Genomic DNA, 57,671 nt, shown 5'->3' on the forward strand with positions numbered 1-57,671 from the left:
GTTGCAGCATCGGCGGCAGGTTATCCATCGCAAAGCCGAGACTCAGTTGGGCAGCCGAGGTGATAATAACGCTACATAATCCCCAAAAAATGCCCATTACACCGCGCTCCCAAGAATGAATATGCCGGCGATTATCAGCCCCACACCCAGCCAGTGGCGCGTTGCGACCGGTTCGCGCCAGATTTTCCAGGCGGCCAGCGTCACCCAGACAAAATTCAGGCTCAGCATGGGATAGGCGATGCCAACAGGGATATTCTGCAACACCACCAGCCAGAGCAGCATAGCCAGGCCGAGGCTTGCCAGGGCCAGCCCAATCCATTGCGTAATATGGCGTTTTCGCCTGCCTGAAGGTACCGGACGCGTTGCTTGCTTCTGGCATAACTGTCCGCATACGCTGAGCAGGCTGGCGAAAATTAATACTATCCAGATCATTTCGGCCGATACTGAATCAGGACCAGACGCCCCTGATTATCGATATAATCAGCGGGAGGAATGGCTAGTTGATTAATATCTTCATTCTTATCAATCGAGAGCACGAGGGTAATATTTCCTTGCTGACGGTGTTGGGCTAACCAGTCGACAAAGTCCGTCCGACTGACAAAGCGCCCTTGGGCATCCGGATAGCTGAGGCCGTATTTCAACTCGCCTGTTTGTCCGTATAGCATGATGTCGTCACGCTTCAGGCTCCAGGCCAGCCCCGCAGCGACGCCAACGCTGTCGGTGAGAATATAGCGGCTGGATTCCAGCGACTCTTTGGTCATCTCGACAAAAAACTGCGGTTGTTTAGATTCCATGACCCGATCGGGAATGGAGAAGCCAAACAACAGCGCCAGTCCTAATGGGCAAAACGCGGCAAATTGCCAGTTCTTCTCGCGGTTATTTAACGTATACCAGCCAAAGAGCGTCCAGATGAGAAAAATACCCCATGCACAAAAAACCTTATAGGTTTCGATATGCGACCAGATAGGCATTTTCAACGGTCCCAGCGTGGAAACAATAAACGTGGCGATAATGCCTACCACACCAAACAGAACGTTGATCCAGCCATTCACACGCAGCGCGGCTGAACCTTTTTGCGCAGCCTGCAGGCCAAAACGCGCCGTTAATATCGCCAGCGGCGCGAAGCAGGAAAGAATATAGGTCGGCAGTTTTCCTTTTGCGATGCTGAAAAACAGGATCGGCATGATAATCCAGCTTAGCAGGTATAGTGTGCTGCGCGGAACATCTCGTTCCCGCCAGCCCGTACGCAGTGCGCCGGGAAGCAGCCCGAGCCACGGTAACGCGCCAGCCAAAAGCACGGGAATGTAGTACCAGACAGGGGCCTTATGTTGGGCATCATCCTGGGCGAAGCGTTGAATGTGTTCGACCCAGAAAAAGTAATGCCAGAAGTCCGGCTCACGCTGAGCAATCGCTACTCCCCAAGGCAGCACAATCACGACGCAGCCGACGACTGCCAGCAGGCCGTAGACGATCAGGTCTTTCCAGCGTTTTTGCACGAAAACCCACGGCAGTACGCTGAGCACAGGAACAGCAAGCGCCAGGAAACCCTTGGTCATTACGCCCATGCCGCAGGTTAGCCCTAACAGCAGAAAGGCAACGATTTTGCGTGTACTGGTAGTGGCCAGCATCCCCTCCCAAAAGCAGCACATGCCCGCCATCAGCCAGAGTGCGATCATAGGATCGAGTACCGCGTAGGTACCGATGCTATAGACCGAAAAAAAGGTTAAAAAGATAACTGAAGAGAGTACGGCGGTACGCTTATCCTGCCACATCCGCATGGCAAGCCAGGCTACCAGTAGCGCAGTCAGCAAGGTGGCAAAAATCGCCCCCGCTCTGACGCCAAAATTATTGGCGCCAAACAGCCATTGCCCGATGCTGTTCAACCAGTATCCGGCAATCGGTTTTTCAAAATAACGCAGCCCTAAAAAGTGCGGAACGATCCAGTCGCCAGAGGTCAGCATCTCCCGACTGATTTCGGCATAGCGCGTTTCATCAGGCTGCCACAGCAGACGACTATTAATAGGTAAAATAAAATACAGCGCGATAAAAGCGATAAATGCCAGGGCGTTACGTACCGATTTCATTGTGTCATATCCACGGGTTGCTGACAGCCGAGCCATCCCTCTCTGCCGGGAATTTTCCCACGCACGATCCGCCCGGTTGGCAGCGTACTGATATCGTCCGGTAGCAGATCCCCGAGCGGGCAAAACGTAATCCCCATGTCGGCAGCACGAGTGAGCAGTTCGTCAAAATTCTGCTGAAAGGCAATACCTTCCACTTCTGCATGAATGGTGTACACCGGTGTCTCTCTGCTCATCTGGATGTGGGAGAGAATATAAGCGTTAAAGTCCACCGCCTGAACCTCCTGACCCACCACTTCATCCCATGTGGGTAATGTGACAGGAATTTGCGGCGTACCTGTTTTCCCGGATGCCAGCACAGGACGGAATAACGACGTTCCCCGACAGTCGCTGTTATAGCGCAGATGGAACGTTTCTTTGGCATGGACGACGCGGTCGTCGGCACGCCATCCGGCAACGGCGGAGCAGGTAACGGGCTGATTGATGATAGCTTCAAGGGCGGTAATGCCACGTGAAATATCATCAATTAGCTCTTTGTCATTCCAGTTTCCGCTTCGCGCCTGCCAGGCATGGTGATCCCAGGCATGCAAACCGGTTTCATGAAGCAGGGCGGTTTGCGCAATAATTGCCGCATTGGCCTGGCCGATCTCTTTTCCCGGCCATGCTGTACCCGCCAGCAAAATATCCCACCCGTAGAGCGATGCTGCGTTTGAGCGCAGCATCTTCCACAGAAATTGTGGCTTCACCAGACGCCAGAGATGGCGTCCCATGTTGTCAGGTCCCACGCTAAAGAAAAAACTTGCCCGAACGTTATGTCGGTTCAATGTCTCCAGCAGGCGGGGCACGCCTTCGCGTGTCCCCCTGAATGTGTCGACATCAATGCGCAAGCCAACTTTGGTCATGATGTGTGTTCCGTGATATCCACACTGCGTAAGAAGAAGTCCAGCGTCTCTTCTACCGTTTCCTGCATCTCAATGGTGGGTTCCCAGTTCAGGCAACGTTTTGCGTTGCGAATATTGGGCTTACGGTGCTCAACGTCCTGATAACCTTTACCATAGTAGGTGCTGCTTTCGACGTCGCGGAAACCGGCAAACGGCGGAAAATGCTGACGTAATGGATGTTTTTCAAAGCAGGTTAGCAGCATTTCTGCCAGTTCCTGAATACTCGCTTCGTTTTCCGGGTTACCGATGTTGATAATCTCGCCGTCACAGCGTCCGCCTTCATTTTCAATAATGCGGTACAGGGCTTCGATACCATCGCGAATATCGGTAAAACAGCGCTTTTGCTTGCCGCCTTCAATCAGCTTAATCGGTGAGCCTTCCACCAGATTGAGAATCAATTGGGTGATGGCGCGTGAGCTGCCGATACGCGCGGCGTTAAGACTGTCCAGACGCGGTCCCATCCAGTTAAACGGACGGAACAGGGTGAAGCGCAACCCCTCTTTTTCGCCGTATGCCCAGATTACGCGGTCCAGCAACTGCTTGGAAACGGAGTAGATCCAACGTGGTTTATTCACCGGGCCGACGATCAGATTCGAGCTGTCCTCATCGAAGACTTTATCGGTACACATGCCGTAGACTTCGGAGGTTGACGGGAAAATGATGCGCTTACGGTACTTCACGCAGTAGCGAATGATTTTCAGGTTCTCTTCAAAATCGAGTTCAAACACGCGCAGTGGGTTGCGGGTATATTCGATTGGCGTTGCGATCGCCACCAGCGGCAATACGACGTCGCATTTTTTCACATGATATTCAATCCATTCGGAGTGAATGCTAATGTCGCCTTCGACGAAATGGAAACGCGGATGTTGCAGGAAACGCCCAATTGCGTCGCTGCCAATATCGAGTCCATATACTTCGTAATTGTCTTCTTGCAGCAGGCGCTCGGTCAGGTGGTTACCAATGAAGCCGTTAACGCCAAGGATCAGCACGCGAGTACGACGTTTGCTGGTGGTAACTGACTGGCTGTTCAGACGAGAACCGGGTACCAGGCCCAGAACCTGCGCCAGCTGTGAGCCTTGCATCGCAATACCATCGCCAGCTTGTCCGGTAATAATCTCCAGTGCGCCATCGGCACAGGCGATCAGCAAAGGCGACACGGAGATGACGGTGCCCGGTTGGGCTGCAAGGTCATTTGTGCAAACACGCGACGACCAGACGGTGAACTTTTGCGTGCCAACATAGCTAAATGCACCCGGCCACGGATCGCTGACGGCGCGGACCTGGTTATGCAGCTCCGCGGTGGGTTTGTTCCAGTCCAGGAAGCTATCTTCCGGCGTGCGGCGGCCAAAACAGGTAGCCTCTGCTTCCTGTTGCGGGCGTTCTGCATAATCGCCCGTTTTAATCGCGGGCAGCGCTTGTTCCAGCAGCTGACGCGCAGCCTGGCACAATTTATGGTGCAGCGTTAACGCCACATCATCCGAAGAGATAGCGACAGACTGCTGGGCGATAATAGCGCCAGCGTCTGCACGTTTGACCATGCGATGAAGCGTGACGCCGGTTTCGGTTTCGCCATTGACCAATACCCAGTTCAGCGGCGCGCGGCCGCGGTATTTTGGCAGCAGCGAGCCGTGCAGATTAAATGCCCCCTTAGGCGCAAGACTGAGGATCTCCTCACTCAGTAAATGGCGATAGTAGAACGAGAAGATAACATCGGGTGCCAGTTGGCTAATGCGCTCGATCCACAAAGGATGATTAACCTCGTCCGGGGCGTAAACCGGAATACCGGCGCTGGCGGCGAGGCGGGAAACAGAGCCAAAAAACGCTTTTTCACCCGGGTTGTCGGTGTGCGTAAAAATTGCGGCGATTTCATAACCTGCATCCAACAAGGCCTGGACACCCTGACATCCCATATCGTGATAGGCAAATACGACGGCTTTCATGCGCGGTTTTCCTCGGTTGACTGCGTGGTTTGTGGGCGGATAACGTGTTGAACAAAATAGCGGGGGCGGGCGCGGACATCGTTATAGATGCGACCGATATATTCGCCGAGTAAACCCATGCCAATGAACTGTGCGCCGATAAAGGTAAACAGGACGGCAAACAGCATGAATACCCCTTCCGCGGCCCACTGCGGGCCGAGCGTCAGGCGTAACACAACAAGCAGAACGGACAGCGTAAAGCCCGTGGCGGCAATCACGCTGCCGAGCAGGCTCAACATACGTAACGGCGTGGTGGTCAGACAGGTCACCAGGTCATACATCAGGTTGATCAGACGCATGAAGCTGTATTTAGAGTCACCAAATTCACGCTCTGCATGGTGCACCGGGATCTCCGTGGCGCGACGGGCAAAAATGTTGGCCAGAATCGGAATAAAGGTGCTGCGTTCCTGGCAATGCAGCATGGCATCGACAATATGGCGACGATAGGCGCGTAGCATGCAGCCGTAGTCGCCCATCGCTTTACCGGTAGTGCGCTGAATCAGGTGGTTGATCATACGCGAGGCGGTTTTACGAAATACGCTGTCCTGTCGGTTCTGGCGTACCGTTCCGACCACATCGAAACCTTCATCTGCGGTGGCAACCAGCCGGGGGATCTCTTCCGGCGGGTTTTGCAAATCGGCATCCAGCGTGATGATCAAGTCACCGGTGACATGGCTGAAACCGGCCATAATTGCCGAGTGCTGGCCGTAATTGCGGTTCAGCAGAATAGAAACGATATGGCTGTTCGGCGCCTGTGAAGCGTCCATCATCAGTTGCGCGGAACGGTCGCTGCTGCCGTCATCGATCAGCAAGATTTCATAATCTTTGCCCAATTTTTCGCAGGCGGCGCTGGTGCGTCTGATTAATTCTGGCAGGCTTTCCTGTTCGTTAAAAACAGGAATGACCACTGAGACTTTCTTGATCGGTGTGGCTTCAAACATAGTTATTGTCCTGCAATCTCGCGAAGCGCCGTAATGACCCGCTGGGTGTCGGTGGCGGTCATATCGGGGAACAATGGCAGCGAGCAGATGCGTGCGCTATTCCATTCTGTATTTGGCAGCGAAAGCGTGGTGAAGCGTTCGCGGTAATATTTTTGCGTATGGGCTGCACGAAAATGCAGACCGGTGCCGATATTTCTGGCCTTCAGCGCTTCCATTAAGGCATCTCTGTTCAGGCCGCAGCGCGCTTCGTCAACACGAATGATAAACAGGTGCCAGGCGTGAACGTGGGACCACTGGGGCAGGCTCAACGGTTGAAATGGCGTATCGGCCAGCGCCTGTTGATATTCCTGGGCAATTTGTGCGCGGCGCGAGTTCAGTTGTTCCAGCTTCTTCAGCTGTACCAGCGCGATGGCGGCATTGATATCTGTGAGGTTGTATTTGTATCCTGGCGCCAACACTTCGGCCTGCGGCGCACGGCCGTAGGTTTGTCGATCGAAAGCATCAACGCCCAGGCCGTGAAACTTCAGACTGCGAAGCCGCTGGGCAAGCTGGCCGTCATCGGTAACAATCAGCCCACCCTCCGCACAGGTGATATTTTTGATGGCATGAAACGAGAAAATAGCGGTGCCGCGCGCGCCAACATGACGACCCTTATATAACGTCCCTACGGCGTGCGCCGCATCTTCGATGATCGGAATGCCATAGCGTTCGCCAATGGCATAAATCGCGTCAAGGTCAGCAGGGGCGCCAGCGTAATGTACCGGAATAATCGCTTTGGTTCGTGGCGTGATGGCCGCTTCAATCTGCTCCGGTGTGACCATGAGCGTATCGCGATCAACATCGACCATGATTGGTGTGGCACCCAGCAGGACAATCATATTGAGGGTAGAAACCCACGTCATCGATGGCGTGATGACCTCATCGCCCGCACCGATGCCCAGCGCCATCAGCGTGATGTGCATTCCAGCAGTGGCGGAGCAGACGGCAACGGCATGCTTATTTCCCGTGAGCTGGCAGAAGGCTTCTTCCAACTGTTGATTTTGCGGGCCGGTGGTTATCCAGCCAGAATCCAGAACCGCCTTCACTGCGGCAAGCTCTTCAGCTCCCATAGCCGGGCGAGAGAAAGGCAAAAAGTCAGACATCATTATTCCTTCAAGCCATTTAACGCACCGACGTTTTATTTTTAGCGATAAACAGGGGCGTCGTTAATTATTTATCAGGCTTCAAAGGTTAATGACTGAAGGTTAATTTATCCTTAAGAGTTTAAGGTTCGAGATATAAAGGAAAATAACGGTGTTTTTAATTTATTGTTTTGAAATCAAATGAATTTTACAGAAATTGCGTGGCGTAAACGGCATTGCTGTTTACCGTAGACAGGTCAATGCAATGCCGCAATTCAGAGGGTTTATTTTATGCCACTATTAGAATGATAACTTAGAGTAATCCTTTCAGGGTTAACGTCTTACGCGTGGCGACATTTAAGTCGTACGTGCCAAGATCTTCCGGTTTAACCCAGGCGAACGCCTGAAACTCTTCGTTAATGTTCACTTCACGATTCTCCGCGACACAATCAAAGATAAGATAGATCATGTAAATCTCTTCCTGGCTGCCATCGGCATAGGTTTTGGTGCGAATATCATCACTGAAGGTCCATGGGGTAATTTCTGATAACACGAGCTGTTCGCCCAGTTCTTCCCTCACTTCCCGACGCAATGCTTCTTCGATGCGTTCGCCCGCTTCAACACCGCCGCCAGAAAGCGCCCACTGGCCGGGGAACACGCCACGGTCATCAGCCATTTTGCACAGTAAATAACAGCCATTATTTTGTATTAATGGACAAACAATCGTTCTTTGGCGCATAAGTCGGATCCTTGTAGGGGAATACTGAGAATTCCATCGTGTGCCCATCTTACCTTTTGCTGGCGGCAGAAAAAACGCTTCCGTGACGATTAACCCTTCTTTAACTGAGGAGAAAGGGATGTTTGTTGAAAACGAGGGGTAGCTACGTTCGATTCTGCAATTAGCCGCAGAATTTAACCTTAACTCAAACTTGCAAGTAGTATTTGGTTACAATATGCCATTGCATCGCTTTTTTAGCTCATTGATTCCTTGTCATCTGGCAGTACAATTCCTCAGTTTTGGGGCTATGTTTTGATTCTTGCTGGAAAGGATAGAAAATGAAAAAAAGTTTAATGTTGGGTTTTGCCGGAATGCTGTTTGTTTCCGCGTCGGCGAGCGCAATTAGCATTAGTGGCCAGGCGGGCGAAGATTACACCAACCTTGGGTTTGGTATGGGAACTGAGTCTACCGGACTGGCGGTCAGCGGTAACTGGATGCATAACGATGACGACGGCGATGCAGCCGGTCTGGGACTGGGTCTGAATATTCCGCTTGGTCCGTTGCTGGCAACCGTTGGAGGAAAAGGTATTTATACTAATCCTAATGATGGTGATGAAGGCTACGCGGCGGCAGTTGGTGGCGGTCTGCAGTGGCCGATTGGCGATAGCTTCCGCCTGTTTGGTGAGTACTATTACTCTCCTGATTCGCTTTCCAGCGGTATCGACAGTTATGAAGAAGCCAATGCCGGTGCGCGTCTGACAATTATGCGCCCGCTGAGCATTGAAGCCGGTTATCGCTACCTGAACCTGGCGGGTAAAGATGGCAACCGCGATAACGCGATTGCTGATGGTCCGTACGTTGGGGTTAACGCCAGCTTCTGATATTTCTGGCGCGGCGTTCAGTCGCGCCTTCCCCTCTCCATGCGCTATAGTGTTTTCATCATAAAAGCAGGAGAACACGATGTTAAACGTGGAGATGCTATCCACCGGGGATGAAGTGTTGCACGGACAAATCGTCGACACCAATGCCGCCTGGCTGGCTGATTTTTTCTTTAATCAGGGATTACCGTTAACCCGCCGCAATACGGTAGGGGACAATCTTGACGATTTGGTCGCTATTCTACGTGAACGTAGCGAACACGCCGATGTGCTGATCGTTAATGGCGGTCTGGGGCCAACCAGCGATGATTTAAGCGCGCAGGCGGCGGCAACGGCGAAAGGCGAAGGGCTGGTACTGCATGAAGCATGGCTGGCCGAGATGGAGCGTTATTTCCGCGACCGTGGCCGCGTGATGGCGCCGAGCAACCGAAAACAGGCTGAGCTTCCTGCCAGCGCCGAATTTATCAATAATCCTGTCGGCACCGCGTGCGGATTCGCAGTGAAGCTAAACCGTTGCCTGATGTTCTTTACGCCTGGCGTGCCATCGGAATTTAAAGTCATGGTTGAGCATGAGATTCTGCCGCGTTTGCGTGAGCGTTTTTCTCTGCCTCAACCACCTCTCTGCCTGCGATTAACCACCTTTGGCCGTTCTGAAAGTGACCTGGCGCAGAGTCTGGATCCGCTGCCTTTGCCGCCGGGAGTAACAATGGGCTACCGCTCGTCGATGCCGATTATTGAGCTGAAGCTAACCGGGCCGGATTCCCAACGAGACGCCATGCTGGCGCTGTGGCCTGAGGTGAAGCGGGTTGCCGGGCAGAATATGATTTTCGAAGGTACGGAAGGTTTGCCTGCGCAAATCGCCCGCACGTTGCAGGAGCGGCAATACAGTCTGACGCTGAGCGAACAGTTCACCGGTGGCTTGGTGGCGCTACAGCTTTCGCGTGCAAATGCTCCTTTGTTGGCAAGTGAAGTGGTTCCTCCCCAGGAAGAAACGCTGGCGCAAACGGCGCACTGGATTACCGAGCGACGCGGCAAACACTATGCCGGGCTGGCGCTGGCAGTATCGGCATTCGAAAGCGAACATATTAACTTTGCGCTGGCAACCCCGGATGGGACACATGCCTTACGCGTAAGGCTTAGCGCTAATCGCTACAGTTTGCCGATTCGTCAGGAAGTTTGCGCGATGATGGCGCTGAATATGCTGCGTCGTTGGCTAAACGGCCAGGATATTGCCAGCGAACACGGCTGGATTGAAGTGGTTGAATCGCTGACGATTTAAGCATTGATTGGGAAGGCTACAAACCTTCCCAACCTGACTCACTCTGTAACATCGCCAGGCAATAGCCCGGTAATTAACTGAACCAAATTATGATCAATTCCATTTTCCAGCATCATGCGAGCGATACGTAAGGCTTCTTCTTGCGTACCTTTTTGCACTCCCTGTTCTAATCCTTGCTGTATCCCTTCTTGTAGGCCATGGTGGTGGCCTTCTTGTCTTAGCCTCTCTGCGATCGTCATCAACCTCTCCTTGTGATGGGGGGAACGTTCGGCAACCTCATGGATAAATGCGCTGACATGAGAAACATTGCCGTATCGTAGCAGGTAATTAAATAGCGTTTGCAGCTGGCTGTCATTAGCAGTGCTTGTAACTAAAAGCGAGACCAGCCGGTCCACCAGCCCCATCAAATCACGCTGCATCATGCGGTGTAGAGGTGGTTGATTTATCCATGGTAGTCCGTCACCTGAAGGGGAAGTTGGCATGACGGTACCTACTTTTAACAAGGGCTGCATGGGAGGATTTGGCTATTTGCGCGGGTGAATCAGAGATAAATACGGCCGATTGCAACGTATTCAATTAAGCGGAACAGAGTACGCAAAAATGCCCGGTAACAAACGCCACCGGGCAACAGAGTTAACCCAATGCTTTGGCAAGCAGGGTGATCGGATGTTCACAGCGAAGGCTTGTAGACATCTCTATCTGCCATTTACAGGTTTCACAGTCGGTGACAACGATATCGGCACCGCTTTCTTCAATCTGGCGGAATAACGGTGCGCCAATCGATTGTGATGTCGGGTAGTTTTCCTTTTTAAAGCCGTATGTCCCGGCGATTCCGCAACACTGAGAATCTAACACCGTCAGCTCCAGTCCCGGAATTTGGCGCAGCAGCTCCAGCGTGTAGAGCGTCCAGCCCATTTTCTCCATATGGCAAGGCGTGTGATAGACCACTTTCAGCGGCAGCGTCTTCAGCGGCAACGTTTTGCCTTCATCCAGCTTGCGCCACAGCCAGCGGGTCGCCAGCTCAATATGTTCGCGCAGGCCCGTGTTGTCGACGTCCAGCACTTCCGGGTACTCATCGCGGAGTGCAAAGGTACAGGTTGATGAGGTGGCGATCACCGGAATGCCTTTCCCGTCAATCGCTTCCCTGAGCGAGGCCACGTTGCTCACCGCCTGCTTGCGGGCTTTATCGGTAAAGCCGTTGGCGATCAGCGGTACGCCGCAGCATTTTTCTTTGCTCAGCAGTTGTACGCCGGTTCCCATGGCGTTCAGGACCTTGATCAGGTCTTTGCCGAGTTGCGGATGGTTGTAATTAACAAAACAGCCGTGGAAAAAGGCGACCTGCTCCGGATACTGTGCCTGCTGGGCAGCAACGCTGCGATACCAGCGGCGGAACGTACCAAAGGAGTATTTCGGCAGCGTACGGCGATGGTCGATTTTCAGCGCGTAGTCCAGCAACTGGCGTACCGGTTTCAGCGAGGTGGCGGTATTCACTATCGGCGCGAACGGGGTGGATACACTTCCCATTAAATCCGTATGGCTTAAAACAAAATTACGCAGCGATGGACGCGTAGTGTCATATTTGGCGCGCGCACGCTGGATGATATCGCCAATTTTCACATCTGACGGACACGCCACTTCGCAGCGCTTACAGTTGATGCAGTATTTCAGTGCGTCGTCGTATAACGCACCATCTTTCAGGCGCAGACGCGCGCCGTCCGGTCCGGCCTGTTTTGGACCAGGGTAGCCCGGATTGACGCGGCTTACCGGGCAGGCGGTGGTGCACACCGTGCATTTGATACAACTTTCAAAACGTGTGTCGCTCATTGCTGTCCTCCTGCACGTTTCGCAATGTCATGTGCGGCGTGTAAGGCACTGACTGCGCATACGCCGCCTCCGCAACCCTCGGCAATAGGGTCGAAACCACCGAGAACAGAACCGATGGCATACATATTTTCTACCGTTTTACCCGCCAGTGACGGGCGCAGCGTAGCGTCGGTTGTGACGCCAAACTTTTGCCACGGTTGCGGATCGAAGACGTCGCGTTGATACCACTCGGCGCGGGTGGCTGTTTGCTGTACATCCAGCCCGAGGATCGGTTCGTGGATGGCCTCTCTCGTGGCGATCAGTCCGCTGCTGAAAAAGCTGCCGCTGGCGAGCACGGCGAAGCGTGGACGCAACGGGATATCGGCATGGTTACGGGTCCAGATTTCACTGACTACGCCGTCCTGACAGGTGATTTTCTTCACTTCATCACCCGGCATCCAGACGCCGCCCTGGCGCACAAACTGGCGTTGTAATTTGTTGTGCAGACGCATACCCAGTACTGAAGGCGGTAGAGTTGGTAGCAACGTTAACGAGCAGGGAAGGCGCTCGTTAAGCCAGTGCCAGAGGCGCTCATCCACCAGGCCGAAACAGGCTGGCATAATGATCATGTCGCAGGTTTTTGCCTGTGGCAGTAAAGCATCATAGAGCAGCGACCATTTATCTTCGTTGTCCAGCAGGCGCGCAATATTGACGGCGCGAAACTCGGTCGGGTTGTCACGCAGGACATCCAGCTCGGGCAGATCGATTTCGGCTGTCTCGACGCTGAGATTACGCTGGCGCAGTGAGGCCGCGGCGAGATGCGCCTGAAAATCCAGTAAACCGCTGATACCGACAACGCAGATACGCTGTGCGGACAGTGGCCACACCGGAACTTCTGGGGAACTTAACCAGGTTGAGCGCAGAGTTCCCAACGGGGTTACGCGTTGATGTGACTGGCGTACCTTGCCCTGCAAATGCGTTCCGCATTCATCCAGTAGATCCTGCGCCTGCTGGGCCAGCTCCAGGACGTTCTGTGTTCCGATGGTGCTATACGGATGCGTGGGCGCCTGAGTACGCAGCGCATTCAGACCTGCTTCTATCTCTACCACCGGTTGACCATCGGGTAAGTTGCTGAGCAAATCCAGTGAGCCGGAGGAAAAATGCAAGGCGCTTTGGCCGCGCGTGACAATCGTACAGCGCAACCCGCTTTTTTGCAGCTGCAGGCCGCACAGCAGTCCGGCCAGGCCGCCGCCGATAATGACGGTATCAAATTTCATCCTGGTGCTCCTTTTCCAGACCGCACAATCCCTGATAGACCCAGCGCGTGAATTCGCTTTCGCGCAGCGCATCTCCCCAGGCGATAGGCTGCACGCCTTTCCAGCGCTCATTGAGGAAATCGGAAAGCTGGGTGATAGATTGCGCAGCAGTGGTGACATTAAAACGTTGCAGTAAACCTGCGGCGCGGCAGGCGCACAATTCGCCCTGGCAGGTCCCCATACCAACGCGGGTACGGCGACGTAAATCGAGCAGGCTGTTGACGGTTAAATTCTCGACGGCGTATTGCACTTCGCCCGCGGTGACCGCTTCACATTCACAGACCAGGCTACGGTGCTGACGACCTTCGCTAAGCCACGCCGGGGTGCGATCGCCGTGACGGTAGACCGCCGAACCGCGCAACGGCGCAGGCAATGAAATTACGCGTTTCAGCGTGTGCTCGGTGGATTCCTGCGAGCCTGGCAGCGCGGTGTCTGCCGTGGTGCAAGGTTGAGAATTGCCCAGCTTGCGGCAAACGGCATCGGTGGCCCATTCCGCCATCAGACGGTAGGTCATCAGCTTACCGCCGGTAATGGTGATAAACCCATCCAGTCCGTCACGTTCAGCGTGATCGAACAGCACAATACCGCGGCTGACGTTACGACCGCTTGGATCGTCGTCGCTGGCGACCAGCGGTCGCACACCTGAGTAGGCACGTAAAATGCGTGTTTTCGCCATAATCGGCGCCAGTTTCTCGCCTTCGCGCAGCAGAATATCGACCTCTTCTGCGGTGACGCGGTTGCTGTCAATATCGTCGTAATCAATGTGCTGCGAGGTGGTACCAATGAGCGAAATGGTATCACCAGGCACCAGAATATCGGCGTCAGAAGGTTTACGGCAGCGATTAATGACATGCTGGTTTATACGATGATCCATAATCAGCAGCGAACCTTTGGCCGGGAACATCCGGATACTCAGATCGGCATATTCTGCAATGCGCTGGCCCCAGATCCCGGCGGCATTCACCACCACCGGCGCATGCAGGGACTGCATCTCACCCGTCAGATGATTGCGCACGTTAACGCCGCAAACCGTTGCCCCTTCGCGAATCAGCCCCGTCACTTCATGGGCCGTTAAGATAACCGCGCCATGCTCACGCGCATCCAGCATGTTGGCGGCGGTTAAGCGGAAGGGATCGACCGTACCGTCCGGCACTTTAACTGCGCCAATCAACTGTGGGTTGACGGAAGGTTCGATAATGCGCGCCTGCTTAGGGTCAATCGCTTCTGCGCGAATACCGGCCTCTTCACAGGCGCGAATAAAGGTAGCCTGGAAGGAGAGCTCATCCTCCGGCAGGGTAATAAACAGACCGTCCGTCGGCTCAACGCAATGACGGGCGATACGTTTCAGAATTTGGTTTTCGCTGATGCACTCACGGGCAGATTCAGCGTCGGTGACGGCGTAGCGCGCACCGCTATGCAGCAGGCCGTGGTTACGTCCGGTCGCGCCCGTGGCGATATCGTGGCGTTCCACTAAGATGACGCGCAACCCGCGCAGCGCACAGTCGCGTGCGATCCCTGCACCTGTTGCTCCTCCACCAATGATAATCACGTCACTTGTTTGCGAGTCGCGAGTTTTCATTGTTTTTCCTCACAGTTCGTTTTTTATCATTTAGCCACATAAAAAACATGGATTGTTTGATTTCGCGCATAATCGCTCATTATTCGAAAATGAAACGTGATTCCGTGCGCCTTTATGAACATTTGTCATAAATCTGTAACAATATGTGCTGCGTTTCACATTTTTGTTAGGTATCTTTCCTTAACATCGCGGCCACACTGGAAGCGGTAGGGTAGTAATGACGAACTGCAGTGTTTACTTCGAATGAAAGACGGCCACGGAGGCTACACTATGTTGAGTATTTTTAAACCAGCGCCACATAAGGCGCGTTTGCCTGCTACGGAGATCGATCCGACATATCGTCGATTGCGTTGGCAGATTTTCCTGGGGATTTTCTTTGGTTATGCCGCGTACTATCTGGTACGTAAGAACTTCGCCCTGGCGATGCCATATCTGGTTGAGCAGGGTTTCTCTCGCGGCGATCTGGGTTTTGCCTTATCTGGTATCTCCATCGCTTACGGATTTTCGAAATTCATCATGGGGTCCGTTTCGGATCGCTCGAATCCGCGCGTTTTCCTGCCAGCAGGTTTGATTCTGGCTGCCGCAGTGATGTTGTTTATGGGCTTTGTGCCGTGGGCGACATCGAGCATTGCGATTATGTTTGTGCTGCTGTTCCTCTGCGGATGGTTCCAGGGGATGGGGTGGCCGCCGTGTGGCCGTACCATGGTGCACTGGTGGTCGCAGAAAGAACGTGGCGGTATTGTTTCCGTCTGGAACTGTGCGCACAACGTGGGCGGCGGTCTGCCTCCTCTGCTGTTCCTGCTCGGTATGGCCTGGTTCAATGACTGGAAAGCGGCGCTGTATATGCCTGCTTTCGGTGCGATTGTGGTTGCGCTGTTCGCCTTTGCGATGATGCGTGATACGCCGCAGTCCTGCGGCCTGCCGCCTATCGAAGAGTATAAGAACGACTATCCGGACGATTACAACGAGAAAGCGGAAGAAGAGCTGACTGCGAAGCAGATCTTCATGCAGTATGTACTGCCAAACAAACTGTTGTGGTACATCGCTATCGCTAACGTGTTTGTTTATCTGCTGCGCTACGGCATCCTGGACTGGTCACCGACCTACCTGAAAGAAGTGAAGCATTTCGCACTCGATAAATCATCCTGGGCTTACTTCCTGTATGAATACGCGGGTATTCCGGGCACGCTGCTGTGTGGTTGGATGTCGGATAAAGTCTTCCGCGGCAACCGTGGCGCGACCGGCGTGTTCTTTATGACACTGGTGACTATCGCGACCATCGTTTACTGGATGAACCCGGCAGGGAACCCGAACGTTGATATGGCTTGTATGATTATCATCGGCTTCCTGATCTACGGCCCGGTCATGTTGATTGGTCTGCACGCGCTGGAACTGGCGCCGAAAAAAGCGGCGGGCACGGCGGCAGGCTTCACCGGACTGTTCGGTTATCTCGGCGGTTCTGTGGCGGCGAGCGCCATTGTCGGCTACACCGTTGACTTCTTCGGCTGGGACGGCGGCTTTATGGTGATGATTGGCGGTAGCGTGCTGGCGGTGATTCTGCTGGTGGTCGTCATGATTGGCGAAAAACGTCATCACGAAGAAATGCTGCAGAAACGTAACGGGGGCTAATTTATGAAAACCACATTGAAAAGTCTCAGCGTGGCGCTGATGCTGGCTGGTATGGTTGTTAGCAGCGCGGCGGTCGCCGCCGATAAAATCGTGATTGCGCACCGTGGGGCAAGCGGTTATTTACCTGAGCATACGCTGCCCGCGAAAGCGATGGCCTATGCTCAGGGCGCGGATTATCTGGAGCAGGATTTGGTGATGACCAAGGATGACCATCTGGTCGTCCTGCATGACCACTATCTGGACCGCGTCACCGATGTCGCTGAGCGTTTTCCGGATCGTGCGCGTAAAGATGGACGTTATTACGCTATCGACTTTACGCTGGATGAGATCAAATCGCTGAAATTTACCGAAGGCTTTGATATCGAAAATGGCAAAAAGGTACAGACCTACCCTGGGCGCTTCCCAATGGGTAAATCTGATTTCCGCGTGCACACCTTCGAAGAAGAGATTGAGTTCGTTCAGGGACTGAATCACTCAACCGGTAAAAACATCGGTATTTATCCGGAAATGAAAGCGCCGTGGTTCCATCACCAGGAAGGGAAGGACATCGCAGCGAAAACGCTGGAAGTGCTGAAAAAGTACGGGTATACCAGCAAAAACGACAAGGTTTATCTGCAGTGTTTTGATGTTGCGGAGTTAAAGCGCATTAAAAATGAACTGGAACCAAAGATGGGGATGGATCTCAATCTGGTGCAGTTAATTGCGTACACTGACTGGAATGAAACCCAGGAGAAAAAGCCGGACGGTAGTTGGGTTAATTACAACTACGATTGGATGTTCAAACCGGGTGCCATGAAACAGGTGGCGCAGTATGCGGACGGCATTGGGCCGGACTACCACATGCTGGTTGATGAGAAGTCGAAAAAAGGCAATATCTCGTTAACTGGCATGGTTCAGGACGCGCATCAGAACAAGATGGTGGTGCATCCTTATACTGTTCGTGCCGATCAGCTACCGGATTACACCACTGACGTAAACCAGCTGTATGACATTCTGTATAACAAGGCGGGCGTTGACGGGTTGTTCACCGACTTCCCCGACAAAGCAGTGAAATTCCTGAATAAAGAGTAATGGCACAAGGCCTGTGATGCACCTCCGGTCACAGGCCTTATTGGATAACGTTAGTAACTGTTAGATAAGGCCGTCTGCTGTCAACGTTTCCATACAAGCCTGCAGGAGAAATAAAGGGCTGCCGTCCACCGGCGGCTCTTTTGCCAGTAACGATATCTGTCGATAGAACGTCGGCTCCAGCGCCACCGAGCGAATCTCCCCGCCAGCGGCCTTCAGCGTCAATTCCGGTAATAATGCAATACCCAGCCCCTGCCGAATAAAGCTCATCGCGGTATCCGGATGGTTAAATTCGTATTTAATAACCGGCTCGATACCTTTCTCTTTAAATAGCGTCATGATGCTTAATTCATAGCGCCCTTTACTGATAATCAGCGGTTCTCCCACCAACTGTTCAACCGTAACCGCGGTATTGGCTGCCAGAGGATGGTTTTCGGGAACCACGACGGTAAATTTGTCGCGATAGATCGGTACGCAGTACATGCCAGTCACCGGAAAATGCACAAATCCAGCATCAATATCCCCGCTGCGCAGGGAATCCACGATCGCCGTGCTGTTCTCTTCGAAGGGAATGATTTTGATGTGCGGATGGTGCTGTTCGAAGTGGTGGATAATGCCCGGTAAAATGCAGGCGCAGGCGCTGGGAAAGCAGCCGATGCGCAGGGTTCGGGCTGGGTTTTTTCGCTCCTGCTCGGCAATCTCTTTCACCGCGTTGGTTTCTGAAACGATCATGCGCAGGTGCGGTACGATCCGTCTTCCAACGGGGGTGAGCTGAATGTCTTTGCGGCGCTCGCGGATAAGACATTCGACTCCCAGCTCTTCTTCAAGCGCCGAAATTGCCTGGCTTACAGCGGATTGGGTCATATACAGCCGCTTACTGGCTTCGGTAAAACCGCCGCATTCAAGCACCGCAAGCAGGGCGTGGATTTGGGTTAATGTCATTAGTTCCCTCTAATTAACAATATTAAAACGATTAATTTCTCTAATATGATGAACCTGTTTACACTTGCGGTCTACCGTATAAATCACATTTTGACGCACCTCTCCGTTGCTCAGTTGAGCTGAGCGTTGCCTGCGTGCGCCGTCTGGACAGGTTGTCGAATATGAAAGAAAAACTGTGGACGAAGGATTTTTGGGCAATCACGATAATTAGCTTCATTATATTCTTTGTGTTTTATGTCCTGCTTACGTTATTACCGATCTATATTTCGGATCGCCTGCACGCCACGCCGGATAAAGCCGGCTTATTGGTCACCTTCTTTTTAGGTGCCGCAATTGTTGTGCGTCCGTTCGCCGGGCAATGGGTGGGAAAATATTCGAATAAAACGATTCTGGTGCTCTCTTCTCTGGCCTTTTTGGTTGTCACTGCGCTGTATCCTGTTTGCCACTCAATTGAATCGCTGCTGTTTATTCGGGTGCTTCATGGGGTGACGTTTGGCGTCATTACCACGGTAAAAGGAACGATTTCCGCGCGGCTGATACCGGCCTCCCGACGTGGGGAGGGCATCAGTTTTTTCTCGTTGGCCATGGGACTGGCAATGGTTGTGGGGCCCTGGGTGGGGCTGAATATGGCACGCTGGGGCGCTTTTACCACCGCTTTCTGGCTGTGTAGCGCGGTTGCCGCGCTGGGTATTATCCTGTCATTGATCGTCGCCGTACCGCCGGTCATCCGTCATGCCGACGGCTCAAAACCGAAGCTGGGATTTGCGGCAATGTTTGACCGTGCCGCGCTGCCTTTCGCGATGGTGACGTTTTTCATGACCTTCTCCTATGCGGGCGTTTCTGCTTTTCTCGCGCTGTATGCGCGCGAGTTGGATCTGATGGCCGCCGCCAGTAATTTCCTGTTGTGCTACGCTATTTGCCTGATGATCTGTCGAACCTTTACCGGCAACATTTGTGATAAAAAAGGGCCGAAATACGTGGTATATCCGTGTTTGCTGGCCTTTACAGTGGGACTGGTGGCGCTTGGCTACACCAACGGCAGCATCATGATGATTATTGCCGGGGGATTAATCGGCATTGGTTACGGTTCGGTCACGCCGGTATTCCAGACACAAATTATTAGCTCGGTGGAACCGCATAAAATTGGCATCGCCAATTCGCTATTCTTTAATGCGATGGATGCGGGAATGGCGATTGGCGCGTTCATTATGGGGATGATGGTCGAGGGCGTGGGCTATCGGGCGATTTATCTGGTAGGGGCGCTGCTGGTGGTTTTAGCCGGGGCGCTGTATATCGCGCAGATGAAACGCCGCGGGGCGATGCCGCTGGTTAGCGCACATGAAGTGCACTAACTGTTACAGCTCAAGTTCAATATCGCCTTTTGCCCGGCAACAGCAGGGCAATATTTCTCCCGGCTGAATAAAGGCCAGAGGTTCTGCAATCCAGTCCACCTGTCCCGCTACCAGGCGGGTACGGCAGGAACCGCAGTAACCCTCACGACACTGGTATTCGACTTCAACATTGTGCGATTCGAGTGCGACCAGCAGGGAAGGGTGTTCATCCTGGCACAGCAGCTGTGTGCCAGAGATGCGCAGAGTAACGCGGCTCATCAGAGTTGGAAGTTACTCAGATCGTCGGTATCAACTTCGGAATCGATCTGGCCGACCAGATAGGAGCTGACTTCCACTTCCTGCGGCGCAACCTGTACGTTATCGGATACCAGCCAGGTGTTGATCCACGGGATCGGGTTAGAGCGCGTCTGGAACGGCAGATCCAGCCCAACAGCCTGCATACGAATGTTGGTGATGTACTCAACGTACTGGCACAGAATATCTTTGTTCAGGCCGATCATCGAACCGTCACGGAACAGATAGTCCGCCCACTCTTTCTCTTGCAACGCGGCCTGCACGAACAGGTCGTAGCACTCTTGCTTACACTCTTCTGCGATTTCCGCCATCTCTGGGTCGTCTACACCGCTGCGCAGCAGGTTCAGCATGTGCTGCGTACCGGTCAGGTGCAGGGCTTCGTCGCGGGCGATCAGACGAATAATTTTCGCATTGCCTTCCATCAGTTCACGTTCGGCGAATGCGAAGGAGCAGGCGAAGCTCACGTAGAAGCGAATGGCTTCCAGCGCGTTCACGCTCATCAGACACAGGTACAGCTTTTTCTTCAGCTCACGCAGGTTCACGACAACCGTTTTGCCATTAACGGTATGGGTGCCTTCCCCTAGCAGATGCCAATAGCTGGTCATCTCGATCAATTCGTCATAGTAGCTGGAAATGCCTTCCGCGCGCTTCTGGATCTGCTCGTTGGTAACGATATCATCAAACACCACCGCCGGATCGTTCACGATGTTACGGATAATATGGGTGTAAGAGCGCGAGTGGATAGTTTCAGAAAACGCCCACGTTTCGACCCAGGTTTCCAGTTCAGGAATCGAGATTAACGGCAGCAGCGCGACGTTCGGGCTACGACCCTGAATGGAGTCCAGTAACGTCTGATACTTCAGGTTGCTGATGAAGATATGCTTTTCATGCTCCGGCAGCGCCTGGAAGTCGATGCGATCGCGGGAAACATCGACCTCTTCCGGACGCCAGAAGAAAGAGAGCTGCTTTTCGATCAGTTTTTCGAAGATGTCATATTTTTGCTGATCGTAGCGGGCGACGTTCACCGGCTGGCCGAAGAACATCGGTTCCAGAAGCTGATCATTTTTCGTCTGTGAAAAAGTGGTGTATGCCATTGATGTGAATCCTTTGTGGGATGAGCGCCGGATGCGGTATAAACACCTTATCCGGCCTACAAACCGTGCAATCGTAGGCCGGGTAAGCGTAGCGCTACCCGGCAACATTCATCAGATCTTACATGCGCCGCTTTCGCAGCCATCGTCCTGAATGGACGGTACCAGATCGTCCTGAGTATCTTCCGCACCATCGCGGGTGTTCTGATAATACAGCGTTTTGACGCCAAATTTGTAGGCGGTGAGCAGGTCTTTCAGCAACTGCTGCATCGGCACTTTTCCTGATGGGAAACGCGTCGGATCATAGTTGGTGTTGGCAGAAATCGACTGATCGATAAACTTCTGCATGATACCTACCAGTTGCAGATAGCCGTCGTTGTTCGGCATTTCCCACAGCAGTTCGTAGGCGTCGTGCAGGTGTTCGTAGTCCGGCACGACCTGACGCAGAATCCCATCTTTAGACGCTTTGATGCTCACGTACCCGCGCGGTGGTTCAATACCGTTAGTCGCGTTAGAGATCTGCGAAGAGGTTTCCGACGGCATCAGCGCAGACAGCGTGGAGTTACGCAGGCCGTGAGTTTTGATGGACTCGCGCAACGCTTCCCAGTCCAGGTGCAGTGGCTCGTCAGAGATAGCATCAAGGTCTTTCTTATAGGTATCGATCGGCAAGATACCCTGGGAGTAAGTTGTTTCGTTAAACCACGGGCACGCGCCTTGCTCTTTTGCCAGCTCGTTAGAAGCTTTCAGCAGGTAATACTGAATGGCTTCGAAGGTTTTGTGGGTCAGGTTATTGGCGCTACCGTCAGAATAACGCTTACCGTTTTTCGCCAGCCAGTAGGCGTAGTTGATGACGCCAATACCCAGCGTACGACGGCCCATCGCGCCGCGTTTGGCGGCCGGAATTGGATAATCCTGATAATCGAGCAACGCATCCAGCGCGCGCACCGCCAGTACGGCCAGTTCTTCCAGCTCGTCCAGGCTCTTAATCGCGCCGAGGTTGAAAGCGGACAGCGTACACAGCGCAATTTCGCCGTTTTCGTCGTTAACGTCGGTCAGCGGTTTGGTCGGCAGGGCGATTTCCAGACACAGGTTGGACTGGCGCACCGGAGCGACTACCGGATCGAACGGGCTGTGGGTGTTGCAGTGGTCCACGTTCTGGATATAGATACGGCCTGTAGAGGCACGTTCCTGCATCATCAGGGAGAACAGTTCGACCGCTTTCACGCGCTGTTTACGGATGCTGTCGTCGTTTTCATATTGGGTGTACAGACGTTCGAACTCGTCCTGATCGGCGAAGAACGCGTCGTACAGCCCCGGCACGTCGGACGGGCTGAACAGGGTAATGTCGCCGCCTTTCAGCAGACGGGTGTACATCAGCTTGTTGATTTGTACGCCGTAGTCCATATGACGCACGCGGTTGCCTTCAACGCCACGGTTGTTTTTCAACACCAGCAGGCTTTCGACTTCCAGATGCCACATTGGGTAGAACAGGGTGGCCGCACCGCCGCGCACGCCGCCTTGCGAGCAGGATTTCACCGCGGTCTGGAAGTGCTTGTAAAACGGAATACATCCAGTGTGGAACGCTTCACCGCCGCGAATCGGGCTGCCCAGCGCACGGATGCGGCCGGCGTTGATACCGATACCGGCGCGCTGAGAAACGTATTTCACGATAGCGCTGGAGGTGGCGTTGATGGAATCCAGGCTGTCGCCGCACTCGATCAGTACGCAGGAGCTGAACTGGCGGGTTGGGGTACGCACGCCGGACATAATTGGCGTCGGCAGAGAAATTTTGAACGTTGAAACGGCATCGTAGAAACGTTTTACATATTGCAGACGCGTTTCACGTGGATAGTTAGAGAACAGGCAGGCCGCTACCAGAATGTAGAGGAACTGCGCGCTTTCATAAATCTCACCGGTGACACGGTTTTGCACCAGATATTTACCTTCTAACTGCTTCACCGCAGCATAGGAGAAGGTCATATCACGGTCGTGTACGATGAACGAGTCCATCTGCTTGAACTCTTCTTCCGTGTAGTCTTCCAGCAGATGATTGTCGTATTTGCCCATTTCAACCATTTTCACGACATGGTCGTAAAGTGCAGGCGGTTCAAACTCGCCGTAGGCTTTTTTACGCAGGTGGAAAATGGCCAGGCGGGCAGCCAGGTACTGATAATCCGGCGCCTCGCGGGAGATCAGGTCGGCGGCTGCTTTGATGATCGTCTCATGGATATCGGACGTTTTGATACCGTCATAAAACTGAATATGAGAGCGCAGCTCGACCTGAGAAATCGATACGTTATTCAGTCCTTCTGCCGCCCAATCCAGAACTCGGTGGATTTTGTCGAGATTGATGCGCTCTGTACTACCATCACGCTTTGTCACCAGCAGACTCTGATTCATGTGGTTTTTTACCTGTCCGTGAAAGAAAAAATATCCCCCATATTATCCACAGAGTCATGTTGTGACTAAGTCTGTGGATAAATACTATATGTAGGGGTTGTTTGATAAAATAGACGCTATATGGTGAGTATTCTAGTAGGGATTCTTTTCAGCACAAGAGTTGATTTTGACGTTAAATTGAGGTTGCAAAAGGGTAAGAATCGCTAAGTGCGCGTCTTATAAGGCCTGGCGGGGATGTCAATAATTGAGAAAAAAAATAGAAAATTTGATCGAGTGCTGATTTCTTCATCTAAGGCGAAGAAAGTTCTTATGATCTGGCACAGGATTTGTAGGCCCGATAAGCGAAGCGCCATCAGGCCCTGTTCCTGTCAGCATACCGGATGGCGGCGTTAGACGCCTTATCCGGCCTACAGAAAGTGGTTAATCAACACTGGCGGTGGTATGGACCATATAGTTCACATCAACGCCCGGACCGAGTTTGAAGCTGTTGGTGATCGGGTTGTAATGCAAGCCGGTCATATGACGCTCTTTCAGCACGGTCTGATCTACCCACTGTAATAACTCTGCAGGCTTAATAAATTTTTTCACATCATGCGTGCCTTTCGGCACCATGCGCAAAATATATTCCGCTCCGACCACGGCCATCAGCCAGGATTTGCCGTTGCGGTTAAGCGTGGAGAAAAACACTTCGCCGCCCGGTTTAACCAGCCTGGCGCAGGCGCTGACCACCGACTGCGGGTCCGGCACGTGCTCCAGCATTTCCATGCAGGTCACCACGTCATACTGGTGCGCATGTTTTTCCGCGTGCTCTTCGACGGTTTCCTGGACGTACTCGACCTGGATACCGCTCTCCAGCGCATGCAGTTTTGCTACCTGTAACGGTTCAAAGCCCATATCCAGGCCCGTGACGGTTGCGCCTTCGCGCGCCATACTTTCTGCCAGAATGCCGCCGCCGCAGCCTACGTCGAGTACCTTTTTACCAAACAGGCCGCCTGAGCGCTCCGTGATGTAGCCCAGACGCAGCGGGTTAATGCGGTGCAGTGGCTTAAATTCACCCTCAAGGTCCCACCAGCGTGACGCGACTGCTTCAAACTTGGCAATTTCTTCATGGTCAACGTTGTGGCTTACCGGGGGTTTTTCGGCATTCATTGGGGCTTCTACTCCTAAATTTGCGATGCAAATGAGTATATCAGCCTGACGGGATGAATAAAGCCTCTGTCAGGGGGAATCCATTTACCTGAATCTGTGCGAATGTGTTATAATTTGCGACCTTTGAATCCGGGATACAGTAGAGGGATAGCGGTTAGATGAGCGACCTTGCGAGAGAAATTACACCGGTCAACATTGAGGAAGAGCTGAAGAGCTCATATCTGGATTATGCGATGTCGGTCATTGTTGGCCGTGCGCTGCCAGACGTCCGAGATGGCCTGAAACCGGTTCACCGTCGCGTACTTTACGCCATGAACGTATTGGGCAACGACTGGAATAAAGCCTATAAAAAATCTGCCCGTGTCGTTGGTGACGTAATCGGTAAATACCACCCTCATGGTGATACCGCCGTTTACGACACCATTGTTCGTATGGCGCAGCCATTCTCCTTGCGTTACATGCTGGTAGATGGTCAGGGTAACTTTGGTTCTGTCGATGGCGACTCCGCAGCGGCGATGCGTTATACGGAAATCCGTATGTCGAAAATCGCCCATGAGCTGATGGCTGACCTGGAAAAAGAAACGGTTGATTTCGTCGATAACTACGACGGCACCGAACAAATTCCTGACGTCATGCCGACCAAAATTCCTAACCTGCTGGTGAACGGTTCGTCCGGTATCGCGGTAGGTATGGCAACCAACATTCCGCCGCACAACCTGACGGAAGTGATCAACGGCTGTCTGGCATACATTGACGATGAAGACATCAGCATTGAAGGGCTGATGGAACATATTCCGGGTCCGGACTTCCCGACCGCCGCGATCATTAACGGTCGTCGTGGTATCGAAGAAGCCTACCGTACTGGTCGTGGCAAAGTGTACATTCGCGCCCGCGCGGAAGTCGAAGCTGACGCCAAAACCGGCCGTGAAACCATCATCGTCCATGAAATTCCGTATCAGGTGAACAAAGCGCGCCTGATCGAGAAAATCGCCGAGCTGGTAAAAGACAAACGTGTTGAAGGCATCAGCGCGCTGCGTGACGAGTCTGATAAAGACGGTATGCGCATCGTGATTGAAGTGAAACGCGATGCGGTCGGGGAAGTGGTTCTGAACAACCTTTACTCCCAGACCCAACTGCAGGTTTCTTTCGGTATCAACATGGTTGCGCTGCACCATGGTCAGCCGAAGATCATGAACCTGAAAGATATTATTGCCGCGTTTGTACGTCACCGTCGTGAAGTCGTAACGCGCCGTACTATCTTTGAACTGCGTAAAGCCCGCGACCGCGCGCATATCCTTGAAGCGCTGGCGATTGCGCTGGCGAACATTGACCCCATCATCGAACTGATTCGCCGCGCGCCGACCCCGGCAGAAGCGAAAGCTGCGTTGGTGGCGCGTTCGTGGGAGCTGGGCAACGTGTCCGCCATGCTGGAACGTGCCGGTGATGACGCCGCGCGTCCTGAATGGCTGGAGCCGGAATTTGGTGTGCGTGACGGTCAGTACTACCTGACTGAACAGCAGGCCCAGGCGATTCTGGATCTGCGTTTGCAGAAACTGACTGGCCTTGAGCATGAAAAACTGCTCGACGAATACAAAGAGCTGCTGGAGCAGATCGCTGAACTGCTGCACATTCTGGGCAGCGCAGATCGTCTGATGGAAGTTATCCGTGAAGAGATGGAGCTGATTCGCGAGCAGTTCGGCGACGAACGTCGTACCGAAATCACCGCGAACAGTGCTGACATCAACATCGAAGATCTGATTAGCCAAGAAGATGTTGTCGTAACCTTGTCTCATCAGGGCTACGTGAAATATCAGCCGTTAACCGATTACGAAGCACAGCGTCGTGGCGGTAAAGGCAAATCAGCAGCACGTATTAAAGAAGAAGACTTTATTGACCGCCTGCTGGTGGCTAACACCCATGACACGATCCTCTGCTTCTCCAGCCGTGGTCGTTTGTACTGGATGAAGGTTTATCAGTTGCCGGAAGCCAGCCGTGGCGCGCGTGGACGTCCAATCGTCAACCTGCTGCCGTTGGAAGCGAACGAACGTATCACCGCTATTCTGCCGGTACGCGAGTACGAAGAAGGTGTGAACGTCTTCATGGCGACCGCCAGCGGTACGGTGAAGAAAACCGCGCTGACTGAGTTCAGCCGTCCGCGTTCCGCCGGTATCATTGCGGTTAACCTGAACGAAGGCGACGAACTGATTGGCGTTGACCTGACGTCCGGTAGTGACGAAGTCATGCTGTTCTCTGCCGCGGGTAAAGTGGTGCGCTTTAAAGAAGATGCCGTTCGTGCGATGGGGCGTACCGCGACCGGCGTACGCGGTATCAAACTGGCAGGCGAAGACAAAGTCGTTTCTCTGATTATTCCGCGCGGCGAAGGCGCTATCCTGACCGTGACGCAAAACGGCTACGGTAAGCGTACCGCGGCAGAAGAGTATCCGACCAAGTCTCGTGCGACTCAGGGCGTTATCTCCATCAAAGTGACCGAGCGCAACGGCTCTGTTGTTGGCGCGGTGCAGGTTGAAGATACCGACCAGATCATGATGATCACCGATGCAGGTACGCTGGTGCGTACTCGCGTGTCGGAAATCAGCGTAGTAGGGCGTAATACCCAGGGCGTGATCCTCATCCGTACTGCGGAAGATGAAAACGTCGTGGGTCTGCAACGCGTTGCTGAGCCGGTTGATGATGAAGAACTCGACTCCATCGACGGAAGTGCCGCTGAGGGCGACGATGATATCGCGCCTGAAGCAGAAACTGATGATGATGCAGCGGATGACGCTGACGAGTAATTGAGATGTTATGAAAAGGGCCGGAGAAATCCGGCCCTTTTTTTAATTCATGCGTTCCACAATCATTGCTATTCCCTGACCGCCGCCGATGCACAGCGTGGCAAGCCCAAGCGTTTGATCGCGTGCCTGTAGCGCATGCAGCAGCGTAACCAGAATTCGTGCGCCGCTGGCGCCAATAGGATGTCCCAGCGCAATAGCCCCGCCGTTGACGTTAACCTTTTGCGGATCGAACCCCAGCGTTTTGCCGACGGCAAGAAACTGCGCGGCAAATGCCTCGTTGGCTTCGATAAGATCGATATCGGACAGCTGCAGCCCGCTCAGCTGTAGCGCTTTTTGCGTGGCCGGAACCGGCCCCATCCCCATCATCGCCGGTGCCACGCCACCGCTGGCCCAGGCTTTGATCCGTGCCAGTGGTTTTAGCCCTGCCGCCAGCGCCGCAGACTCTTCCATTACCACTAATGCCGCCGCACCGTCGTTGATCCCCGAAGCATTGCCTGCGGTGACGGTTCCTGTTTTATCGAAGGCTGGGCGCAAGGCGGCGAGCCCTTCCGCCGTCGAGTCAGCTTTGGGGAACTCGTCGCGCTCAAAGATGATGGTTTTTTTACGAGACGACACGCTGACGGGCACGATTTCAGCCTCGAATGCGCCGGACGCGATTGCAGCCACGGCTTTACGCTGTGACTGCAGTGCCAGTTCATCCTGCATTTCGCGGCTGATGCCGTACTCTTTGGCGACATTTTCTGCGGTGATCCCCATGTGGTACCCATGCTCGGCGCAGATCAGGCCGTCGCGCAGAATAACGTCTGACAATTGCCCATCACCAAGACGATATCCCCAGCGGGCCTTTGCGTCTAACAGGTAGGGGGCCTGGCTCATGTTTTCCATCCCTCCCGCCACGATCGCCTGAGCTTGTCCTGCCTTAATTGCGAGGGCGGCAAGCGCTACGCTTTTCAGGCCCGAGCCGCACACTTTGTTGACGGTAAAGCCGCAAACGGTGTCGGACAGGCCGCTTTTTAACAATGCCTGACGCGCCGGATTTTGTCCGAGTCCTGACTGCAACACGTTGCCCATAATCACCTCGTCCACGCGTTGAGGGTCAAGGTGAGCACGCTCAAGGGCGGCTCTAATGACGGTGGCTCCAAGCTCGACGGCCCCCGTTGTTGCCAGTGCGCCGTTAAAACTGCCGATTGCGGTACGTGCCGCGCTGACGATGACACAGTTTTTCATTTTTCAGTTCCTTTTAAGAAGTTGTTGCCGTCAGAACAGGGTCAATCCAATAACAAAAATGACGCCGGAGAAGAGCAGGGCGGTGATGCAGTACCCCATAATGTCGCGCACGCCCAGCCCGGCGATGGCCAGAGCCGGTAGCGCCCAGAATGGTTGTGCCATGTTCATCCACTGCTCCCCGTAGGCGATGGCCATCACTGATTTGCCAAGATCGGCACCCAGCGCCTGCGCCGCAGGCATGACGAACGGTCCCTGAATAACCCAATGGCCGCCGCCGGACGGCACGGCAAAGTTAATCAGCGCTGAACTGAAGAAGGTCATCAGCGGGAAGGTATCTTTGTTGGCGACGTTAATGAAAAACTCGGTAATAAGCCCGCCGAGACCGGAGTGCTCCATCATCAACTGAATACCGGCGTAGAAGGGGAATTGCACCAGAATCCCGGCGGTGCTACGTGCGGCAGCGCTGACGGCACGCATATAGGCCATCGGTGTTTTATGCAGCAGCAGACCGGCAATCATAAACATCAGGTTGACGGTATTGATGGTGATGTTGAAACCTTTCTCGGCAAAGTAGATGCCCAGATAGGCAATACCTAATGCACCGATGATCAGTGCCAGAATGCGGCTTTCTTCCAGTTTTTCCGATGGCGGCGCGTCTGGCGGCAGCGTCTTCTGAAAATCAGCTTCTTCCAGTAATAGTTTCGGATCGATGCTCACCACATCTGCAGGTTTTGGCGTCATCATGCGCGTGATGAACGGCATTACCACAATCAGCGCCACGGTGATGAAGATATTGAAGCCGGTGAACAGGGTATCCGCGACAGGAATTAACCCCGCTACGTGCTCGACCGGGTTGCCAGGCGTTGCCGCCAACAAAGGCATTGAGCCGGAAAAACCACCGCCCCAGGTCAGGAAGCCGATGTAGGCGCAGGCAATCAGTAACGGATAATCGGAACCCGGTACCCGACGAGCGACTTCGCGGGCGAACATCGCCCCGACCACCAGACCGAATCCCCAGTTGATAACGCAGGCAACCGAACCAAAAAAAGTGACCAGCATTACGCCCTGGGCGGGGGTTTTGGCAGCGGATGCCGCCGTACGCAGCAGGCTTTTCACCGGCCCGGAACTGGCTAACGCATGGCCGGTCACGATGATTAGCGCCATCTGCATACCAAACGCCAGCAGGTTCCAGAAACCGTCACCCCAGAATTTCACCATGCTGATGGGCGTCTGTGGCGTTAACCATAGCGCGATGCCGAAGGTCAGCAATGTTAGCAACATGGCGAAAATCAGCGGGTCGGGCAGCCAGCGGCTGACCACCCGTGTCATAAAGCGAGCGATGCGGCCAATCATGCGTCACCTCGCAGAATGAGCAGATCGTCGGCAATAGCAAACTGCGCTTCGGTTTTTTCACGCAGCGTGGCGATATCACATCCTTCGACAATTTCAGTCAGCCACATTTTGCCGTCAATAAAGCGGAATACGGCAAGTTCAGTGACCAGCATGTGCACAGCATGCTGCGCGGTGAGCGGCATGGTGCATTGCCGCAGGATTTTTGCTGAGCCGTCTTTCGCGCAATGCTCCATGGCGATAATGACTTTCCGCGCACCGGTCACCAGATCCATTGCGCCACCCATACCAGGCACCATTTTTCCCGGAACCACCCAGTTGGCAAGGTTTGCCTGTTCATCGACCTGTAATCCACCCAGCACACAGGCATCAACGTGACCGCCGCGAATCAACGCGAACGACATGGCGCTATCAAACATCGCCGCGCCTGGCAAAATACCGCACGGTTGGCCGCCCGCGTTCACCAGATCAGGATGCGCGGTGGTCACCGGGCCCAGTCCGAGAAAACCGTTCTCAGATTGCAGCGTAATGTGAATATCTGCAGGCAAGTAGTTGGCTACCATGGTTGGCAGGCCAATACCTAAGTTGACGATATCGCCATCGCGAAGCTCTTGCGCCACCCGGCGCGCAATACGTTGTTTAGCATCCATGATTAGCTCTCCTGTGGAATGACGATATGGTCGATAACGGCGCCGGGGGTAACAATCTGGTCAGGCTGCAGCTCACCTGTTTCAACCATTTCATCCGGTTCAACCAGCGTGATGTCAGCGGCGAGAGCAATCAGAGGGTTAAAGTTTCGGGCGCTGAGCTGGTAGGTGAGGTTGCCAAGCATGTCAGAGCGATGGGCGCGAATAAGCGCTAAATCGGCGCGCAATGGTCGTTCAAGCAGCCAGGTTTTGCCCTCGAGCGTGATGGTCTGCTTACCATCCTCCACGATGGTGCCAACGCCGGTAGGCGTCAGAAAACCACCAAGACCCGCGCCGCCGCAGCGAATTTGCTCGATCAGGGTACCTTGCGGAACCAACTGTACGTCCATCTCGCCGGCAATCATGCGACGACCGGTTTCCGGGTTGGTGCCAATGTGCGAGGCAATGACTTTGCTCACCCGCCCATTGACGATCAGTGGCCCGATACCGGTATCGACAAATGCAGTATCGTTAGCAATCAGCGTCAGATCTCTGACGCCAGATTCCAGCAGGGCTTCAACCAGGCGAGGCGGTGTGCCTACCCCCATAAAACCACCGACCATGATGGTCATGCCGTCACGAAAGAAGCCTGCAGCGTCTTGTAAGGTAATCAGTTTTGTTTTCATTATGTTTCCCTTTTGCATACTCCATTTTGGGTACGCTCAGGGAAGTGCAAGCAGAATGCCAGGATGCTTTAAAAGACGCATTAATCTTTAGTTGTTTGAATTTATTAATGTATTTATATATTTCTAACGGGGAGGGAAAGCGAGGGGCTATGCAGAATTTTGCGCAGTGTGCAAAATTCTGCATAGCAAATTTGCGTATCAGGAACCCGAAGGGTCGATGCCGTACTCTTGTAATTTATACATCAGGGCGCGTCGGCTAATCCCCAGCATCAACGCCGTGCGGGTGCGGTTGCCGTCCTGACTGTCGAGGACTTCTAGGATAATGCGTTTTTCCTCACGCTTAATCTCTTCTTTCAGATTGCGCTCCCCGGAGTGAGTCGGTTTTGTCTCTGTCGTGGCGCTCACCGGGTTGCGGAAAGCGTCGGGGAGATCGTCGGCAAAAATTATCGCGCCAGTATTCATAATGACGGCACGTTCGATGACGTTTGACAGTTCACGAATGTTACCCGGCCAGGACCAGGCGGTGAGCATCGACATCGCCGTCGGGTCGATCTCGATGATATCGCGCTGATTTTCAGTGCTGAATTTTTGTAAAAAGTGGTTGGCGAGTAAGGCAATGTCTTCACGACGCTCGCGTAAGGGAGGCAAAGTCAAATGGATAACGTTGAGCCGGTAAAACAGGTCTTCGCGAAACGTTCCTTCCTTCACCATGGTTTGCAGGCAGCGGTTGGTGGCGGCGACGATGCGAATATCAACGCGAATGGTCTGGTGTCCGCCGATGCGTTCAAACTCTCTCTCCTGCAAAATGCGCAGCAGTTTGGCCTGCAACACCAGCGGCATCTCACCAATTTCATCAAGCAACAACGTTCCCTGATGAGCGCGCTCGAACAACCCTTGACGCAACGTCTGCGCCCCGGTGAAAGCGCCTTTTTCATGACCAAATAGCTCGCTTTCCAGCAGCGACTCCGGCAGAGCCGCGCAGTTAACTTTGATAAATGGGCCATTGGCGCGTTTGCTGTTGTAGTGAATGGCGCGGGCGATCAGCTCTTTTCCTGTGCCGCTTTCACCGCTTATCAGGACATTGGCCTGTGAGAGGGCGATTTTCGCCGTGTCTTTACAGATATCCATCATACGCGGACTGTTGGTCAGAATATGCCCCCACTGCCAGCTGGTACTCAACGCTTTGTGTAGATTGCGGATTTCCTGTTTCATCTCCTGCAGTTGCAATGCGCGTTGAATCACCATGCTTAGCTCGTCGAGATCAAAGGGCTTAATCACGTAATCAAATGCGCCGCTACGTAGCGCTTCTACTGCGGTTTCGACTTCGGCGTAAGCGGTCATCAGAATGACGGGGATCCGTGGTTGTTGCGCGCGCATCACTTTCAGCGCGTCGATGCCGTCCATCTCCGGCATGCGAATATCCATCAGCACGACGTCTGGCTGCATTTCGCTAAACAGGTTCAGCGCGGCTTTCCCGTCGCTGGCGCAATGCGTTTCATGCCCTTGCAGGGAAAATGCGGTGGCAAGCATACGGCGAACATTTTCTTCATCATCAACGATGAGAATACGGTATGTCGTTTTCATTCTGACGGATTTCCCTGCGGGTTAAGAGGTAAAATCAGAGTGAATATCGCCCCACAGCCAGGTTGGCTGGTTACGTGGATATCCCCCTGATGCGCATTGATGATGCGCTGGCTCAGCGCCAGTCCAAGACCAGTGCCTGATGCTTTTGTCGTAAAAAAGGGATCGAATATTTTCTTCTGGATGGCGAGATCGATACCATTGCCATTATCTTCAATCATCACGGCCTGTTGTGAGGCCGAGTATTGCCAGGTGCGAATGCGAATTTCGCCTCGCGCAGCGATCGCCTGTACTGCATTGATTAAAATGTTGAGGATCACCTGCTTGAGGAGTTCGCGATCGGCGACGATCGGCGGCAGGCTGGGATCTAATTCCGTGGTAAAACCAATCCGTGCCTGAAGGCCGGCGGTTTGCACCAGGATTAGCGTCTCTTCAATCAACGCATTGAGCTGAATCTGCTGCCACTGGCTTTGTCGCGGGCGTGAAAAATCTAACAGTTGTTGAATAACTTTATTGATGGAATCAATTTCGTTAAGCACAACAGATAAATACTCCTGATGTTCCGGCAGGGAGGTTTGCTGGCGGATGATCTGGACGTAGCCACGGATTGCGGTCAGCGGGTTTCTCACTTCATGCGCGACCCCGGCCATCAGTTCACCCAGAGTGGCGAGCCTTTCGGTTTGCGCCAACCGACGCTGGGTCTCTTTCCGGGCGGTTAAATCGGAGAAAATAACCAGCGCGCCAATCAGCTCACCGTGTGCATTATGGATCCGACTGGTGGTAACACTTATCTCAATGGTGCGTTCACGTCCCGGAAAGCTAATCTCCTGAGCCACGTGCTCAGTACCGTGCTCAAGAGTATCCAGTACCGGGCTATGAAACTGCGTGTTGGCAAACAGCGTAGCATAGGACTGTCCGACCAGTTCATGCAGCGTGTAGCCCGTTATCTGCTCTGCCGCCGGGTTCATGGTGGTGACGTCACCTTGTCTGTCGATGGCGATCACACCATCTGCGGCATTTTCAATAATCAGATCGTTGAGGGTTTTGGTTTCCCGTAGCGTTTGCGCCAGTGCATTAACACTACGGCTGATTTGTCCCAGCTCGCCGGGGAGTTCAGGCAGTCGGGCGGGCGTTTTTTGTGCCAGCGTTGAGAGCCCATCAGTGATAATGTCGATATTCGCACTGAGTCGGCGTGAAAAATGCACGATCAGCAGCAGACTAAAGATGAGCCCGGTAACCAGTACGGCAATTATCCTGACGTCCATTCTCCAGGCCTGCTGGCGGATATCTTGGGTTAGCTCATTGGCCCAGATATACCCAATAACCTCTCCATGGCGCTCTATTGGGATCATAGAGTTGAGTATGTCGCCGCGCACCTGTCGCCCTGAATAGACCACTGGCGCATTGCTACTCATCACTTCGCGTCCCGGATGATCGTCAGTGATAGTGATACCTACATTGCTCTGATACAGCGCAGAGGGCGCGTAGGTGATAATGGCATCCAGCGCTTTGTGGTAATACCCTGCGCCAACGCCGGGAAACGCCCGGGTAATTCGCTCGGTAACGGGGGCTAACTCATGATTAAGCGCCCGAATGCGCTCTTCGCGCGGCAGGTTGTCGTAGTTGTTAAAGCTGTCGCCCAGCGCATCGTTTAGCAGGGCTATGACTGATGACAGTTTTTTCTCTTTTTCAGATAAGACTGCTGAACGGCCTTCAGTTTCTACGATATAACCTATGGATATCGTCGGAATGATGACCATCAGAATGGCCATCATGATCATTTGGTTGCGTAATCGTCGTGGATATAACCGACGAGCCAGCCATCTCAGGTCGCGCATTCTGACATCCATGCAGTGTTTTTCAGGCAAACGACGATTATCACGGGTTAGGACAATGGTTTCAGCGCGGTGTATCATATTCCCGTAAAGAGAGGGCATTGCGACGCCGGACATTTACCGCTACCTTAACCACACTCTATTAATGCCCTGAGGCGGAGCTTCGCCCCTTTGAAATACCTTGCTTCCGTTCATTCAACCCTAAAAGTCTCACGCTACCTGTTCAGAGCGTTGGCGCTCCTCATCTGGTGTCTGATCGCTTTTGCCTCCGTGTTCTACATTGTGAACGCGCTGCACCAGAGAGAGTCTGAGATCCATCAGGAGCTTAACCTCAGCTCCGATCAGGCCCAGCGTTATATCCAGCGCACATCAGATGTTATCAAAGAGCTGAAATATATTGCTGAGAATCGCTTAACGGCGGAAAACGGCGTGATGTCGCTGCGGGCGCGGGATGACAAAACCGTCGTACCTAACTTTGAGCCGCTGTTTGCCGACTCCGACTGTTCGGTGATGGGCAACGCCTGGCGAGGTTCTCTGGAGTCGCTGGCGTGGTTTATGCGCTACTGGCGCGACAATTTTTCTGCTGCCTATGATTTGAATCGCGTATTCCTGATCGGCAGCGATAATCTCTGTATGGCGAATTTTGGTCTGCGTGAGATGCCCGTCGAACGTGACCAGGCCCTGAAAGCGCTGCATGAGCGTATTATTAAGTATCGCAATGCGCCGCAGGATGAAAACGGTAATAACCTGTTCTGGATTAGCCAGGGGCCGCGTCCTGGAGTGGGCTATTTCTATGCGCTGACGCCGGTTTATCTTGCCAACCGTCTGCAGGCGCTGCTGGGCGTGGAACAACCTATTCGCATGGAGAACTTCTTCACGCCGGGCAGTTTGCCGATGGGGGTGACCATTCTCGATGAAAATGGCCATGCGCTGATTTCGCTCACCGGTCCTGAGGGGAATATTAAGGCTGAACCACGCTGGATGCAGGAGCGTTCCTGGTTTGGCTATACGCCGGGTTTTCGCGATCTGGTGCTGAAGAAAAATCTGCCGCCGTCATCGCTGAGCATTGTGTACTCTGTTCCGGTGGATCTGGTGCTGGAGCGGATCCGCATGATGATCCTGAACGCTATCCTGCTGAATGTGCTGGTCGGCGCGGCATTATTTATGCTCACGCGTATGTATGAGCGGCGTATTTTTATTCCTGCGGAAAGCGATGCACAGCGCCTGGAGGAACACGAGCAATTTAACCGTAAAATTGTGGCTTCCGCGCCGGTGGGGATTTGTATTTTGCGCACGCTGGATGGCATTAACATCCTGAGTAATGAACTGGCGCATACCTATCTGAATATGCTGACGCATGAAGACCGGCAACGGTTAACGCAAATCATCTGCGGCCAGCAGGTCAATTTTGTCGATGTGCTGACCAGTAACAATACCAATCTGCAAATCAGCTTTGTGCATTCGCGCTATCGCAATGAAAACGTGGCAATTTGCGTCCTGGTTGACGTCAGCGCGCGCGTTAAAATGGAAGAGTCGTTGCAGGAGATGGCCCAGGCGGCGGAACAGGCGAGTCAGTCCAAATCGATGTTTCTTGCGACAGTGAGCCATGAGCTGCGCACGCCGCTGTATGGCATTATCGGTAACCTCGATTTGTTGCAAACCAAAGAGTTACCCAACGGGGTGGATCGCCTGGTGACGGCGATGAATAACTCTTCCAGCCTGCTGTTGAAAATTATCAGCGATATTCTCGATTTCTCGAAAATTGAATCTGAACAGTTGAAGATTGAACCGCGCGAGTTCTCACCGCGTGAAGTGATGAGCCATATTACGGCAAACTATCTGCCGCTGGTGGTGCGTAAGCAGTTGGGATTGTACTGTTTTATCGACCCGGATGTGCCCGTCGCGTTGAATGGCGATCCTATGCGTTTACAGCAGGTGATCTCCAATCTGCTGAGTAACGCGATCAAGTTTACCGATACCGGCTGCATTGTGCTGCATGTGCAGTGTGACGGTGATTACCTCAGTATCCGTGTGCGTGATACCGGGGTGGGGATCCCCGCCAAAGAAGTGGTCCGTTTGTTCGATCCTTTCTTCCAGGTGGGCACTGGCGTACAGCGTAATTTCCAGGGAACCGGGCTCGGTTTGGCTATCTGTGAAAAACTGATCAGCATGATGGATGGCGATATTTCCGTTGATTCAGAACCGGGAATGGGCAGCCAGTTTACGCTCCGTATTCCTCTTTATGGCGCCCAGTATCCGCAGAAAAAAGGCGTAGAAGGACTGGCAGGTACCCGTTGCTGGCTGGCGGTGCGTAACGCATCGCTGTATCGCTTTGTCGAATCCAGTCTGACGCGTAACGGGGTGACGGTGCTGCGTTATGAGGGGCAGCACCCGGACGCTGATGACTTGTTGGTTGCCGACGATGTGCTGGAACAGGCGTGGCAAGGACGTGCCGCGGTGATTTTCTGCCGTCGACATATTGGGATTCCGTTGGAAAGGGGGCCAGGGGAGTGGATGCACAGCGTGGCGTCGCCGCACGAACTGCCCGCGTTGCTGGCGCATATTTACAGCGTTGATCTGGGGAGTGAAGAACTCTCCACGGCGCTCCCCGCCCCGGATAAAGTCGGCGCGACCAATGATGACATGATGATACTGGTGGTCGACGATCATCCTATCAACCGGCGTTTACTGGCCGATCAACTGGGATCGTTGGGATATCAGTGTAAAACGGCGAATGACGGTGTCGATGCGCTCAATGTACTGAGTAAAAACCATATCGACATCGTGCTGAGCGACGTCAACATGCCAAATATGGATGGTTATCGCCTGACTCAGCGCATCCGCCAGTTAGGTTTAACGTTGCCGGTTGTGGGCGTGACGGCAAACGCGCTGGCTGAAGAGAAGCAGCGTTGTCTGGAATCCGGTATGGATAGCTGTCTTTCCAAGCCAGTGACATTGGATGTATTGAAGCAAACTCTGACGGTCTATGCGGAAAGAGTGAGGAATGCGCGGGGATAAGAGATCTCTTATCAGACCTACGAAACAAGTTGTTCGTAGGTCTGATAAACGCAGTGCCATCGGCAGTTACTTACTCTTTATCTGAAGGACTCAGCGTCACGGAAGAGAGGTAATTCAACAGTGCGATATCGTTTTCCACACCGAGTTTCATCATCGCCGATTTTTTCTGGCTGCTGATGGTTTTAATACTGCGGTTGAGCTTTTTGGCAATTTCCGTAACCAGAAAACCTTCGGCAAACAGACGCAGAACTTCACTCTCTTTCGGTGACAGACGTTTGTCGCCATAGCCACTGGCGCTGATTTTCTCCAGCAGACGAGAAACGCTTTCCGGAGTAAATTTCTTCCCTTTTTGCAGCGCGGCCAGCGCTTTCGGCAGGTCTGTTGGCGCGCCTTGCTTCAGGACAATCCCTTCAATATCGAGATCCAGTACCGCGCTCAGGATGGCCGGGTTATTGTTCATGGTCAGAACAATAATCGACAGGCTCGGGAAATGGCGCTTGATGTATTTAATTAACGTGATCCCATCACCGTATTTATCTCCCGGCATGGAGAGGTCGGTAATCAACACATGAGCATCTAACTTAGGCAAATTGTTGATCAGTGCTGTGGAGTCTTCAAATTCGCCGACAACATTTACCCACTCGATCTGTTCAAGTGATTTACGAATACCGAACAGTACAATCGGGTGGTCATCGGCAATAATTACGTTCATAGTGTTCATGTATTGGGCTACCTTGCTACAGCAAGCTCTTGACGTATGCGTCAATGTCGCTGATGTATTTTTCTATACCTGGAGCATCTTTCTCTTGAATAAGATGTTCCAGCGCTTCACATAACTGCTTGCCGGGTACCAGATTAAGCATGGCAAACACGCCTTTCAGGCGATGAGCCGTTTGGGCTAACGCAGCGAAATCACTGATTGCTGCCTCAGTATACAACCTCTTAACATCATCCGGTACTGTGTCTACAAAGAGTGCATAGTAACCGCTGGCATGAAGTTCGGCGTTTTCATCTCCGCCGAGGGGGAGCTCCTGGAGCTCTTCTTGTGCCAACTGCTCTTCTATCAGCTCGAGGACAGCTTCCTGCATAGCATTGCTCATATTAAAGTTGACGCGCAGCTGACCGGGGCCAATTTTCCGTACGCCAGACTCATCATCGCTTAAAAGCAAGCCCGAGGCAGTAAGATTAGACGGATTATCTGTTAAAAAGAGATCATATTCTTGACTATTCAACCGTTCGTCGGGCGTGATGCAGGTTGCTCCCCAGTTTTCCAGTTGACGTAATACGATGCTCCGTACGTCATTAGAGGTCACATCAACCATTACGCAGACGTCATCTAACAGGCGCTCTTCACTATCAGCATGTTGATCGTGCAGTGGCATTTTAACATGGACTATATAACGTGTTCCAAGCTCTTCCCGCGCTTTAATGTTCAGGTGTCCACCCAGCTTACGGGCTAACTGATCGCACAGCCAAAACGTCAACGGGTTGGCTTTGCCATAACGATCGCCTTGTGTGTCATTAATGAATGGGAAATGCAGGTTATCAACTTCCTGTAACGTGACGCCTTCCCCGGTATCCAGAATGCGGAAGGTCAGACGTTCAGCCTCCGATTCATCCTGGTCGACTTCCAGCGTGATTTTACCAATCTGCGTGGTGGTTACCGCATATTGAATCAGCAGCAGCAAAATACGACGTAGGGCATCGCGGTCGCCACGGCGTTCGTCATGAGCGCTAAGGTGATTTTTAATCAGTAGCTGCAGCCCTTTACGCTTAATGGCCGGCAACACCTCCGGGACCACGTCGTCAATCAACGCCTGTACGGAAAACAGCGTTGATTCACCTTTCCAGGCGTCGCTTTCCAGCAAGTTAGCCAACTGGATTTCATCCACCATGCGAACCAAAACGTCAGCCTGATTGGCCAGTTTTTGGCTGTCGGGGGTATTGAGCGCGGCGGCATTAGCAGCCAGTGTTTTAGCCGGGTCTTTCAGCGCATTACCAATATTCTGCATAAAGGCTGCGCGAGCCTGTTGGTTTTTCTCATACAGCCGTTGCGCTTGCTTCAACTTTTTATTAACCAGTACTTCACGGTCCTGGTCACGAATGATAAAGATCTGCGTTCGCGATGAGATCTGGCTGCGAAATAGCCTGATTTCATATAGCTCATTATTGATAGTGGCCTGAATGACGCCCTGATGCTGCTCCGCCATATTGGTAATGTTTTGCAGATTTAAATGCGGCAGCAGGTGATCGGCAATTTTATTGCTAATTACCGTGCGGTTGGCTTCTTGATCGTGCACCAGCAATCCCAGCGGCAGCAGGGAAACAATCTCTTCATTGATCGCACGCAGGATCCGCAGTTCATTATTTGCCGCAAGATTTGGCGCCACTTCGGTTGAACGGGCAGGGAGGTGACGAAAGGTGGTATAACCAAACAGCGCCAGAGCCAGCAACGCGATGTTCAGTAACAGCGGCAGAAGAATGTTTTGCAGCGTATCAAGTAACAATGAGCCAAACGGAACCTGCCAGACCAGCCGCATATCCGTTGAGTCCAGCGCCGATGAGATCTCAATTTTACTGTTGTTGAAGCTAATACTGACGCTGTCAGGCGACTCTTTTTCATTGACGTGTTCAGTCGTTGAACTGGCATCAGGGACCAGATGGAAACTGTCCAGCGGCATGCCGGCAGGGATCAGGTCATTAATCGGCAGGTCAAAGGCGACAACCGTTGCCAGATGTCCCGGCTGATTAAAGGTCGTGCGCAGCGTGAAGTAATGTCCGTTTTGCCAGACCAGACGGCGCAGCGACGAGAAGCTTTCGCGCTCATCCAGCGCATTGGCCTGCTGCAGCATTTCAGCGCGCCGGGAGTCGACAATATTACCGATCGTCGATTCCTTAAAGCCGGAAGTCAGATCTTTCAGCGGCAATGTTGAGATAAGGATCAGGCTATTGTCCTGACCATTAAGGTAATACATTGACCATGGAATATTTTCCGCGCCCCACAGCGTATCCAGATAGGTTGAGATTCGTTGGGTCATCTCCAGCGTAGAGCTGTCATGTGAGCCGAAAATCAGCGCCTCGGTTTTTCTGCGAGGTTTTTCAAGATAGTAGACATCTTGTTTCAGGCGAGTTTCCTGCAGCCCTTCTGCGCCAGGCGAGCTGGGCGTGGCAGCAATATTGTCATAAATTTGCCAGGTCACGTATCGCCAGGTATCGACCCTTTTATGAATGGCATGGGTGATATCGACAATCTGATAGCTCTTATCCTTTAGCCAGGTATTGACGGCGCTCTGGACCATGACGCCCATCATCACCAACAGCACCACGATCAGTAATAAGAAGTAACGGGTAATATTTCCCGGTAGGAGAGAGAATCGGGTAGAAGCCGTTGTGTCAGACTGACTCATTCGTGTTTATGACCTGTTAAACGACGCGAAACATGAAGGGGCAGTATAAAGGGTAATGTATGAATTGCCATACCTGGAGCATGCGACAGAGTTTGCATTGTCTGCGCCGCATTTTGCTGTAACCCCAGATGATGCAAAGATGTACAGCGAAGAATAGCGGGTACAAATATTTTGTAGTGAATGTATACATTTAGCATTAAATAACAAGAAATTAATAATAAGGTTTATTTCTGATCTCAACGTGACGGGATGGTTAATAGACGTGATAGTTGTTCATCGGTAGCACAGAACAGTCAGCTTTGTGTAAAGAAGAGTAAAAAAAAACCGAACGCAGAGCATTCGGTTGAAATAGGGGTAAACAGACATTCATGAATGAATGACGGTAATAAATAAAGTTAATGATGATAGCGAGTCTATTTTAGTTGCGAGTGAAGATTTTTTTTTATCATTCAGTGCTATGGTTGTGTTTTGTTTAATTAATTGATTTATATGTATTTTATAATAGTTCTTGACTATTTGTGCTTATTCTCTCCATTTTTTTAATTAAAAAAAGTTCCCTTTTGTTAATATTTTGAAACATCTACATAGATAAATGAAACATCTTTAAAGTATTAGTATCATATTCGTGTTGGATTATTCTGTGTTTTTGCGGAGAATGAAGTTGCCGACTGGTTAATGAGGGTTAGCCAGTGAGCAGTGGCATAAAAAAGCAATAAAGGCATATAACAGAGGGTTAATAACATGAAAGTTAAAGTACTGTCCCTCCTGGTACCGGCTCTGCTGGTAGCAGGCGCAGCAAATGCGGCTGAAATTTACAACAAAGACGGCAACAAATTAGACCTGTACGGTAAAGTCGATGGTCTGCACTATTTCTCCGACAACAAAGGTGATGATGGTGACAAGACCTATATGCGTATCGGCTTCAAAGGCGAAACCCAGGTTAATGACCAACTGACCGGTTACGGCCAGTGGGAATACCAGATTCAGGGTAACTCCTCTGAAAACGAAAACAACGCCTGGACCCGTGTGGCGTTTGCTGGTCTGAAATTCGCTGATGCGGGTTCTTTCGACTATGGTCGTAACTACGGCGTGGTTTACGACGTAACGTCCTGGACCGACGTTCTGCCGGAATTCGGCGGCGACACCTATGGTGCGGACAACTTCATGCAGCAGCGTGGTAACGGCTTCGCGACCTACCGTAACACCGATTTCTTCGGTCTGGTTGATGGCCTGAACTTTGCCATTCAGTACCAGGGTAAAAACGGTAGCCCGGAAGGTGAAGGTATGACTGGTGTGACCGGCAACGGTCGTGATGCACTGAATCAGAACGGCGACGGCGTTGGCGGATCTATCACTTATGATATCGGTGAAGGCTTCTCCCTGGGTACTGCAGTCACCAGCTCTAAACGTACTGACGAGCAGAACAAGCTGAACTTCGGTACTGGCGATCGTGCTGAAACTTACACTGGTGGTCTGAAATACGACGCGAACAATGTGTACCTGGCAGCACAGTACACCCAGACCTACAACGCAACGCGTGCGGGTAACCTGGGCTGGGCTAACAAAGCGCAGAACTTCGAAGCCGTTGCGCAGTACCAGTTCGACTTCGGTCTGCGTCCATCCGTGGCTTACCTGCAGTCTAAAGGTAAAGACCTGAACAATGGTTACGGTGACCAGGACATCGTGAAATATGTTGATGTTGGCGCAACCTACTACTTCAACAAAAACATGTCCACCTATGTTGATTACAAAATCAACCTGCTGGATGACAATAACTTCACCCAACGTGCCGGTATCTCTACCGATGATATCGTAGCACTGGGCCTGGTTTACCAGTTCTAATCTGCGTTCATGTTGTTAAAAGGCCCTGCGGGGCCTTTTTTAATGCTTTTTTTTCGCCGTACAAACAACGATTTTTGGTGTACTCTTGCGCCCGTTCGCATGAGGATAATTACGTATGGAAATGAATTTTTATCGCGCAGCGCTACTGGCTGTGACGATCTTTTTTGTCGGGTGCGATGAGGCCCCGAAACCGGCTCAGACCACACAATCCGCCACCGTTCTGGAAGGTAAAACGATGGGCACCTTCTGGCGGGTCAGCGCGGTGGGCGTGGATGCCAAACGCGCCAGGGAGTTGCAGGAGAAGATCCAGACTCAGCTGGATGCTGACGATCAGCTTCTTTCAACCTATAAAAATGATTCTGCCCTGATGCGCTTTAATCTGTCGAAAAGCCTGTCGCCGTGGCCGGTCAATGACGCTATGGCGGATATCGTCACGTCGGCGCTGAGAATTGGCGCGAAAACCGATGGGGCGATGGATATCACCGTGGGACCGTTGGTCAACCTGTGGGGTTTCGGTCCGGATCAGCAACCCGTGCACATTCCTACTCAGGCGCAAATTGATGCCGCAAAAGCGCAAACCGGACTTTCACATCTGAAGGTAGTGAATGAGGCGCAACGCAACTACCTGCAAAAAGACTTGCCGGATCTGTATGTGGATCTGTCTACCGTTGGTGAAGGTTATGCCGCCGATCATCTGGCGCGACTGATGGAGCAAGAGGGAATCGCCCGTTATCTGGTTTCCGTTGGCGGTGCGCTAAACAGTCGTGGTATGAATGCGGAAGGACATCCATGGCGGGTGGCGATCCAGAAACCCACCGATCGTGAAAACGCGGTGCAAGCGGTTGTCGACATTAACGGGCACGGCATCAGCACCTCCGGTAGCTACCGTAACTATTACGAGCTGGACGGTAAACGCCTGTCGCATGTTATCGATCCGCAAACCGGTCGTCCGATCGAACATAATCTCGTGTCTGTGACGGTGATAGCCCCTACGGCGCTGGAGGCTGACGGCTGGGATACCGGTTTGATGGTGCTCGGCCCGGAAAAGGCCAAAGAAGTGGTGCGTCGTGAAGGGCTGGCGGTGTATATGATTGTGAAAGAGGGGCAAGGGTTTAAAACCTGGATGTCGCCGCAGTTTAAAAGCTTTCTGCTCAGCGAAAAAAATTAAAAAGCAAGATTGCGGGTTTTTATACCTGGCTATCAGGACACACTGAGGCTAAGCGCTATGCTTAACAAAGGAGTCCATAATGAAAAGTCGTTTACGCATAACTGATGATGACCGCTGGCAGTCTGTTGTGGATCGTGATGCTGACGCCGACGGTCAGTTTGTTTTCGCCGTCCACACCACCGGTATTTTCTGCCGTCCGTCCTGTCGGGCGAGGCATGCGCTGCGCAAAAATGTCAGTTTCTTTGCTGATGCCGAGCAGGCGCAGGCCGCCGGGTTTCGGCCCTGTAAACGCTGCCAGCCGGATAAAGATAGTGCGCAGCAGCATCGGCTGGACAAAATAGCCCACGCCTGTCAGTTGCTGGAGCAGGAGTCGCCTCTCACGCTGGATGACCTGGCGCAGCAGGTGGCGATGAGTCCGTATCATTTACATCGCTTGTTTAAAGCCACGACGGGCATGACCCCGAAAGCGTGGCAGCAGTCCTGGCGCGCTCGTCGTCTGCGCGATGCCCTGGCAAAAGGGGCACCAGTAACCCAGGCGATTCTGAACGCCGGATTTCCCGACAGCAGCAGCTATTACCGACAAGCGGATCAGGCACTAGGGATGACCGCCAGGCAATTTCGCAAAGGCGGCGACAACGTTTCTGTGCGCTATACCCTGGCAGATTGCGCCCTGGGTCGTTGCCTGGTGGCGGAAAGCGAACGCGGTATCTGCGCGATCTTGTTGGGTGATGATGATGCTACATTGGTTGCGGAACTGCATGAGCTGTTTCCCGCCGCTCAGGATGAAGCAGCCGATGCCGATTTCCAGCAGCATGTGCGTGAAGTCATCGCCGTGATTAATACGCGCAATACGTCGTTGTCTCTGCCGCTGGATATTCGCGGGACCGCATTCCAGCTGCAGGTGTGGCAAGCGCTGCGCGCAATCCCATGTGGTAAGACGGTTAGCTACCAGCAGTTAGCCAGCGCCATCGGCAAACCGAAAGCGGTACGCGCGGTGGCCAGCGCCTGCGGAGCTAACAAACTGGCGATTGTCATCCCGTGTCACCGGGTGATCCGCAATGATGGTGCGCTTTCGGGCTACCGCTGGGGTATTGCGCGCAAAGCGCAGTTACTGCAACGAGAAACCACTGGGGAGGAAACGTAATGCTTGATCTCTTTGCGGATGAGAAACCCTGGCAAGAACCGCTGGCATCCGGCGCGGTAATTTTGCGACGTTTTGCCTTTGAGTCCGCACCGTCTTTACTGCAGGCGATCGCGGCTGTCGCCAGACAGTCGCCGTTTCGCCAGATGGTGACGCCCGGCGGTTACACGATGTCGGTGGCGATGACCAACTGCGGTCATTTGGGCTGGACGACGGATCAACATGGCTACCTTTATTCACCGTTTGACCCGCTATCCGGTACGCCCTGGCCGCCGATGCCGGATACTTTCGCGGACCTGTGCCAGTTGGCGTCAACCGCAGCGGGCTATGCTGATTTTCAACCCGATGCCTGCCTGATTAACCGCTACACGCCAGGGGCGAAACTGTCATTACATCAGGATAAAGACGAACCTGACCTGCGGGCGCCTATCGTTTCTGTCTCGCTGGGGTTACCAGCCATCTTTCAGTTTGGCGGTTTGCGCCGTAATGACCCTTTAAAACGTTTACTGCTGGAGCATGGCGATGTCGTGGTATGGGGTGGGAACTCACGGTTGTTTTATCATGGGATCCAGCCACTTAAGACAGGGTATCATCCGTTAACCGGTGACTGTCGTTACAATCTGACGTTTCGCCAGGCTGGTAAAAAAGAATAAAAATAAGAATTATTATTGCTGTCGGCAAAGAGATGTTTAAACTGCGGGCTGTTATTACTTGTCCGGGTTGTTTGCATGGAACTTTTACTTCTTGTCTGGCGGCAGTATCGCTGGCCATTTATCAGCGTCATGGCGCTCAGCCTCGCCAGCGCTGCGTTGGGAATTGGTTTGATTGCGTTTATTAACCAGCGCCTGATTGAAACGGTCGACACCACGTTGATGGTGCTACCGGAGTTTCTTGGCCTGCTGCTGCTGTTGATGGTTGTCACCCTCGGCTCACAGCTGGCGTTAACCACGCTGGGACACCACTTTGTTTACCGCCTGCGTAGTGAATTTATCAAGCGTATTCTGGACACCCACGTCGAGCGTATCGAACAGCTTGGCAGCGCCTCGTTGCTGGCCGGTTTAACCAGCGATATCCGCAACATCACCATCGCTTTTGTCCGTCTGCCTGAGCTGGTGCAGGGGATTATCCTGACCATCGGGTCGGCGGCGTATCTGGCGATGCTATCAACCAAAATGCTGCTGGTGACGGCAATCTGGGTGGCAATCACCATCTGGGGCGGATTTGTGCTGGTTGCGCGGGTATATAAACATATGGCGACCCTGCGCGAAACAGAAGACAAATTGTACAATGATTACCAGACGGTGTTGGAAGGGCGCAAAGAGTTGACGCTCAACCGCGAGCGCGCCGAGCATATCTTTAATCAGTTATACGTCCCGGATGCCAAAGAGTATCGTCACCATATTATCCGCGCCGATACCTTCCACCTCAGCGCGGTGAACTGGTCGAACATTATGATGCTGGGCGCCATTGGTCTGGTGTTCTGGATGGCTAACAGTCTGGGCTGGGCGGATACCGCCGTGGCGGCGACCTATTCGCTGACGCTGTTATTCCTGCGTACGCCACTGCTTTCTGCTGTTGGCGCATTGCCGACGCTGCTCACTGCACAGGTCGCTTTCAACAAGCTGAATAAGTTCTCACTGGCGCCCTTTAAGGCCGAATTCCCGCGCCCAACCGCGTTTCCGGACTGGCAAACGTTGGAATTACGTAACGTGGTTTTCCACTATCAGGATAATGCGTTCTCTGTCGGGCCGGTAAATCTGACTATTCGTCGCGGGGAACTGATCTTCCTGATTGGCGGCAATGGTAGCGGGAAATCCACACTGGCTATGTTACTCACCGGGTTGTATCAGCCGCAGTCAGGCGAGATCCTGCTCGACGGCAAAGCGGTTGCTGTCGAAAAGCCAGAGGACTATCGCAAGCTGTTCTCCGCCGTGTTTACTGACGTCTGGCTATTCGACAAACTGCTCGGTCCGGAAGGTAAAGAGGCCGATCCGGCGCTGGTGGCGAAGTGGCTGGAACATCTGAAGATGGGTCACAAGCTTGAGCTGAACGATGGGCGTATTCTCAATCTCAAGCTGTCGAAAGGGCAGAAAAAACGCGTGGCGCTGCTGCTGGCGCTGGCGGAGGAGCGCGACATTATTCTGCTGGATGAATGGGCTGCCGATCAGGACCCGCACTTCCGCCGTGAGTTCTATCAGGTGTTATTGCCGCTGATGCAGGAAATGGGTAAAACCATCTTCGCTATTAGCCATGACGATCACTATTTTATTCACGCCGATCGTCTGTTGGAGATGCGTAACGGACAGTTAAGTGAACTCGTGGGCGATGAGCGTGACGCCGCTTCACGTGATGCCGTCGCTCGTACTGCGTAATCCCAGCAACCGCCGGTTTTTTATCCGCCCGGCGGTTCCGTTTATTGTTATTTACATAAATCGGCATCATGATTAATGATATTTCATATCATGGATTTATGATTAATGTCCGCATTCAACAAAAACAGCGCCAGACTGCGTGATGAAGAGCGTGCGCGCCTCATCTGGTTGCTGACCACTGATAAAGCCATTATTTCCACGCTGTTGGGCAAGCTTACCCTGGCTGAGCAATATGACGTCGGTACCTTAGCCGACGATATTGCTGAGGTAGGGGCGCTGGTGGCGCATCTGCCGCCGCCGGATCTGGCCGATACCCTCGAAGCATTACCTTCTGAAGAGCGCCACGCCCTGTGGCGGCTGGTCGAAAATGAAAAGCGCGGTAACGTCCTGCTTGAGGCGTCAGAAAACGTCTGGGACGACCTGATTGATGAGATGAGCGACCGCGAGCTGCTGGATGCGTTGCAATATCTTGATATCGACGAACAGATTTATCTGGTCCAGCATCTCCCTCGTAACCTTACGGGACGACTGCTGGCGACGTTACCGGCCGAGGAGCGGGCGCGCGTGCGCCAGGTGTTGCACTACGAGAAGAATCGCGTCGGTGCGATTATGGAGTTCGAAGTCATCACCGTGCGCCCGGACGTGACGCTGGAAGTGGTGCAGCGCTATTTACGGCGGCTGGGCAAGATGCCGGAGAACACCGATAAACTTTTCGTGACCGATCGCAATAAGGTGCTGGTCGGCGAACTGACGCTAACCTGTATCCTGCTCAATGATGTGCAGCGTAAAGTCAGCGAGGTGATGGAAGATGACCCGCTCACCTTTTCCCCGGAAGACATTGCCGAAAACGCCGCGCGCACGTTCGAACGTGACAACCTGGTCAGTGCCGCGGTGGTTGATCCTGCCGGTAAGTTGATGGGTCGTTTGACCATCGATGAGATCGTTGATGTGGTATACGAAGAGACCGATACCGATCTGCGTCGAATGGGGGGCTTAAGCGCCGAAGAGGATGTGTTTGCTCCCGTGACCAAGGCGGTAAAAACCCGCTGGGCATGGTTGGCTATTAATCTCTGTACCGCCTTTATCGCCTCGCGGGTCATTGATGGCTTTGAACATACGATTTCGCAACTGGTGGCACTGGCCTCGCTGATGCCGATTGTAGCAGGGATCGGCGGCAATACCGGAAATCAAACTATCACCATGATCGTTCGCGCGCTGGCGCTACAAAATATTCAGCCGGGAAACCTGACGTTTTTGATCCTGCGTGAGATGGGCGTGGCGCTGGTAAATGGCCTCGTCTGGGGTGGGATTATGGGCGGCATTACCTGGTGGCTGTACGATGATATGGCGCTCGGCGGCGTGATGACCCTGGCGATGATGCTTAATCTGCTGATGGCGGCGTTGATGGGGGTGATTATTCCCATGACGATGGTGAAGCTCGGGCGCGACCCGGCGGTCGGCTCAAGCGTCATGATTACGGCCATCACCGATACCGGCGGTTTCTTTATTTTTCTCGGCCTGGCAACCCTGTTTCTGATGTAGCCGCGGGTTTGCGTCTGACGATGCGCGGCAGGATGAGCATCGTCATCACCCCGGCAACCACGCCAATCGCCAGGTTGCCGGTAGTGACCGTTGCGCCGACAGTTATCAGCATAACCAGCGTTTCAGTAACGGGGATTTTCGTCAGTGTCGCGGGCTGGATACTCTGCCAACTGAAGGTTTTCACCGCCACAATCACCATAATTCCCGCCAGCACCGACATGGGTATTTTCGCCATGACTTCGCTCAATGCGGTGACTAACAGCAGCAACACAAGCCCGGCGGCAATCGTCGAAACGCGACTGCGTCCTTTGCCCATCTCGACGTTAACGATGGTTTGACCAATCATCGCGCACCCGGCAATGCCACCATAAAATCCGGCCAGAATATTGGCTATCCCCAGCCCGGCGCTCTCGCGATTCTTATTCGACGGCGTAACCGTCAGGTCATCCACCAGACGGGCGGTTAACAATGACTCCATCAAACCAACAAAAGCGATGCTCAACGCGCAGGGCCAGATAATCGCCAGAGTGTGCAGGTTGAGTGGGACGAGTAGCTGCGTTAATCCCGGCAGGCCGCCGCTCATTGAACCTTCGTCACCGACGGTTGGTAGCAGTTGTCCGCTGCTTACAGTAAATACCGTCAGCAGCACGATGGCGATAAGCGGCGCGGGGATTGTTTTAATAAACCGTGGAACCCACAGCACAATCAGCAGTGTCAGGACAAACAGTCCCCAGATTAGTGGGCTTTTACCCCAAAAATGTGGGACCTGAGCAAAGAAAATCAAAATGCCCAAGGCGTTGACAAAGCCGGTCATGACGGCTGTAGGAATGAATCGCATCAGACGCGCCATTCCCAATACACCAAACAGGATCTGAATCATCCCGGCCAGCACCACTGCAGGCAAGATGTATTGCACGCCGTGTTGATGCACCATCGGACCAATCACCAGCGCGACCGATCCTGCAGCGGCGGTAACCATTGCGGGACGACCACCTAAAAAAGACATTGCCAGGCACAACACGACGGAAGCTATCAGGCTGACTTTAGGGTCGACGCCCGCAATAACGGAAAAAGAGATCACTTCCGGGATCAGCGCCAGGGCGGTTACCACCCCCGCCAGTGTTTCACGTACCAGCAGGCGGGGTTGTCGCAGTACGGTGCGGGTGCTCTGTTCTGTCACAGCAGGGGAGGAGTGTGTTGCAGACATAGTAACTCTCAGGTCAGAAAGGGCCTGATAACAGCAGACCGACAGGCATCCGTGCGGTGAATAGCAAAGCGCAGCATAGTACGCGTCTGGCGGGTGGGTTTCCAGAAGTGATTGTCAATAACCGTATAAATTATCAACTTGTTAATAACATTTTTAAAATTAAAATATAATTTATAAACAATATTTAATTATTTTTACTTAAGTGTTACCGTTAGTGCCGCTCGATTTTCACCTGTATTAAAAGCAAAAAGCGATACTAAAAGTAAGGCATTAACATTATGAAAAAAGTGACTGCCATGCTCTTCACAATAGCTGTAGGGCTGAACGTTGTCTCTATGGCAGCAAAAGCGAAAGCGGCGGAAGAGCAGGAAACGGATGTACTGTTGATTGGCGGCGGTATCATGAGCGCCACGCTGGGAACCTATTTACAGGAGCTGGAGCCACAATGGTCAATGACCATGGTCGAGCGACTGGATGGCGTCGCTCAGGAAAGTTCGAACGGCTGGAACAACGCCGGAACCGGCCACTCCGCACTGATGGAGCTGAACTACACGCCTAAAAAGGCCGACGGTAGCATCAGCATTGAAAAGGCAGTCGAAATCAACGAAGCCTTCCAGATTTCCCGTCAGTTTTGGGCTTATCAGGTTAATAATGGCGTGATGCATGAACCACGCTCATTTATCACTACCGTCCCGCATATGAGTTTTGTCTGGGGCGACGAGAATGTGAATTTCCTGCGCGCACGTTACGCCGCACTGCAGCAGAGCACCTTATTCCGTGGTATGCGTTATTCCGAAGATCACGCGCAGATTAAAGAGTGGGCACCGCTGGTCATGGAAGGTCGCGATCCGAAACAGAAAGTCGCGGCAACGCGCACCGAGATTGGTACTGACGTTAACTATGGTGAAATCACGCGCCAACTGATTGCCTCGTTGCAGAAAAAGCCCAACTTTGCGCTGCAACTGAGCACCGAAGTGCGAGGCTTTAAGCGTAATGCAGACAATAGCTGGACCGTTACGGTCGCCGATCTGAAAAACAACGAAGCGGAACATGATATCAAGGCGAAGTTTGTCTTTATCGGTGCCGGTGGCGCTGCGCTGAAGCTGTTGCAGGAAACCAACATTCCAGAAGCGAAAGGCTATGCCGGATTCCCGGTTGGCGGCCAGTTCCTGGTGGCGGAAAACCCGCACGTAGTGAATCGTCACCTGGCGAAAGTGTATGGTCAGGCGTCTGTGGGCGCGCCGCCGATGTCCGTACCGCACATCGATACCCGTATCCTGGATGGCAAACGTGTCGTGCTGTTTGGGCCATTCGCGACATTCTCCACCAAGTTCCTGAAAAACGGTTCGTTGTGGGATCTGCTCAGCTCGACCACCACCTCAAACTTTATGCCGATGGTCAACGTAGGCCTGGATAACTTCGATCTGGTGAAATATCTGGTAAGCCAGGTGATGCTGAGCGATGACGACCGTTTTGCCGCACTGCAAGAGTACTATCCGCAGGCGAAGAAAGAAGACTGGCGTTTATGGCAGGCGGGTCAGCGTGTGCAGATCATTAAAAGTGATGCAGAGAAGGGCGGCGTTCTCCGTCTGGGAACCGAAGTCGTCAGCGATAAAGAAGGTACGATTGCTGCGCTGCTGGGCGCTTCGCCTGGTGCGTCAACCGCGGCACCGATCATGCTACATCTGATGGAAAAAGTGTTTAAAGATAAAGTCGCCAGCCCTGAGTGGCAGGCGAAGCTGAAAACGATTATTCCGTCTTATGGTACTAAGCTGAACGGAAACGTTGAAGCAACTGAACAAGAGCTGCAATACACCAGCGAAGTTCTGGGTCTGAAATACGACAAGCCGCAGGTTGCCGATGAAGCGCCAAAACCGCAGTTGAAACCTCAGGCTCAACCGCAGCCTGAGCAGAAAGCTGTGGCGGATATCGCGCTGTAAATAAAATGCCGGATAAGCGCTGCGCTTATCCGGCCTGGTTCATGCGTCTGTAGGTCGGATACGGCGGTACGCCGCCATCCGGCACATTCTCACTTATCGCGCGACTGCGTCCTGAATCTTCTCTTCCGCTTTCCAGATTCGGTATTTCACTTCCACGTTTTCTGGGGTGTAGACCACAATCGGCAGCTTGCTGTTGTAGCGCAGCATACCGTCATCACCCAGATACGCGGTAATAAATTTCTTCTCTTTCTTACCGTCCGGGCAGGCCATCATGGTTGAAACCGGAGAGGTGACTTTGTCGAAAACATAGTAGTCGTATCCCCAACCTTCCAGCGTTTTACTGTCCAGCTCTCCACCCAGGCGGTGCTGGTTACAGTCAACTTCCAGCGTTTGTCCGATCAGCAGTTCTACTTTCAGAGTAGATTCATCTTTCTCAGGGGGAAGCTGGATAACCTGGCGCTTCATACCCTTTTCCGCTTTAGGATAAGGGGCGACTTTTTCCAGCGGCTGAGCACCGGTATCGTTACTGGCAGCCCAGGCAGAGGTGCTGGCAAAGGCGGCGAAAAGTACGGCAGGGACAATTGTCTTCATCTTATTGTTCACAGTGTTTCCTTTCTTCTGTCTTATGAACGAATCTGGAGCAGGTTAACATATTTGTGTTATCTATTAATCTGGATTTACTTATATTTAAAGTGTATTTGGCAGTGGTTTATAATCAATGTAGCGATATATTCTAAGAATCATCCTAATTATAAGATTATTCTCTTGCTACCTGCTTCGTTGTGTATTTCATTATATAACCAATTGAAATGTGAGCAAAAGCGCATTTTTTCCCGTCAACTCAACACTCTTTTGATCCGGCAACAGCATTTACCCCGATCGGGGTATGCTCCTCTTACACATCCTGAAATATCTTACGACTAAAAATAACTACTCATAAATAGTGCAGTTTTTTATGTCGTTCAACCCGCCGAAGGTGAGCGTCATTATGGAAGGACAATGTTATGGTTGATTTATCCCGTCGAGGCATGTTGACAGGCAGTTGGCGTAACGCCAACGCAGGGATCCGTCCGCCGTGGAGCAAGGAAGACTCTCACTTTCTGACCCATTGCCTCCGTTGTGACGCCTGCATCCAGGCGTGTGAAACCGACATCCTGCAGCGAGGCCTGGGTGGTTATCCGAGCGTAAATTTCAAACACGGCGAGTGCAGCTTTTGTTATGCCTGCGCAGAAGCCTGTCCCGAATCACTTTTTCTTCCGCGCCACACCAGGGCCTGGGATCTGAGTTTTACGATCGGGGAAAACTGTCTCGCACACCAGTCAGTTGAGTGTCATCGCTGTCAGGATAGCTGTGAACCCATGGCCATAACCTTTCGCCCCACGCTGTCCGGTATTTATCAGCCACAGCTCGACAATCAGGCCTGTAACGGATGCGGCGCGTGTGTCGCTATTTGCCCGGTATCAGCCATTAATGCGGAGTACAACCATGGACAGTAACTGGCAGGTCTGCAGCCTGGTCGTTCAGGCCAAAAGTCAGCATATCAATGATATCGCCACGCAGTTGCGTTCGTTTCCGGGTTGCGAAGTTGCACTTAGCGATGTGGAAAGCGGCCAGCTCATTGTGGTGGTGGAAGCAGAGCAAAGTGAAACGCTAATGAAAACTATTGAGTCAGTGCGCAACGTTGCGGGCGTGCTGGCGGTGTCGCTGGTTTATCACCAGCAGGATGAGCAAGGTGAGGAAACACCATGAAACTCAGTCGTCGTAGCTTTATGAAAGCTAACGCCGTTGCGGCCGCTGCGGCGGCTGCCGGGTTAAGCGTGCCGGGCGTAGCCCGCGCGGTAGTCGGTCAGCAAGAAGCCATCAAATGGGACAAAGCCCCGTGCCGTTTCTGCGGAACGGGCTGTGGCGTATTGGTCGGGACGCAGCAAGGGCGTGTTGTGGCATGCCAGGGTGACCCGGATGCGCCGGTTAACCGTGGACTTAACTGCATCAAAGGTTACTTCCTGCCGAAAATCATGTACGGAAAAGACCGTTTAACACAGCCGATGCTGCGCATGAAGGACGGTAAGTATCACAAAGAAGGCGAATTCACTCCGATTAGCTGGGATCAGGCCTTTGACGTGATGGAAGAGAAATTCAAAACGTCCATGAAAGAAAAAGGCCCAGAGTCTATCGGCATGTTCGGCTCGGGTCAGTGGACGATTTGGGAAGGTTACGCTGCCGCCAAATTGTTTAAAGCCGGCTTCCGTTCTAATAACATCGACCCGAACGCCCGTCACTGCATGGCGTCAGCGGTGGTCGGTTTTATGCGTACCTTCGGTATGGATGAGCCGATGGGCTGCTATGACGATATTGAGCATGCCGATGCTTTCGTCTTGTGGGGCGCGAATATGGCGGAGATGCACCCGATTCTGTGGTCGCGCATCACCAACCGTCGTCTGTCCGATCCGAATGTTACCGTCGCGGTGCTCTCCACCTTCCAGCATCGTAGTTTTGAGCTGGCGGATAACGGTATGGTCTTCACGCCGCAAACCGATCTGGTGATCCTCAACTACATCGCAAACTACATCATTCAAAACAATGCGATCAACCAGGATTTCTTTAGCAAGCACGTTAACCTGCGTAAAGGCGTGACGGACATCGGCTACGGTCTGCGTCCAACCCATCCGCTGGAAAAAGCGGCGAAGAATCCAGGTTCCGATGCTTCTGAACCGATGAGCTTTGAGGATTACAAAGCCTTCGTTGCTGAGTACACGCTGGATAAAACCGCCGAAATGACTGGCGTACCGAAAGATCAACTGGAACAGCTGGCGCAGCTGTATGCCGATCCGAAGAAAAAAGTCATCTCCTACTGGACGATGGGCTTTAACCAGCATACCCGTGGCGTGTGGGCCAACAACCTGGTCTATAACCTGCACCTGCTGACCGGTAAAATTTCTCAGCCAGGCTGTGGCCCGTTCTCTCTGACCGGCCAGCCTTCAGCGTGCGGCACCGCGCGTGAAGTCGGGACGTTCTCCCACCGTCTGCCTGCGGACATGGTGGTCACCAACGAAAAACACCGCGATATCTGCGAGAAGCACTGGAATATCCCGACCGGGACTATTCCGGCAAAAATCGGGCTGCACGCTGTGGCGCAAGACCGTGCGCTGAAAGATGGCAAACTCAATGTCTACTGGACGATGTGTACCAACAACATGCAGGCCGGTCCGAACATCAACGAAGAGCGTATGCCGGGCTGGCGCGATCCGCGCAACTTCATCATCGTTTCCGATCCGTATCCGACGGTCAGCGCCCTGTCAGCCGACCTGATCCTGCCGACCGCGATGTGGGTAGAGAAAGAAGGTGCCTACGGTAACGCGGAACGCCGCACTCAGTTCTGGCGTCAGCAGATTAAAGCGCCGGGTGAATCGAAATCGGATCTGTGGCAACTGGTGCAATTTTCCCGTCGCTTCAAAACAGAAGAGGTATGGCCGGAAGAACTGCTGGCGCAGAAACCAGAGCTGCGCGGCAAAACGTTGTATGACGTGCTGTTTGCCACGCCAGCCGTGACCAAATTCCCGGTCGCTGAACTGGCTGAAGATCAGCTCAACGATGAATCCCGTGAGCTGGGTTTCTATCTGCAAAAAGGGTTGTTCGAAGAGTATGCCTGGTTTGGCCGTGGCCACGGACACGATCTTGCACCGTTTGACGATTACCACAAAGCGCGCGGTTTACGCTGGCCGGTCGTTGAGGGCAAAGAAACTCAGTGGCGCTATAGCGAAGGCAACGACCCTTACGTGAAAGCGGGGGAAAGCTACAAGTTCTACGGTAAGCCGGATGGCAAAGCGGTCATCTTCGCGCTGCCATTTGAACCTGCCGCTGAAGCGCCGGATAAAGAGTATGACCTGTGGCTCTCCACCGGACGTGTGCTGGAGCATTGGCACACCGGCAGCATGACGCGTCGTGTGCCTGAACTGCACCGCGCCTTCCCGGAAGCGGTGCTGTTTATCCACCCGCTGGATGCAAAAGCGCGAGATCTGCGCCGTGGCGATAAAGTCAAAGTGGTTTCCCGCCGTGGCGAAGTTATCTCGATTGTTGAAACGCGCGGGCGTAACCGTCCGCCGCAGGGGCTGGTATACATGCCGTTCTTCGATGCCGCACAGTTGGTGAACAACCTGACGCTGGATGCGACGGATCCGCTCTCCAAAGAGACGGATTTCAAGAAGTGCGCCGTGAAACTGGCGAAGGTGTAACGCGTTATGTCCCGGTCAGCAAAACCCCAAAATGGCCGCCGCCGTTTTCTGCGCGATATGGTTCGCGCGGCGGGCGGGCTGGCCATCGTTGGCGTGGCGCTGGGGTTGCAACAACAAACCGCACGTGCAACTGGCGTGCGGTTACGCCCGCCAGGCGCACTGAGCGAGGAGGCATTCGCCAGCGCCTGTGTGCGCTGCGGTCAGTGCGTTCAGGCATGCCCATATGACACGCTGAAGCTGGCGACGCTGGCCTCCGGGCTGGCAGCAGGTACGCCCTATTTTGTCGCCCGCGATATTCCTTGCGAAATGTGTGAGGACATTCCGTGTGCCAAAGTCTGCCCCAGCGGCGCGTTGGACAGGGAAATTGAATCCATTGACGATTCGCGTATGGGGCTGGCGGTACTGCTGGATCACGAAAACTGCCTCAACTACCAAGGGTTACGCTGCGATGTTTGTTACCGCGAGTGCCCGAAAATCGATGAGGCTATCACCCTTGAGCTGGACCGTAATATGCGTACCGGCAAGCATGCGCGGTTTATTCCGACCGTGCACAGCGATGCCTGTACCGGCTGTGGGAAATGCGAAAAAGTCTGCGTACTGGAACAGCCAGCAATAAAAGTGCTGCCGCTGTCGCTGGCGAAAGGGGAGTTAGGACACCATTACCGCTTCGGTTGGCTGGAGGGGAACAATGGCAAATCGTAAACGTGATGCCGGGCGTGAAGCGCTGGCAAAAAAAGGATGGTGGAAGAGTCATCGCTGGCTGCTGCTGCGTCGTTTGAGTCAGTTTTTGATACTGGCGATGTTCCTCAGCGGCCCGTGGCTTGGCGTGTGGATCCTGCATGGCAACTACAGTGGCAGTCTGCTGTTGGATACCGTCCCATTCACCGATCCGCTGATTACGCTGCAAAGCCTGGCCAGCGGACACCTGCCGGCAACGGTTGCGTTAACGGGGGCGGTCGTCATCACGGTGCTGTATGCCCTTGCGGGTAAGCGTCTGTTTTGCAGCTGGGTTTGTCCGATGAACCCGGTCACCGATTTAGCCAGTTGGTTACGCAGAAGGTTTGACCTGAATCAGTCCGCGACCCTGCCGCGCTATATACGGTACGTCCTGCTGGTGGTTATCCTGGTCGGTTCCGCCTTG

General features: G+C 53.1%; 45 protein-coding genes and 2 pseudogenes (2 of these 47 cut by a window edge). 20 read left to right on the forward strand and 27 right to left on the reverse strand.

Features of this window, described 5'->3' with window-relative positions:
• The 8 genes from arnF to nudI all read right to left on the reverse strand — a co-directional run.
• Positions 1–97 carry the 5' end (the start) of a 4-amino-4-deoxy-L-arabinose-phosphoundecaprenol flippase subunit ArnF gene (gene arnF, locus FDX11_RS12970; RefSeq protein ID WP_137398026.1) on the reverse strand. Its footprint begins 290 nt before the window's first position, so the window shows 97 of its 387 coding nt (coding positions 1–97); it begins with the start codon at positions 95–97; its stop codon lies beyond the left edge, outside the window.
• The gene (arnE, locus tag FDX11_RS12975) at positions 97–432 is read right to left on the reverse strand and encodes a 4-amino-4-deoxy-L-arabinose-phosphoundecaprenol flippase subunit ArnE (RefSeq protein ID WP_042307126.1); all 336 of its coding nucleotides are present in this window, start codon (positions 430–432) and stop codon (positions 97–99) included. Before arnE ends, arnF begins: the two co-directional genes overlap by 1 nt.
• Positions 429–2,084 carry a lipid IV(A) 4-amino-4-deoxy-L-arabinosyltransferase gene (gene arnT, locus FDX11_RS12980; RefSeq protein WP_137398027.1) on the reverse strand — a complete coding sequence of 552 codons (1,656 nt, stop codon included), beginning with the start codon at positions 2,082–2,084 and terminating at the stop codon, positions 429–431. Before arnT ends, arnE begins: the two co-directional genes overlap by 4 nt.
• The gene (gene arnD, locus FDX11_RS12985) at positions 2,081–2,983 is read right to left on the reverse strand and encodes a 4-deoxy-4-formamido-L-arabinose-phosphoundecaprenol deformylase (RefSeq protein ID WP_042307130.1); all 903 of its coding nucleotides are present in this window, start codon (positions 2,981–2,983) and stop codon (positions 2,081–2,083) included. Before arnD ends, arnT begins: the two co-directional genes overlap by 4 nt.
• The gene (gene arnA, locus FDX11_RS12990; protein ID WP_042307132.1) at positions 2,980–4,962 is read right to left on the reverse strand and encodes a bifunctional UDP-4-amino-4-deoxy-L-arabinose formyltransferase/UDP-glucuronic acid oxidase ArnA; all 1,983 of its coding nucleotides are present in this window, start codon (positions 4,960–4,962) and stop codon (positions 2,980–2,982) included. Before arnA ends, arnD begins: the two co-directional genes overlap by 4 nt.
• Complete coding sequence (gene arnC, locus FDX11_RS12995) at positions 4,959–5,942, reverse strand: undecaprenyl-phosphate 4-deoxy-4-formamido-L-arabinose transferase (protein ID WP_042307134.1); 984 nt, start codon at positions 5,940–5,942, stop codon at positions 4,959–4,961. The genes arnA and arnC overlap by 4 nt, the downstream gene beginning before the upstream one ends.
• Before the next feature lie 2 nt (positions 5,943–5,944).
• Positions 5,945–7,084 (reverse strand): UDP-4-amino-4-deoxy-L-arabinose aminotransferase, encoded by a 1,140-nt coding sequence (gene arnB, locus FDX11_RS13000; RefSeq protein WP_042307136.1) that lies wholly within the window; start codon positions 7,082–7,084, stop codon positions 5,945–5,947.
• A gap of 292 nt (positions 7,085–7,376) precedes the next feature.
• Entirely contained in the window at positions 7,377–7,802 is a 426-nt protein-coding gene (gene nudI / locus FDX11_RS13005; protein WP_042307139.1) for a nucleoside triphosphatase NudI, read from the reverse strand.
• A 317-nt stretch (positions 7,803–8,119) separates the two neighbouring features.
• Here nudI and FDX11_RS13010 point away from each other — a divergent pair, with 317 nt between their 5' ends.
• Together FDX11_RS13010 and FDX11_RS13015 are read left to right on the forward strand one after the other, a co-directional pair.
• Complete coding sequence (locus FDX11_RS13010; RefSeq protein ID WP_038642254.1) at positions 8,120–8,662, forward strand: YfaZ family outer membrane protein; 543 nt, start codon at positions 8,120–8,122, stop codon at positions 8,660–8,662.
• A 79-nt stretch (positions 8,663–8,741) separates the two neighbouring features.
• Entirely contained in the window at positions 8,742–9,938 is a 1,197-nt protein-coding gene (locus tag FDX11_RS13015; RefSeq protein ID WP_042307141.1) for a nicotinamide mononucleotide deamidase-related protein YfaY, read from the forward strand.
• Positions 9,939–9,976: 38 nt separating this feature from the next.
• On the opposite strand, the pseudogene FDX11_RS13020 reads toward FDX11_RS13015, so the two are convergent.
• The 4 genes and pseudogenes from FDX11_RS13020 to glpA all read right to left on the reverse strand — a co-directional run.
• A pseudogene (locus FDX11_RS13020) lies at positions 9,977–10,354 on the reverse strand (ISNCY family transposase); the annotation flags it as partial.
• 217 nt (positions 10,355–10,571) lie between these two features.
• Positions 10,572–11,762 carry an anaerobic glycerol-3-phosphate dehydrogenase subunit GlpC gene (glpC, locus tag FDX11_RS13025; RefSeq protein ID WP_137398029.1) on the reverse strand — a complete coding sequence of 397 codons (1,191 nt, stop codon included), beginning with the start codon at positions 11,760–11,762 and terminating at the stop codon, positions 10,572–10,574.
• Positions 11,759–13,018: a glycerol-3-phosphate dehydrogenase subunit GlpB gene (glpB, locus tag FDX11_RS13030; protein ID WP_137371498.1), complete on the reverse strand. Its 1,260-nt coding sequence runs from the start codon at positions 13,016–13,018 to the stop codon at positions 11,759–11,761. Before glpB ends, glpC begins: the two co-directional genes overlap by 4 nt.
• Positions 13,008–14,636, reverse strand: a complete 1,629-nt coding sequence (glpA, locus tag FDX11_RS13035; RefSeq protein WP_061382105.1) for an anaerobic glycerol-3-phosphate dehydrogenase subunit A — start codon at positions 14,634–14,636, stop codon at positions 13,008–13,010. Before glpA ends, glpB begins: the two co-directional genes overlap by 11 nt.
• A gap of 270 nt (positions 14,637–14,906) precedes the next feature.
• Between glpA and glpT the strand changes: the two genes are divergently transcribed.
• Complete coding sequence (gene glpT / locus FDX11_RS13040; protein WP_042307146.1) at positions 14,907–16,265, forward strand: glycerol-3-phosphate transporter; 1,359 nt, start codon at positions 14,907–14,909, stop codon at positions 16,263–16,265.
• A gap of 3 nt (positions 16,266–16,268) precedes the next feature.
• On the forward strand, positions 16,269–17,336 hold the full coding sequence (glpQ, locus tag FDX11_RS13045; RefSeq protein ID WP_061382104.1) for a glycerophosphodiester phosphodiesterase: 1,068 nt from the start codon (positions 16,269–16,271) through the stop codon (positions 17,334–17,336).
• A gap of 60 nt (positions 17,337–17,396) precedes the next feature.
• Here glpQ and FDX11_RS13050 read toward each other — a convergent pair whose 3' ends face one another.
• Positions 17,397–18,275, reverse strand: a complete 879-nt coding sequence (locus FDX11_RS13050) for a LysR family transcriptional regulator (protein ID WP_042307148.1) — start codon at positions 18,273–18,275, stop codon at positions 17,397–17,399.
• Positions 18,276–18,436: 161 nt separating this feature from the next.
• On the opposite strand from FDX11_RS13050, the gene FDX11_RS13055 reads away from it, so the two are divergent.
• Positions 18,437–19,627, forward strand: a complete 1,191-nt coding sequence (locus tag FDX11_RS13055) for an MFS transporter (protein ID WP_042307149.1) — start codon at positions 18,437–18,439, stop codon at positions 19,625–19,627.
• Positions 19,628–19,630: 3 nt separating this feature from the next.
• Here the strand turns inward: FDX11_RS13055 and yfaE are convergent, their stop codons facing one another.
• From yfaE to ubiG, 4 genes are all read right to left on the reverse strand, one after another.
• Complete coding sequence (gene yfaE, locus FDX11_RS13060) at positions 19,631–19,885, reverse strand: class I ribonucleotide reductase maintenance protein YfaE (RefSeq protein ID WP_042307150.1); 255 nt, start codon at positions 19,883–19,885, stop codon at positions 19,631–19,633.
• Entirely contained in the window at positions 19,885–21,015 is a 1,131-nt protein-coding gene (nrdB, locus tag FDX11_RS13065) for a class Ia ribonucleoside-diphosphate reductase subunit beta (protein WP_003027605.1), read from the reverse strand. The genes yfaE and nrdB overlap by 1 nt, the downstream gene beginning before the upstream one ends.
• Positions 21,016–21,126: 111 nt before the next feature.
• Positions 21,127–23,412, reverse strand: coding sequence for a class 1a ribonucleoside-diphosphate reductase subunit alpha (gene nrdA, locus FDX11_RS13070; RefSeq protein ID WP_137350039.1), 2,286 nt, complete (start codon positions 23,410–23,412; stop codon positions 21,127–21,129).
• 420 nt (positions 23,413–23,832) lie between these two features.
• Positions 23,833–24,561, reverse strand: coding sequence for a bifunctional 2-polyprenyl-6-hydroxyphenol methylase/3-demethylubiquinol 3-O-methyltransferase UbiG (ubiG, locus tag FDX11_RS13075; protein ID WP_038642230.1), 729 nt, complete (start codon positions 24,559–24,561; stop codon positions 23,833–23,835).
• A 158-nt stretch (positions 24,562–24,719) separates the two neighbouring features.
• Here ubiG and gyrA point away from each other — a divergent pair, with 158 nt between their 5' ends.
• Complete coding sequence (gene gyrA / locus FDX11_RS13080; protein WP_079223335.1) at positions 24,720–27,356, forward strand: DNA topoisomerase (ATP-hydrolyzing) subunit A; 2,637 nt, start codon at positions 24,720–24,722, stop codon at positions 27,354–27,356.
• Positions 27,357–27,398: 42 nt separating this feature from the next.
• Here the strand turns inward: gyrA and FDX11_RS13085 are convergent, their stop codons facing one another.
• From FDX11_RS13085 to atoS, 6 genes are all read right to left on the reverse strand, one after another.
• Entirely contained in the window at positions 27,399–28,583 is a 1,185-nt protein-coding gene (locus FDX11_RS13085) for an acetyl-CoA C-acetyltransferase (protein ID WP_042307156.1), read from the reverse strand.
• 30 nt (positions 28,584–28,613) lie between these two features.
• Complete coding sequence (locus tag FDX11_RS13090; protein WP_042307159.1) at positions 28,614–29,936, reverse strand: TIGR00366 family protein; 1,323 nt, start codon at positions 29,934–29,936, stop codon at positions 28,614–28,616.
• Positions 29,933–30,583, reverse strand: coding sequence for a 3-oxoacid CoA-transferase subunit B (locus FDX11_RS13095; RefSeq protein ID WP_038642222.1), 651 nt, complete (start codon positions 30,581–30,583; stop codon positions 29,933–29,935). Before FDX11_RS13095 ends, FDX11_RS13090 begins: the two co-directional genes overlap by 4 nt.
• A gap of 2 nt (positions 30,584–30,585) precedes the next feature.
• On the reverse strand, positions 30,586–31,245 hold the full coding sequence (gene atoD / locus FDX11_RS13100) for an acetate CoA-transferase subunit alpha (protein WP_038642220.1): 660 nt from the start codon (positions 31,243–31,245) through the stop codon (positions 30,586–30,588).
• 198 nt (positions 31,246–31,443) lie between these two features.
• Entirely contained in the window at positions 31,444–32,829 is a 1,386-nt protein-coding gene (gene atoC, locus FDX11_RS13105; RefSeq protein WP_137398030.1) for an acetoacetate metabolism transcriptional regulator AtoC, read from the reverse strand.
• Positions 32,826–34,664 (reverse strand): two-component system sensor histidine kinase AtoS, encoded by a 1,839-nt coding sequence (gene atoS, locus FDX11_RS13110; protein WP_042307221.1) that lies wholly within the window; start codon positions 34,662–34,664, stop codon positions 32,826–32,828. The genes atoC and atoS overlap by 4 nt, the downstream gene beginning before the upstream one ends.
• Positions 34,665–34,832: 168 nt before the next feature.
• Here atoS and rcsC point away from each other — a divergent pair, with 168 nt between their 5' ends.
• Positions 34,833–37,679 carry a two-component system sensor histidine kinase RcsC gene (gene rcsC / locus FDX11_RS13115; RefSeq protein ID WP_137366483.1) on the forward strand — a complete coding sequence of 949 codons (2,847 nt, stop codon included), beginning with the start codon at positions 34,833–34,835 and terminating at the stop codon, positions 37,677–37,679.
• A gap of 70 nt (positions 37,680–37,749) precedes the next feature.
• On the opposite strand, the gene rcsB is transcribed toward rcsC, so the two are convergent.
• Positions 37,750–38,400 carry a response regulator transcription factor RcsB gene (gene rcsB, locus FDX11_RS13120; RefSeq protein ID WP_003027592.1) on the reverse strand — a complete coding sequence of 217 codons (651 nt, stop codon included), beginning with the start codon at positions 38,398–38,400 and terminating at the stop codon, positions 37,750–37,752.
• A 16-nt stretch (positions 38,401–38,416) separates the two neighbouring features.
• Positions 38,417–41,086 (reverse strand): phosphotransferase RcsD, encoded by a 2,670-nt coding sequence (gene rcsD / locus FDX11_RS13125; RefSeq protein WP_042307165.1) that lies wholly within the window; start codon positions 41,084–41,086, stop codon positions 38,417–38,419.
• Between the two features lie 741 nt (positions 41,087–41,827).
• On the opposite strand from rcsD, the gene FDX11_RS13130 reads away from it, so the two are divergent.
• The 6 genes from FDX11_RS13130 (at position 41,828) to mgtE (ending at position 49,151) form a co-directional block, all read left to right on the forward strand.
• Positions 41,828–42,928 (forward strand): porin OmpC, encoded by a 1,101-nt coding sequence (locus tag FDX11_RS13130; RefSeq protein WP_137366485.1) that lies wholly within the window; start codon positions 41,828–41,830, stop codon positions 42,926–42,928.
• 115 nt (positions 42,929–43,043) lie between these two features.
• Positions 43,044–44,096 carry an FAD:protein FMN transferase ApbE gene (gene apbE, locus FDX11_RS13140; RefSeq protein WP_042307169.1) on the forward strand — a complete coding sequence of 351 codons (1,053 nt, stop codon included), beginning with the start codon at positions 43,044–43,046 and terminating at the stop codon, positions 44,094–44,096.
• Between the two features lie 79 nt (positions 44,097–44,175).
• Complete coding sequence (gene ada / locus FDX11_RS13145) at positions 44,176–45,240, forward strand: bifunctional DNA-binding transcriptional regulator/O6-methylguanine-DNA methyltransferase Ada (RefSeq protein ID WP_042307171.1); 1,065 nt, start codon at positions 44,176–44,178, stop codon at positions 45,238–45,240.
• A complete protein-coding gene (gene alkB / locus FDX11_RS13150) occupies positions 45,240–45,890 on the forward strand; it encodes a DNA oxidative demethylase AlkB (protein ID WP_042307174.1) in 651 nt (216 codons plus the stop codon). Before ada ends, alkB begins: the two co-directional genes overlap by 1 nt.
• Positions 45,891–45,965: 75 nt before the next feature.
• Complete coding sequence (locus tag FDX11_RS13155; RefSeq protein ID WP_079223354.1) at positions 45,966–47,609, forward strand: multidrug ABC transporter permease/ATP-binding protein; 1,644 nt, start codon at positions 45,966–45,968, stop codon at positions 47,607–47,609.
• 105 nt (positions 47,610–47,714) lie between these two features.
• Positions 47,715–49,151: a magnesium transporter gene (gene mgtE / locus FDX11_RS13160; protein ID WP_137398031.1), complete on the forward strand. Its 1,437-nt coding sequence runs from the start codon at positions 47,715–47,717 to the stop codon at positions 49,149–49,151.
• Here mgtE and FDX11_RS13165 read toward each other — a convergent pair.
• A complete protein-coding gene (locus FDX11_RS13165) occupies positions 49,114–50,358 on the reverse strand; it encodes a SulP family inorganic anion transporter (RefSeq protein WP_137398032.1) in 1,245 nt (414 codons plus the stop codon). The genes mgtE and FDX11_RS13165 overlap by 38 nt on opposite strands.
• Positions 50,359–50,636: 278 nt before the next feature.
• Between FDX11_RS13165 and mqo the strand changes: the two genes are divergently transcribed.
• Positions 50,637–52,298: a malate dehydrogenase (quinone) gene (mqo, locus tag FDX11_RS13170; RefSeq protein ID WP_137398033.1), complete on the forward strand. Its 1,662-nt coding sequence runs from the start codon at positions 50,637–50,639 to the stop codon at positions 52,296–52,298.
• A 93-nt stretch (positions 52,299–52,391) separates the two neighbouring features.
• Here the strand turns inward: mqo and eco are convergent, their stop codons facing one another.
• A complete protein-coding gene (gene eco, locus FDX11_RS13175) occupies positions 52,392–52,889 on the reverse strand; it encodes a serine protease inhibitor ecotin (protein ID WP_042307223.1) in 498 nt (165 codons plus the stop codon).
• Between eco and FDX11_RS25755 the strand changes: the two are divergent.
• The 6 genes and pseudogenes from FDX11_RS25755 to napH form a co-directional block, all read left to right on the forward strand.
• Positions 52,868–52,927 (forward strand): annotated as a pseudogene (locus tag FDX11_RS25755) (hypothetical protein); the annotation flags it as partial. The gene eco and the pseudogene FDX11_RS25755 overlap by 22 nt on opposite strands.
• Positions 52,928–53,302: 375 nt before the next feature.
• Positions 53,303–53,794 carry a ferredoxin-type protein NapF gene (napF, locus tag FDX11_RS13180; protein WP_137398034.1) on the forward strand — a complete coding sequence of 164 codons (492 nt, stop codon included), beginning with the start codon at positions 53,303–53,305 and terminating at the stop codon, positions 53,792–53,794.
• The gene (napD, locus tag FDX11_RS13185) at positions 53,784–54,047 is read left to right on the forward strand and encodes a chaperone NapD (RefSeq protein WP_038642193.1); all 264 of its coding nucleotides are present in this window, start codon (positions 53,784–53,786) and stop codon (positions 54,045–54,047) included. Before napF ends, napD begins: the two co-directional genes overlap by 11 nt.
• Complete coding sequence (napA, locus tag FDX11_RS13190) at positions 54,044–56,530, forward strand: nitrate reductase catalytic subunit NapA (RefSeq protein ID WP_137350030.1); 2,487 nt, start codon at positions 54,044–54,046, stop codon at positions 56,528–56,530. Before napD ends, napA begins: the two co-directional genes overlap by 4 nt.
• A 6-nt stretch (positions 56,531–56,536) precedes the next feature.
• Complete coding sequence (gene napG / locus FDX11_RS13195) at positions 56,537–57,232, forward strand: ferredoxin-type protein NapG (protein ID WP_137398035.1); 696 nt, start codon at positions 56,537–56,539, stop codon at positions 57,230–57,232.
• On the forward strand, positions 57,219–57,671 hold the 5' portion of the coding sequence (napH, locus tag FDX11_RS13200) for a quinol dehydrogenase ferredoxin subunit NapH (protein WP_079223362.1). Its footprint extends 411 nt past the window's final position; the window shows 453 of its 864 coding nt (coding positions 1–453); its start codon is at positions 57,219–57,221; its stop codon lies off the right edge, out of view. Before napG ends, napH begins: the two co-directional genes overlap by 14 nt.

The organism is Citrobacter sp. wls714, from assembly GCF_005281025.1.
In the GTDB taxonomy this organism is placed as follows: Bacteria; Pseudomonadota; Gammaproteobacteria; order Enterobacterales; family Enterobacteriaceae; genus Citrobacter; species Citrobacter werkmanii.

Bases quoted from the DNA above. Each gene is read 5' to 3' on its own strand.
- arnE (WP_042307126.1), bottom strand. From the start codon at position 432: ATGATCTGGATAGTATTAATTTTCGCCAGCCTGCTCAGCGTATGCGGA.
- arnT (WP_137398027.1), bottom strand. From the start codon at position 2,084: ATGAAATCGGTACGTAACGCCCTGGCATTTATCGCTTTTATCGCGCTG.
- arnD (WP_042307130.1), bottom strand. From the start codon at position 2,983: ATGACCAAAGTTGGCTTGCGCATTGATGTCGACACATTCAGGGGGACA.
- arnA (WP_042307132.1), bottom strand. From the start codon at position 4,962: ATGAAAGCCGTCGTATTTGCCTATCACGATATGGGATGTCAGGGTGTC.
- arnC (WP_042307134.1), bottom strand. From the start codon at position 5,942: ATGTTTGAAGCCACACCGATCAAGAAAGTCTCAGTGGTCATTCCTGTT.
- arnB (WP_042307136.1), bottom strand. From the start codon at position 7,084: ATGTCTGACTTTTTGCCTTTCTCTCGCCCGGCTATGGGAGCTGAAGAG.
- nudI (WP_042307139.1), bottom strand. From the start codon at position 7,802: ATGCGCCAAAGAACGATTGTTTGTCCATTAATACAAAATAATGGCTGT.
- FDX11_RS13010 (WP_038642254.1), top strand. From the start codon at position 8,120: ATGAAAAAAAGTTTAATGTTGGGTTTTGCCGGAATGCTGTTTGTTTCC.
- FDX11_RS13015 (WP_042307141.1), top strand. From the start codon at position 8,742: ATGTTAAACGTGGAGATGCTATCCACCGGGGATGAAGTGTTGCACGGA.
- glpC (WP_137398029.1), bottom strand. From the start codon at position 11,762: ATGAGCGACACACGTTTTGAAAGTTGTATCAAATGCACGGTGTGCACC.
- glpB (WP_137371498.1), bottom strand. From the start codon at position 13,018: ATGAAATTTGATACCGTCATTATCGGCGGCGGCCTGGCCGGACTGCTG.
- glpA (WP_061382105.1), bottom strand. From the start codon at position 14,636: ATGAAAACTCGCGACTCGCAAACAAGTGACGTGATTATCATTGGTGGA.
- glpT (WP_042307146.1), top strand. From the start codon at position 14,907: ATGTTGAGTATTTTTAAACCAGCGCCACATAAGGCGCGTTTGCCTGCT.
- glpQ (WP_061382104.1), top strand. From the start codon at position 16,269: ATGAAAACCACATTGAAAAGTCTCAGCGTGGCGCTGATGCTGGCTGGT.
- FDX11_RS13050 (WP_042307148.1), bottom strand. From the start codon at position 18,275: ATGACATTAACCCAAATCCACGCCCTGCTTGCGGTGCTTGAATGCGGC.
- FDX11_RS13055 (WP_042307149.1), top strand. From the start codon at position 18,437: ATGAAAGAAAAACTGTGGACGAAGGATTTTTGGGCAATCACGATAATT.
- yfaE (WP_042307150.1), bottom strand. From the start codon at position 19,885: ATGAGCCGCGTTACTCTGCGCATCTCTGGCACACAGCTGCTGTGCCAG.
- nrdB (WP_003027605.1), bottom strand. From the start codon at position 21,015: ATGGCATACACCACTTTTTCACAGACGAAAAATGATCAGCTTCTGGAA.
- nrdA (WP_137350039.1), bottom strand. From the start codon at position 23,412: ATGAATCAGAGTCTGCTGGTGACAAAGCGTGATGGTAGTACAGAGCGC.
- ubiG (WP_038642230.1), bottom strand. From the start codon at position 24,561: ATGAATGCCGAAAAACCCCCGGTAAGCCACAACGTTGACCATGAAGAA.
- gyrA (WP_079223335.1), top strand. From the start codon at position 24,720: ATGAGCGACCTTGCGAGAGAAATTACACCGGTCAACATTGAGGAAGAG.
- FDX11_RS13085 (WP_042307156.1), bottom strand. From the start codon at position 28,583: ATGAAAAACTGTGTCATCGTCAGCGCGGCACGTACCGCAATCGGCAGT.
- FDX11_RS13090 (WP_042307159.1), bottom strand. From the start codon at position 29,936: ATGATTGGCCGCATCGCTCGCTTTATGACACGGGTGGTCAGCCGCTGG.
- FDX11_RS13095 (WP_038642222.1), bottom strand. From the start codon at position 30,583: ATGGATGCTAAACAACGTATTGCGCGCCGGGTGGCGCAAGAGCTTCGC.
- atoD (WP_038642220.1), bottom strand. From the start codon at position 31,245: ATGAAAACAAAACTGATTACCTTACAAGACGCTGCAGGCTTCTTTCGT.
- atoC (WP_137398030.1), bottom strand. From the start codon at position 32,829: ATGAAAACGACATACCGTATTCTCATCGTTGATGATGAAGAAAATGTT.
- atoS (WP_042307221.1), bottom strand. From the start codon at position 34,664: ATGCGCGACCTGAGATGGCTGGCTCGTCGGTTATATCCACGACGATTA.
- rcsB (WP_003027592.1), bottom strand. From the start codon at position 38,400: ATGAACACTATGAACGTAATTATTGCCGATGACCACCCGATTGTACTG.
- rcsD (WP_042307165.1), bottom strand. From the start codon at position 41,086: ATGAGTCAGTCTGACACAACGGCTTCTACCCGATTCTCTCTCCTACCG.
- FDX11_RS13130 (WP_137366485.1), top strand. From the start codon at position 41,828: ATGAAAGTTAAAGTACTGTCCCTCCTGGTACCGGCTCTGCTGGTAGCA.
- apbE (WP_042307169.1), top strand. From the start codon at position 43,044: ATGGAAATGAATTTTTATCGCGCAGCGCTACTGGCTGTGACGATCTTT.
- ada (WP_042307171.1), top strand. From the start codon at position 44,176: ATGAAAAGTCGTTTACGCATAACTGATGATGACCGCTGGCAGTCTGTT.
- alkB (WP_042307174.1), top strand. From the start codon at position 45,240: ATGCTTGATCTCTTTGCGGATGAGAAACCCTGGCAAGAACCGCTGGCA.
- FDX11_RS13155 (WP_079223354.1), top strand. From the start codon at position 45,966: ATGGAACTTTTACTTCTTGTCTGGCGGCAGTATCGCTGGCCATTTATC.
- mgtE (WP_137398031.1), top strand. From the start codon at position 47,715: ATGTCCGCATTCAACAAAAACAGCGCCAGACTGCGTGATGAAGAGCGT.
- FDX11_RS13165 (WP_137398032.1), bottom strand. From the start codon at position 50,358: ATGTCTGCAACACACTCCTCCCCTGCTGTGACAGAACAGAGCACCCGC.
- mqo (WP_137398033.1), top strand. From the start codon at position 50,637: ATGAAAAAAGTGACTGCCATGCTCTTCACAATAGCTGTAGGGCTGAAC.
- eco (WP_042307223.1), bottom strand. From the start codon at position 52,889: ATGAAGACAATTGTCCCTGCCGTACTTTTCGCCGCCTTTGCCAGCACC.
- napF (WP_137398034.1), top strand. From the start codon at position 53,303: ATGGTTGATTTATCCCGTCGAGGCATGTTGACAGGCAGTTGGCGTAAC.
- napD (WP_038642193.1), top strand. From the start codon at position 53,784: ATGGACAGTAACTGGCAGGTCTGCAGCCTGGTCGTTCAGGCCAAAAGT.
- napA (WP_137350030.1), top strand. From the start codon at position 54,044: ATGAAACTCAGTCGTCGTAGCTTTATGAAAGCTAACGCCGTTGCGGCC.
- napG (WP_137398035.1), top strand. From the start codon at position 56,537: ATGTCCCGGTCAGCAAAACCCCAAAATGGCCGCCGCCGTTTTCTGCGC.